57 protein-coding genes (2 of these 57 only partly in view) are annotated in these 54,257 nt (G+C 68.3%); 31 read left to right on the forward strand and 26 right to left on the reverse strand.

Annotated features, from left to right (window positions below; translation table 11 throughout):
* The 3 genes from AC3A6G_RS18010 to AC3A6G_RS18020 all read left to right on the forward strand — a co-directional run.
* Positions 1-948: the 3' portion of a branched-chain amino acid ABC transporter permease gene (locus tag AC3A6G_RS18010; protein ID WP_487864456.1), read on the forward strand. 42 nt of this gene lie to the left of the window's left edge; the window shows 948 of its 990 coding nt (coding positions 43-990); its start codon lies beyond the left edge, outside the window; its stop codon occupies positions 946-948.
* Positions 949-1,084: 136 nt separating this feature from the next.
* On the forward strand, positions 1,085-1,840 hold the full coding sequence (locus AC3A6G_RS18015; RefSeq protein WP_487860701.1) for an ABC transporter ATP-binding protein: 756 nt from the start codon (positions 1,085-1,087) through the stop codon (positions 1,838-1,840).
* Positions 1,841-1,927: 87 nt separating this feature from the next.
* Positions 1,928-2,629, forward strand: a complete 702-nt coding sequence (locus AC3A6G_RS18020; RefSeq protein ID WP_487860702.1) for an ABC transporter ATP-binding protein — start codon at positions 1,928-1,930, stop codon at positions 2,627-2,629.
* Positions 2,630-2,653: 24 nt separating this feature from the next.
* Here AC3A6G_RS18020 and AC3A6G_RS18025 read toward each other — a convergent pair whose 3' ends face one another.
* Positions 2,654-3,037: a DUF1090 domain-containing protein gene (locus tag AC3A6G_RS18025; protein WP_487874236.1), complete on the reverse strand. Its 384-nt coding sequence runs from the start codon at positions 3,035-3,037 to the stop codon at positions 2,654-2,656.
* A 132-nt stretch (positions 3,038-3,169) separates the two neighbouring features.
* Between AC3A6G_RS18025 and AC3A6G_RS18030 the strand changes: the two genes are divergently transcribed.
* Entirely contained in the window at positions 3,170-4,990 is a 1,821-nt protein-coding gene (locus AC3A6G_RS18030) for a feruloyl-CoA synthase (protein ID WP_487874237.1), read from the forward strand.
* Here AC3A6G_RS18030 and AC3A6G_RS18035 read toward each other — a convergent pair.
* A complete protein-coding gene (locus AC3A6G_RS18035) occupies positions 4,987-6,309 on the reverse strand; it encodes an AsmA family protein (protein ID WP_487874238.1) in 1,323 nt (440 codons plus the stop codon). The genes AC3A6G_RS18030 and AC3A6G_RS18035 overlap by 4 nt on opposite strands.
* 85 nt (positions 6,310-6,394) lie before the next feature.
* On the opposite strand from AC3A6G_RS18035, the gene AC3A6G_RS18040 reads away from it, so the two are divergent.
* The 5 genes from AC3A6G_RS18040 to minE all read left to right on the forward strand — a co-directional run bounded on the left by AC3A6G_RS18040 (position 6,395) and on the right by minE (position 10,386).
* Complete coding sequence (locus tag AC3A6G_RS18040) at positions 6,395-6,817, forward strand: hotdog fold thioesterase (RefSeq protein ID WP_487860706.1); 423 nt, start codon at positions 6,395-6,397, stop codon at positions 6,815-6,817.
* Positions 6,818-6,919: 102 nt separating this feature from the next.
* Positions 6,920-8,206 (forward strand): solute carrier family 23 protein, encoded by a 1,287-nt coding sequence (locus AC3A6G_RS18045; RefSeq protein WP_487860707.1) that lies wholly within the window; start codon positions 6,920-6,922, stop codon positions 8,204-8,206.
* A gap of 236 nt (positions 8,207-8,442) precedes the next feature.
* Positions 8,443-9,219, forward strand: coding sequence for a septum site-determining protein MinC (gene minC / locus AC3A6G_RS18050; protein ID WP_487860708.1), 777 nt, complete (start codon positions 8,443-8,445; stop codon positions 9,217-9,219).
* 69 nt (positions 9,220-9,288) lie between these two features.
* On the forward strand, positions 9,289-10,104 hold the full coding sequence (gene minD / locus AC3A6G_RS18055; protein WP_487874239.1) for a septum site-determining protein MinD: 816 nt from the start codon (positions 9,289-9,291) through the stop codon (positions 10,102-10,104).
* A gap of 3 nt (positions 10,105-10,107) precedes the next feature.
* Positions 10,108-10,386 carry a cell division topological specificity factor MinE gene (minE, locus tag AC3A6G_RS18060; protein WP_487860710.1) on the forward strand — a complete coding sequence of 93 codons (279 nt, stop codon included), beginning with the start codon at positions 10,108-10,110 and terminating at the stop codon, positions 10,384-10,386.
* A 6-nt stretch (positions 10,387-10,392) separates the two neighbouring features.
* On the opposite strand, the gene AC3A6G_RS18065 is transcribed toward minE, so the two are convergent.
* Together AC3A6G_RS18065 and AC3A6G_RS18070 are read right to left on the reverse strand one after the other, a co-directional pair.
* Positions 10,393-11,313 carry an alpha/beta fold hydrolase gene (locus AC3A6G_RS18065; protein WP_487874240.1) on the reverse strand — a complete coding sequence of 307 codons (921 nt, stop codon included), beginning with the start codon at positions 11,311-11,313 and terminating at the stop codon, positions 10,393-10,395.
* A gap of 207 nt (positions 11,314-11,520) precedes the next feature.
* Positions 11,521-12,123, reverse strand: a complete 603-nt coding sequence (locus tag AC3A6G_RS18070) for a TetR/AcrR family transcriptional regulator (protein ID WP_487860712.1) — start codon at positions 12,121-12,123, stop codon at positions 11,521-11,523.
* Between the two features lie 176 nt (positions 12,124-12,299).
* On the opposite strand from AC3A6G_RS18070, the gene AC3A6G_RS18075 reads away from it, so the two are divergent.
* The gene (locus AC3A6G_RS18075) at positions 12,300-12,563 is read left to right on the forward strand and encodes a hypothetical protein (RefSeq protein WP_487860713.1); all 264 of its coding nucleotides are present in this window, start codon (positions 12,300-12,302) and stop codon (positions 12,561-12,563) included.
* A 107-nt stretch (positions 12,564-12,670) separates the two neighbouring features.
* On the opposite strand, the gene AC3A6G_RS18080 is transcribed toward AC3A6G_RS18075, so the two are convergent.
* The gene (locus AC3A6G_RS18080; protein ID WP_487860714.1) at positions 12,671-13,111 is read right to left on the reverse strand and encodes an RcnB family protein; all 441 of its coding nucleotides are present in this window, start codon (positions 13,109-13,111) and stop codon (positions 12,671-12,673) included.
* Positions 13,112-13,283: 172 nt separating this feature from the next.
* Between AC3A6G_RS18080 and AC3A6G_RS18085 the strand changes: the two genes are divergently transcribed.
* Positions 13,284-13,922, forward strand: a complete 639-nt coding sequence (locus AC3A6G_RS18085) for a GDSL-type esterase/lipase family protein (RefSeq protein WP_487874241.1) — start codon at positions 13,284-13,286, stop codon at positions 13,920-13,922.
* 12 nt (positions 13,923-13,934) lie between these two features.
* On the opposite strand, the gene AC3A6G_RS18090 is transcribed toward AC3A6G_RS18085, so the two are convergent.
* The 4 genes from AC3A6G_RS18090 to AC3A6G_RS18105 are packed head-to-tail and all read right to left on the reverse strand — an operon-like array spanning position 13,935 to position 15,962.
* Positions 13,935-14,453, reverse strand: a complete 519-nt coding sequence (locus AC3A6G_RS18090; protein ID WP_487874395.1) for a class IV adenylate cyclase — start codon at positions 14,451-14,453, stop codon at positions 13,935-13,937.
* A complete protein-coding gene (locus tag AC3A6G_RS18095) occupies positions 14,453-14,836 on the reverse strand; it encodes a hypothetical protein (RefSeq protein WP_487874242.1) in 384 nt (127 codons plus the stop codon). The genes AC3A6G_RS18090 and AC3A6G_RS18095 overlap by 1 nt, the downstream gene beginning before the upstream one ends.
* Positions 14,833-15,429 carry a cob(I)yrinic acid a,c-diamide adenosyltransferase gene (locus AC3A6G_RS18100; protein WP_487874243.1) on the reverse strand — a complete coding sequence of 199 codons (597 nt, stop codon included), beginning with the start codon at positions 15,427-15,429 and terminating at the stop codon, positions 14,833-14,835. The genes AC3A6G_RS18095 and AC3A6G_RS18100 overlap by 4 nt, the downstream gene beginning before the upstream one ends.
* Positions 15,430-15,464: 35 nt before the next feature.
* Positions 15,465-15,962 (reverse strand): DinB family protein, encoded by a 498-nt coding sequence (locus AC3A6G_RS18105; protein WP_487874244.1) that lies wholly within the window; start codon positions 15,960-15,962, stop codon positions 15,465-15,467.
* A gap of 86 nt (positions 15,963-16,048) precedes the next feature.
* On the opposite strand from AC3A6G_RS18105, the gene AC3A6G_RS18110 reads away from it, so the two are divergent.
* A complete protein-coding gene (locus AC3A6G_RS18110; protein ID WP_487860720.1) occupies positions 16,049-17,473 on the forward strand; it encodes an FAD-binding oxidoreductase in 1,425 nt (474 codons plus the stop codon).
* A gap of 18 nt (positions 17,474-17,491) precedes the next feature.
* Here AC3A6G_RS18110 and AC3A6G_RS18115 read toward each other — a convergent pair whose 3' ends face one another.
* The 8 genes from AC3A6G_RS18115 to AC3A6G_RS18150 all read right to left on the reverse strand — a co-directional run bounded on the left by AC3A6G_RS18115 (position 17,492) and on the right by AC3A6G_RS18150 (position 24,763).
* Positions 17,492-18,382: a CsgG/HfaB family protein gene (locus AC3A6G_RS18115; protein ID WP_487864463.1), complete on the reverse strand. Its 891-nt coding sequence runs from the start codon at positions 18,380-18,382 to the stop codon at positions 17,492-17,494.
* Positions 18,383-18,493: 111 nt separating this feature from the next.
* Complete coding sequence (locus AC3A6G_RS18120) at positions 18,494-19,444, reverse strand: ParB/RepB/Spo0J family partition protein (protein ID WP_487860722.1); 951 nt, start codon at positions 19,442-19,444, stop codon at positions 18,494-18,496.
* Complete coding sequence (locus AC3A6G_RS18125) at positions 19,444-20,010, reverse strand: RBBP9/YdeN family alpha/beta hydrolase (RefSeq protein WP_487860723.1); 567 nt, start codon at positions 20,008-20,010, stop codon at positions 19,444-19,446. The genes AC3A6G_RS18120 and AC3A6G_RS18125 overlap by 1 nt, the downstream gene beginning before the upstream one ends.
* Positions 20,011-20,018: 8 nt before the next feature.
* A complete protein-coding gene (locus AC3A6G_RS18130; RefSeq protein ID WP_487860724.1) occupies positions 20,019-20,933 on the reverse strand; it encodes a ParA family protein in 915 nt (304 codons plus the stop codon).
* 4 nt (positions 20,934-20,937) lie between these two features.
* Entirely contained in the window at positions 20,938-21,552 is a 615-nt protein-coding gene (locus tag AC3A6G_RS18135) for a LysE family transporter (protein WP_487860725.1), read from the reverse strand.
* 113 nt (positions 21,553-21,665) lie between these two features.
* Entirely contained in the window at positions 21,666-22,307 is a 642-nt protein-coding gene (gene rsmG, locus AC3A6G_RS18140) for a 16S rRNA (guanine(527)-N(7))-methyltransferase RsmG (protein ID WP_487860726.1), read from the reverse strand.
* The gene (gene mnmG / locus AC3A6G_RS18145; RefSeq protein WP_487864465.1) at positions 22,304-24,259 is read right to left on the reverse strand and encodes a tRNA uridine-5-carboxymethylaminomethyl(34) synthesis enzyme MnmG; all 1,956 of its coding nucleotides are present in this window, start codon (positions 24,257-24,259) and stop codon (positions 22,304-22,306) included. The genes rsmG and mnmG overlap by 4 nt, the downstream gene beginning before the upstream one ends.
* 318 nt (positions 24,260-24,577) lie before the next feature.
* A complete protein-coding gene (locus AC3A6G_RS18150) occupies positions 24,578-24,763 on the reverse strand; it encodes a DUF1328 family protein (RefSeq protein ID WP_280814496.1) in 186 nt (61 codons plus the stop codon).
* Positions 24,764-24,969: 206 nt separating this feature from the next.
* Between AC3A6G_RS18150 and gstA the strand changes: the two genes are divergently transcribed.
* From gstA to AC3A6G_RS18165, 3 genes are all read left to right on the forward strand, one after another.
* Positions 24,970-25,578: a glutathione transferase GstA gene (gstA, locus tag AC3A6G_RS18155; protein ID WP_487860727.1), complete on the forward strand. Its 609-nt coding sequence runs from the start codon at positions 24,970-24,972 to the stop codon at positions 25,576-25,578.
* A gap of 168 nt (positions 25,579-25,746) precedes the next feature.
* Positions 25,747-26,850: an alkene reductase gene (locus tag AC3A6G_RS18160; protein WP_487874245.1), complete on the forward strand. Its 1,104-nt coding sequence runs from the start codon at positions 25,747-25,749 to the stop codon at positions 26,848-26,850.
* 25 nt (positions 26,851-26,875) lie between these two features.
* Complete coding sequence (locus tag AC3A6G_RS18165; RefSeq protein ID WP_487874246.1) at positions 26,876-27,358, forward strand: N-acetyltransferase family protein; 483 nt, start codon at positions 26,876-26,878, stop codon at positions 27,356-27,358.
* On the opposite strand, the gene AC3A6G_RS18170 is transcribed toward AC3A6G_RS18165, so the two are convergent.
* Complete coding sequence (locus AC3A6G_RS18170) at positions 27,331-29,616, reverse strand: heavy metal translocating P-type ATPase (protein WP_487874247.1); 2,286 nt, start codon at positions 29,614-29,616, stop codon at positions 27,331-27,333. The genes AC3A6G_RS18165 and AC3A6G_RS18170 overlap by 28 nt on opposite strands.
* Before the next feature lie 144 nt (positions 29,617-29,760).
* On the opposite strand from AC3A6G_RS18170, the gene AC3A6G_RS18175 reads away from it, so the two are divergent.
* Together AC3A6G_RS18175 and cueR are read left to right on the forward strand one after the other, a co-directional pair.
* Positions 29,761-29,955 (forward strand): heavy-metal-associated domain-containing protein, encoded by a 195-nt coding sequence (locus tag AC3A6G_RS18175; protein WP_487874248.1) that lies wholly within the window; start codon positions 29,761-29,763, stop codon positions 29,953-29,955.
* A gap of 2 nt (positions 29,956-29,957) precedes the next feature.
* A complete protein-coding gene (cueR, locus tag AC3A6G_RS18180) occupies positions 29,958-30,356 on the forward strand; it encodes a Cu(I)-responsive transcriptional regulator (RefSeq protein ID WP_487860732.1) in 399 nt (132 codons plus the stop codon).
* Positions 30,357-30,451: 95 nt separating this feature from the next.
* Here the strand turns inward: cueR and AC3A6G_RS18185 are convergent, their stop codons facing one another.
* Positions 30,452-31,381, reverse strand: a complete 930-nt coding sequence (locus tag AC3A6G_RS18185) for a YcjF family protein (protein ID WP_487860733.1) — start codon at positions 31,379-31,381, stop codon at positions 30,452-30,454.
* A 569-nt stretch (positions 31,382-31,950) separates the two neighbouring features.
* Here AC3A6G_RS18185 and creB point away from each other — a divergent pair.
* The gene (gene creB, locus AC3A6G_RS18190) at positions 31,951-32,733 is read left to right on the forward strand and encodes a two-component system response regulator CreB (RefSeq protein WP_487874249.1); all 783 of its coding nucleotides are present in this window, start codon (positions 31,951-31,953) and stop codon (positions 32,731-32,733) included.
* A 124-nt stretch (positions 32,734-32,857) separates the two neighbouring features.
* Positions 32,858-34,297, forward strand: a complete 1,440-nt coding sequence (gene creC / locus AC3A6G_RS18195) for a two-component system sensor histidine kinase CreC (protein WP_487864471.1) — start codon at positions 32,858-32,860, stop codon at positions 34,295-34,297.
* A gap of 12 nt (positions 34,298-34,309) precedes the next feature.
* Here creC and AC3A6G_RS18200 read toward each other — a convergent pair whose 3' ends face one another.
* The 3 genes from AC3A6G_RS18200 to creD all read right to left on the reverse strand — a co-directional run bounded on the left by AC3A6G_RS18200 (position 34,310) and on the right by creD (position 38,866).
* On the reverse strand, positions 34,310-34,915 hold the full coding sequence (locus tag AC3A6G_RS18200) for a hypothetical protein (protein ID WP_487874250.1): 606 nt from the start codon (positions 34,913-34,915) through the stop codon (positions 34,310-34,312).
* A gap of 104 nt (positions 34,916-35,019) precedes the next feature.
* Positions 35,020-37,395: a penicillin-binding protein 1A gene (locus AC3A6G_RS18205; RefSeq protein ID WP_487860737.1), complete on the reverse strand. Its 2,376-nt coding sequence runs from the start codon at positions 37,393-37,395 to the stop codon at positions 35,020-35,022.
* 40 nt (positions 37,396-37,435) lie between these two features.
* Positions 37,436-38,866: a cell envelope integrity protein CreD gene (gene creD, locus AC3A6G_RS18210; protein WP_487874251.1), complete on the reverse strand. Its 1,431-nt coding sequence runs from the start codon at positions 38,864-38,866 to the stop codon at positions 37,436-37,438.
* Positions 38,867-39,072: 206 nt separating this feature from the next.
* Between creD and AC3A6G_RS18215 the strand changes: the two genes are divergently transcribed.
* From AC3A6G_RS18215 to AC3A6G_RS18250, 8 genes are all read left to right on the forward strand, one after another.
* Positions 39,073-41,136: a VIT and vWA domain-containing protein gene (locus tag AC3A6G_RS18215; protein ID WP_487874252.1), complete on the forward strand. Its 2,064-nt coding sequence runs from the start codon at positions 39,073-39,075 to the stop codon at positions 41,134-41,136.
* 24 nt (positions 41,137-41,160) lie between these two features.
* On the forward strand, positions 41,161-42,090 hold the full coding sequence (xrtQ, locus tag AC3A6G_RS18220; protein ID WP_487874253.1) for an exosortase Q: 930 nt from the start codon (positions 41,161-41,163) through the stop codon (positions 42,088-42,090).
* Positions 42,071-42,640 carry a hypothetical protein gene (locus AC3A6G_RS18225; protein WP_487874254.1) on the forward strand — a complete coding sequence of 190 codons (570 nt, stop codon included), beginning with the start codon at positions 42,071-42,073 and terminating at the stop codon, positions 42,638-42,640. The genes xrtQ and AC3A6G_RS18225 overlap by 20 nt, the downstream gene beginning before the upstream one ends.
* A 7-nt stretch (positions 42,641-42,647) precedes the next feature.
* On the forward strand, positions 42,648-43,922 hold the full coding sequence (locus AC3A6G_RS18230; RefSeq protein ID WP_487874255.1) for a biosynthetic peptidoglycan transglycosylase: 1,275 nt from the start codon (positions 42,648-42,650) through the stop codon (positions 43,920-43,922).
* Positions 43,919-44,689 carry a GNAT family N-acetyltransferase gene (locus AC3A6G_RS18235; RefSeq protein ID WP_487874256.1) on the forward strand — a complete coding sequence of 257 codons (771 nt, stop codon included), beginning with the start codon at positions 43,919-43,921 and terminating at the stop codon, positions 44,687-44,689. The genes AC3A6G_RS18230 and AC3A6G_RS18235 overlap by 4 nt, the downstream gene beginning before the upstream one ends.
* A 31-nt stretch (positions 44,690-44,720) precedes the next feature.
* The gene (locus AC3A6G_RS18240; protein WP_487864479.1) at positions 44,721-45,611 is read left to right on the forward strand and encodes a pirin family protein; all 891 of its coding nucleotides are present in this window, start codon (positions 44,721-44,723) and stop codon (positions 45,609-45,611) included.
* Positions 45,612-45,688: 77 nt separating this feature from the next.
* Positions 45,689-46,789, forward strand: a complete 1,101-nt coding sequence (locus AC3A6G_RS18245; RefSeq protein ID WP_487874257.1) for a flavodoxin family protein — start codon at positions 45,689-45,691, stop codon at positions 46,787-46,789.
* Positions 46,790-46,935: 146 nt separating this feature from the next.
* Positions 46,936-47,493, forward strand: a complete 558-nt coding sequence (locus tag AC3A6G_RS18250; protein WP_487874258.1) for a Spy/CpxP family protein refolding chaperone — start codon at positions 46,936-46,938, stop codon at positions 47,491-47,493.
* A gap of 72 nt (positions 47,494-47,565) precedes the next feature.
* On the opposite strand, the gene AC3A6G_RS18255 is transcribed toward AC3A6G_RS18250, so the two are convergent.
* Positions 47,566-47,994, reverse strand: a complete 429-nt coding sequence (locus AC3A6G_RS18255; protein WP_487874259.1) for a serine/threonine protein kinase — start codon at positions 47,992-47,994, stop codon at positions 47,566-47,568.
* Positions 47,995-48,210: 216 nt separating this feature from the next.
* Here AC3A6G_RS18255 and AC3A6G_RS18260 point away from each other — a divergent pair, with 216 nt between their 5' ends.
* The 3 genes from AC3A6G_RS18260 to AC3A6G_RS18270 are packed head-to-tail and all read left to right on the forward strand — an operon-like array spanning position 48,211 to position 51,341.
* The gene (locus AC3A6G_RS18260) at positions 48,211-48,993 is read left to right on the forward strand and encodes an endonuclease/exonuclease/phosphatase family protein (RefSeq protein ID WP_487860748.1); all 783 of its coding nucleotides are present in this window, start codon (positions 48,211-48,213) and stop codon (positions 48,991-48,993) included.
* Between the two features lie 18 nt (positions 48,994-49,011).
* Entirely contained in the window at positions 49,012-50,286 is a 1,275-nt protein-coding gene (gene clsB, locus AC3A6G_RS18265; protein WP_487874260.1) for a cardiolipin synthase ClsB, read from the forward strand.
* A complete protein-coding gene (locus AC3A6G_RS18270; RefSeq protein ID WP_487864483.1) occupies positions 50,283-51,341 on the forward strand; it encodes a lysylphosphatidylglycerol synthase domain-containing protein in 1,059 nt (352 codons plus the stop codon). The genes clsB and AC3A6G_RS18270 overlap by 4 nt, the downstream gene beginning before the upstream one ends.
* On the opposite strand, the gene AC3A6G_RS18275 is transcribed toward AC3A6G_RS18270, so the two are convergent.
* Together AC3A6G_RS18275 and AC3A6G_RS18280 are read right to left on the reverse strand one after the other, a co-directional pair.
* A complete protein-coding gene (locus AC3A6G_RS18275; RefSeq protein ID WP_487864484.1) occupies positions 51,266-52,453 on the reverse strand; it encodes a metallophosphoesterase in 1,188 nt (395 codons plus the stop codon). The two genes, AC3A6G_RS18270 and AC3A6G_RS18275, sit on opposite strands and share 76 nt — an antisense overlap.
* A 189-nt stretch (positions 52,454-52,642) precedes the next feature.
* Entirely contained in the window at positions 52,643-53,176 is a 534-nt protein-coding gene (locus AC3A6G_RS18280; RefSeq protein WP_487874261.1) for a hypothetical protein, read from the reverse strand.
* Between the two features lie 300 nt (positions 53,177-53,476).
* Between AC3A6G_RS18280 and AC3A6G_RS18285 the strand changes: the two genes are divergently transcribed.
* On the forward strand, positions 53,477-53,743 hold the full coding sequence (locus tag AC3A6G_RS18285) for a hypothetical protein (RefSeq protein ID WP_487874262.1): 267 nt from the start codon (positions 53,477-53,479) through the stop codon (positions 53,741-53,743).
* A 34-nt stretch (positions 53,744-53,777) separates the two neighbouring features.
* On the opposite strand, the gene gyrB is transcribed toward AC3A6G_RS18285, so the two are convergent.
* A protein-coding gene (gene gyrB, locus AC3A6G_RS18290) for a DNA topoisomerase (ATP-hydrolyzing) subunit B (protein WP_487874263.1) crosses the window boundary here: on the reverse strand, positions 53,778-54,257 show its final stretch. 2,145 nt of this gene lie beyond the right edge of the window; 480 of the gene's 2,625 nt are visible here — the last part of the coding sequence; the start codon falls outside the window, past its right edge; the stop codon is at positions 53,778-53,780.

Raw genomic sequence — 54,257 nt, forward strand, 5'->3', positions numbered from 1 at the left:
TCCTCGCTGTCGTTCCTGGTGCCCGTGGCGGTGGCCATTGCGGTTGGCGTGGCCGGCCCGATGCTGGGCAACTACGCCTCGGACTTCGTCGTCAAGATCATGATCCTGTCGATCTTCGCGCTGAGCCTGGAACTGCTCGTGGGCACGACCGGCCTCGTGAGCCTGGGCCATGCCGCGTTCTACGGCCTTGGCGCCTACGTGACGGTGCTGGCCTCGGGCAACGACGGCGGCAACCTCGTGCTGCTGCTGCTGGCGTCCATGGGCGTCGCGGCGCTGTATGCGCTCTTCGTGGGCGCCTTGAGCCTGCGCACGCGCGGCGTGTACTTCATCATGGTGACGCTCGCCTTCGCGCAGATGGCTTTCTTCGTGTTCCACGACACCGCAGTCGGCGGCGGCAGCGACGGCATCTACCTGTACGTGCGGCCCGCCATCGGCCCGCTCGACATGGAGAACCGCACGGTGCTGTTCTATGTGGTGCTCGGCGCGCTGGTGTTCACCTACGGGCTGCTCGCGCTCTTGAAGCGCTCGCGCTTCGGCGCGGCGCTCGCGGGCATCCGCGTGAACGAGCAGCGCATGCGCGCGGCGGGCTTTCCGGTCTATGGCTACAAGCTCGCGGCTTTCGTGCTCGCGGGCGCGCTGGCCGGGCTCGCGGGCTTTTTGCTCGCGTCGCGCGACGGCGTGGTCAACCCCGAACTCATGGCGTGGCACAACTCCGGCGAGGTGCTGCTGATGGTGATCCTCGGCGGCCTGGGCCACCTGCGCGGCGCGGTGATCGGCGCGGTGGCCTTCACGCTGCTCAAGGAGGTCTTCTCCACCCATGCAGTGATGGGTCCGCTCGCGGACCACTGGCAGCTCACGCTGGGCATCGCCATCATCGTGTTCGTCGCGCTGCTGCCCAAGGGGCTGATCGGGCTGGCGAAGCGGCTGTCGCCGAAGGGGGGCGCATGACACGCGTTCTGACTTCGACTTTGACTTTCTCCCTCCCCTTCCGGGGGACGGCCGGGGTGGGGGCAAGCGGCGTGTCCGTCGAGCGCCCTGCCCGCCCCCATCCCAGCCTTCCCCCGAAAGGGGAAGGAGCCAGACCATGAGCAACACCCACGCACTGCTTTCGGTCGAAGGACTGACCCGCCGCTTTGGCGGCCTCACCGCCGTGAACGCCGTCACGCTCGACCTGCACGTCGGCGAGGTGCATGCCGTGATCGGCACCAACGGTGCCGGCAAGTCGACGCTGATCAACATGCTCTCGGGCGAGATCGAGGCCTCCGAAGGGCGCATCGCACTCGACGGCCACGACATCACACGGCGTGCGCAGTGGCGCCGCGCGCGCGCCGGCGTGGGCCGCAGCTACCAGCGCACGACCATCTTCCCGGAGTTCAGCGTGCACGAGAACTGCCGCCTCGCGGCGCAGGCCGCCACCGCGCGGCCGTGGACGCTGTGGGAATCCTTCGGGCGCTGCGCGGCCAGCAATGCCGCCGCCGACGCGGCGCTCGAGGCCGCGGGCCTCACGGCCGAGGCGTCGCGCATCGCGGGCACGCTGAGCCATGGCGCGCAGCGTCAACTCGAAGTGGCCATGTGCCTGGCCACCCGGCCGCGCGTGCTGCTGCTCGACGAGCCGCTCGCCGGCATGGGCGCCGAGGAAACCGACCGCATGCTCACGCTGCTCGCGCGGCTCAAGGCCACGCATGCGATCCTGCTCGTCGAGCACGACATGGATGCGGTGTTCCGCATTGCCGACCGCATCACCGTGATGGTGAACGGCACCGTCATCGCCACGGGCGAACCCGCGTCGATCCGCGAGAACCCTGAAGTGCGCACCGCGTACCTCGGCGAGGAACACTGATGCCCCCACGCTCATCACTTCGTGTATTCGCTGCCCCCCGAGGGGGCGCTGGCCTCCCTTGGGGCGGCCCGGCGGAAGGCCACTGAGATGCTCACCGTCCGCGACATCAACACCTACTACGGCAACAGTCACATCCTGCGTGGCGTGCATGCCGCCATTCCCAAGGCCGCCTCGGTCGGCCTGCTGGGGCGCAACGGCATGGGCAAGACCACGCTGATCCGCACCGTCATGGGTTACGTGCGCCCCGCCTCGGGCGAGGTGCAGATCGACGGCCGCACCGTCACCGGGCTGCCGCCCGAGAAGATCGCACGGCTCGGCATCGGCTACGTGCCCGAGGGCCGCGGCATCTTCCCGAACCTCTCAGTGCGCGAGAACCTCGTGATGAGCGAGCGTGCCGGCATCGACGGCAGCCGCGCCTGGACCTTCGAGCGCGTGATGGCGACCTTCCCCAGGCTCGCCGAACGGCTTTCGCACGGCGGCCAGCAGCTCTCGGGCGGCGAGCAGCAGATGCTCTCGATCGGCCGCGCGCTCATGACCAACCCGCGCCTGCTGATCCTCGACGAGGCCACCGAAGGGCTCGCCCCGCTGATCGTGGCCGAGATCTGGCGCGTGATCGCCGAGATCCGCACCACCGGCATCGCCACGCTGATCGTCGACCGCGACTACCGCAAGGTGCTCGCACATACCGATCTGGCCGTGGTGATGGAGAAGGGGCGCATCGTGCGGCACGGGGCCTCGGCGGATCTGCTGGCGGAGCCGGGGGTGCTCGAAGAGCTGCTGGGGGTGTGAGCGCGCTGCAGCGCGGCGCCACGGTCAGCGCTGCGCCCTGACCCGCTCAAGCTCGGCCTGCGCCTCGCGCAGCTTGTCTTCGCGGCGCGCGATCTTGTCGGCATCGCCTTTTCGCTGGGCCTCGCGCAGGTCGCGCTCGCGCTGCGCCACCTTCTGCTCGTGGCTGCGCACGCGCTGCCGGTGCTGGGTGGCCAGCTTCTCGTCGGTGCAGTTGCGGCGCACTTCGGCGAGCGCACGTTCCAACCCGCGCACGCGTCGGGGCTGGCCTTCGGCCTTGGCCGCTTCGATGTCGGCCGCGATGGCCTCGCGCTTGTCCGCGCAGGTCGCGCCGGCGCCCGGTTGTGCGACGGCCACGCTCGATGCCAGTGCGGCGATGACGGCGGCAAGGGCCAGTGGTGACAGCTTCATGGGGACTCCTGCGTGAGTGGTGATTCGATGATGATGCCGGTGAACGCAAGCTCCACTCTAGGCGCTTCGGCGCGCGATACCTGCTGTTGGCCCTGATTCGCGCAACCGCCAGCACCGGCACACTCGAGCGCCATGACCGACCACGACTTCCTCCTCGACCCGGACCAGATCGCCCCGCCCCGCACGGTGCGCATCGACTTCGACGACGGCTCGTTCGCGCTGCGTTCGCCGATGGCGCTGCAGCCGTATGCGCGCTGCATCGGCGAATGGCTCGAGCGCTGGGCGCGCGAGACGCCCGATGCGCTCGCGCTGGCCGAGCGCGACGAGGCGGGCGAAGGCGGCTGGCGCCGGCTCGACTATCGCGCGCTGCGGCAGGCCGTGGGCGCGGTGGCGCAGGGCCTGCTCGACCTCGCGCTGCCCGATGACCGGCCGATCGTGATTCTCTCGGACAACGCGATCGACCACGCGGTGCTGATGCTCGCGGCGATGCACATCGGGCGCACCGCCTGTTCGCTGTCGAGCGCCTACTCGCGCATGGCGAAAGATCCGTCTCGGCTGCACGGCGTGCTGCAGGCGCTCGGTCCGTCGCTGGTCTATGCGTCCGATGCCGAGGTCTATGGCGCGGCACTCGCGGGGTGCGGCGTCGAGGCGGTCGCGGTGTTCAGCCGCCATGCCGAGGCCCATCCGGGCGCCATCGCGTTCGACCGCCTGCTGGCCAGCGCTGAAACGCCTGCGGTGATGCAGGCCTTCGAGGCCATCCAGCCCGACACGCACGCCAAGTACCTGCTGACCTCGGGTTCCACGGGGCGGCCCAAGGTGGTGATCAACACGCACCGCATGCTCTGCGCCAACCAGCAGATGATGGCGCAGACCTGGCGCTTCCTCGCAAAGGAGCCGCCGGTGCTGGTCGACTGGCTGCCCTGGAGCCACACCTTCGGCGCCAACCACAACCTGAACATGGTGCTGTGCCACGGCGGCGCGCTCTACATCGACGAGGGTCGGCCCGCGCCGGGCCTTGTCGACAGGACCGTGCGCAACCTGCGCGAGGTGAAGCCCACGCTGCTGTTCAACGTGCCGCGCGGCTTCGACATGCTGCTGCCCTTTCTCGAGGCCGACGACGCGCTCGCGGCCGAGGTGTTCTCCCGGCTGCGGCTCGCGTTCTATGCCGCTGCAGCGCTGGCACCGTCGACCTGGCAGCGGCTCGAAGCGGTGGCACGGCGCGTGCGGCCCGAGCGCCCGCTCTGGCTCACCACTTCGTGGGGCGCCACCGAGACCTCGCCGGCCATTACCTCCGCGCACTGGAAGCTGGACGGTGCCGGCTGCATCGGCGCGCCGCTGCCGGGGCTCGAGCTGAAGTTCGTGCCCAACGGGCAGAAGCTCGAGATGCGCGTGAAGGGCGTGTCGGTGTTCCCGGGCTACCGCGGCGCGCCGCGCGAGACGGCCGAGGCCTTCGACGGCGAAGGCTACTACCGCATCGGCGACGCAGGCTTCCTGGCCGACCCGGCGGCGCCTTCGCGCGGCGTGGTCTTCAACGGCCGCGTGGCCGAGGACTTCAAGCTCTCGAGCGGCACCTGGGTTTCGGTGGGCACGCTGCGCGTGCGGCTGGTTTCGCTGCTCGCGCCGCATGTGCAGGACGTGGTGCTCACGGGCCACGACCGCGACGAGATCGGCATGCTGGTGTTCCCTGCGCCACAAGCCGCATCGCTCGAACATGGCGCGCTGCAGGCGCGCATTGCCGAGGTGCTGCGCGTGCTGCGCGACGAAGGCGCGGGCTCGTCCCAATGCCCGGCACGCGCGCTGGTGCTGGCCGAGCCGCCGAGCCTCGATGCGGGCGAGATCACCGACAAGGGCTACATCAACCAGCGCGCGGTGCTCGCACGCCGTGCGGCCGACGTGGCGCAGCTGCATGCGGCGGGCGACGGCGATGCCGAGGTGGTGCGACGCGACGCCTAGCGCCGCGGTGCGGCCGGCGCCTTCTTCTCCGCCTTCGGCGCCTCGGTGCCGAACAGCTTTTCGACCTGCTGCCCCAGGCGTGCACCGATCGCGGTGCCCACGCCCGGTAGCACCGCGGAGCCGACCGCCGCGCCGGCCAGCGCACCGCCGGTCAGCGAAACCTCGGGGTCGCTCGCGGTGCCGCCGATCTTGAGCGGCACGCCGACCACGCCATCGACGATGTCGACCGCGACCGCGCCGTCGAGCTTGCGGTTGAAGAAGCGCAGCTGGCCGCTGGCGGTGAGCACGCCGGACCGCGCCTTGAGGTTGGTGTAGCGCAGCACGGTGCCGTCCTCGCCGCCCTGGGTGTCGAGCGTGCCGGTCAGTTCGTCGAGCGGCGTGGTGCCGCCGCGGCTGACGCCGGCGGTGCTCACCGCCTTGGCGAGGTCGAGCCCGACGAGCGTCGCGGGCCGCACCGCGAAAGTGGTGCGTGTGTGCAGGCTGCGCAGCAGCGCACCGAGTTCGCCCGCCTCGGCCTCGAGCATGGAGCGGCCGTAGACCTTGCCGGCGACGGCCGCGCGGCGGTCGAAGGCCTTCAGCAGGCCCGCGAGGTCGATGTCGCTCGCCTCGAGATCGGCCGACACGCGCAGTGCGTCGTTCGGGCGCACCTCGAACACCGAGACGCCGTTCCAGCTTCCGCCGCCCGCGTCGATGCGGGTGCGCCAGCGGTCCTGCCCGGGCTCGCGCTCGAGCTGCAGGCGCGCGGGCGGCGACGCGCCGGCGCGTTCGACGCGCGCCTCGCGCGGGCGCCACTGGCCGTCGAACGCGATCTCGCCGTCGTAGGCCAATGCGATGCCGCGCCGGTCGATCCAGACCACGTCGCGCCAGCGGACTTTCTCGATCGGAAGCGGCGCGAGCGTCCAGGGCGCAGGCAGCGTGAAGGCGCCGCCGCCCTCGCTCGGCCTCGGCCCCTTGCCTCGGAACGCATAAAGCGATTCACGCGGCAGCACCAGGCTTTCGACCTCGAGCGCGTCGACGGCGACCACCCGCCGCAGCAGCTCGCGCAGCCTCAGTTGCAGCGTGACACGGCGCAGCGTGACCGGGCGCGGCTGCACCGTGGCCACATCCGAAAGCACCAGCACGGGGCTGGGCCAGAGCGACCAGTGCGCACCGCCCACCTGAAGGCCGACGCCGAACCGCTTTTCGAACGCCTCGGCGATACGCTCGGCGGCTTGTTCGTCGCTCGGCAGGCGCGAGGCGACGAGCCACACCAGCGCCCCGGCGCCGAGCAGCAGGGCCGCGGCGATGCCGAGCAGCCAGGGGCGAACTGAGCGTTTCATCGCGGCAACTTAGCACGCCAAGGCGACACGCCTTGTCAGCCGCCGTCGCTATAGTTTTCCGATTCCCCGTAGCCGAAAGAACCGAATGCGCATCTGGAAGAAAGACATCTCCGTCGAGGCACTGACCCGCAACCATGTCGGCACCGCCGTGTCCGCCCTCGGCATCGAGTTCCTGGAGGTGGGCGACGACTTCATCCGCGCCCGCGTGCCGGTGGACGAACGCACCCGCCAGCCCTACGGCATCCTGCACGGCGGGGTGTCGGTGGTGCTTGCCGAGACGCTGGGCTCGTGCGGCGCGCACTACAGCGCGCCCGAGGGCGACCGCGCCGTGGGCCTGGACATCAACGCCAACCACATCCGCTCGGCCACCAGCGGCTGGGTCACGGGCACGGCCCGGCCGGTGCACCGCGGGCGCTCCACCCAGGTGTGGCAGATCGAACTGACGAACGAGGCGGGCGAACTGACCTGCGTGTCGCGGATCACGATGGCGGTGCTGCAGCCGCGCTGAGCCCGCGGGCACGCGCCGGGTGGGCCGCGCGGCGTCCTTCTTGCTTCTGCTTCTCTGCCCCACAATCACGCCCCATCGACAAGAGGAGAAGAAGCAATGTCAATGTTCAACTGGACTGAAAAGCCGGTGTCCACACTGGCCGACGGCGCGGTCATCGCGCCCGACGAACGCCTGCCCTGGCTGCAGACCGGCGCCATGGGCGTGCAGCACGTCATCGCGATGTTCGGCGCCACGGTGCTGGCGCCGATCCTGATGGGCTTCAACCCCAACATCGCGATCCTGATGAGCGGCATCGGCACGCTGATCTTCTATTTCGTGACCGGCGGCAAAGTGCCCAGCTACCTGGGCTCGAGCTTCGCGTTCATCGGCGTGGTGATCGCGGCGAGCGGCTACGCGGGCAAGGGCCCGAACGCCAACATCGCGGTGGCGCTCGGCGGCATCGTGGCCTGCGGGGTGGTCTACATCGCGATCGGCGCGATCGTGCAGGCCATCGGCACGGGCTGGATCGAGCGCTTCATGCCGCCCGTGGTGACTGGCGCCGTCGTGGCCGTGATCGGGCTCAACCTGGCCAACGTGCCGATCAAGAACATGGCGGCCGGCAACTTCGACGCCTGGATGCAGGCCGTCACCTTCCTTTGCGTGGGCCTGGTGGCGGTGTTCGCGCGCGGCATGCTGCAGCGGCTCCTGATCCTGGTCGGGCTGATCCTCGCGACCGTGGTTTACGCGGTGCTGACCAACGGCATGGGCCTGGGCAAGCCGGTCGACCTCAGCGGCATCGCCAATGCGGCCTGGTTCGGCCTGCCGACCTTCACCGCGCCGGTGTTCACCGCCAACGCGATGCTGCTGATCGCGCCGGTGGCGATCATCCTGGTGGCCGAGAACCTCGGGCACCTGAAAGCGGTCACCGCCATGACCGGCCGCAACCTCGACCCCTACATGGGCCGCGCGTTCATCGGCGACGGCATCGCGACGGTGGTGAGCGGCGCCGCGGGCGGCACGGGCGTGACCACCTATGCCGAGAACATCGGCGTGATGGCGGCCACGCGCATCTACTCGACGGCGGTGTTCGTGGTGGCGGCGCTGATCGCGCTGGTGCTGGGCTTCAGCCCCAAGTTCGGCGCGCTGATCCAGGCGATACCGCTGCCGGTGATGGGCGGCGTGAGCATCGTGGTGTTCGGCCTGATCGCCATTGCGGGCGCCAAGATCTGGGTCGACAACAAGGTCGACTTCTCGCAGAACAAGAACCTTATCGTGGCCGCGATCACGCTGATCATCGGCACTGGCGACTTCACGCTGAAGTTCGGCGACTTCGCGCTCGGCGGCATCGGAACCGCTACCTTCGGCGCGATCATCCTCTACGCACTCCTCGGGCGATCGCGCAACGCCTGAATGTGGACGCCCCCCGAAGCGCCTGCGGCGCCTCCCCCCACTGGGGGGCGCACCCAGCGGCCGGGCAAAGCCCGATCCGCGGGTGCCCGCGCGGGGGCCGCTGCTCCCTTTGCGCCGCGAAAGAAAGTGCAACGCGGTGCAAGAGATGTTGTCCGGGCGGCCCCATGAAGGCCTGGGCGATGGGCCGGAAGCCTTCGCCCGTTAGACTTCAACGCTTTTCGCACCGACGTTTTCCAATGGCCGATGTCTCCGCCGCGCGCACCAAGGCGGTTTTCGAATTCAAGAGCGCCACGCTGCCGCTCATCGCAGTGATCCTCAAGACGTCCGACCTGGGCGTGCTGGCCGAGGCGCTCGATGCGCAGCTGGCGGATTCCCCCGACTTCTTCGACCAGGAGCCGGTGGTCATCGACCTTTCGCTGCTCCAGGAAGAGGAACAAGGCGGCGCCCCGGCGCACGTCATCGACTTTGCCGCGCTGCGCAACCTGCTGGCACGCCACCAGACGCAGCCGATCGCAGTGCGCGGCGGTAGCGACGCGCACAACGCGGCCGCACGTGCCGCCGGCCTCTCGCTGACCACCATGCCGGTGGCGCCGGCGCCGCGCAGCCCTGCACCGCCTGCCCCCGCCAATGCCCCCGCGAGCGCGGCGCCGCAGATCGTGCGCGAAGTGCCGGTGCCCGCCAACGGCACGCTGCTGATCGACAAGCCGCTGCGCTCGGGCCAGCAGGTGTACGCGCGCGGCGGCGACGTGGTGGTCACGGCAGTCGTGAGCTTCGGCGCGGAAGTCATTGCGGACGGCAACGTGCACGTCTATGCGCCCCTGCGCGGCAAGGCCATTGCGGGTGCGCGCGGCAACACCGAGGCGCGGATCTTCTCGACCTGCATGGAGGCGCAGCTCGTCGCCATTGCGGGCATTTACCGCACCAACGAAGTGCCGCTGCCCGAGTCGGTGCTCGGCAAGCCGGCGCAGGTGCGGCTGGACGGCAAGAAGCTGGCGATCGACGCGATTCCGTAAACCGGACACGCGCGCCGACAATCGACAAGCAAACGAACGAACAACCGAATCGAAATAGAAGGAATGGGAATGGCCAAAATTGTGGTGGTGACCTCGGGCAAGGGCGGCGTCGGCAAGACCACGACGAGCGCCAGCTTCGCGTCGGGCTTGGCGCTCGCAGGCAAGAAGACGGCCGTGATCGACTTCGACGTGGGCCTGCGCAACCTCGACCTGATCATGGGCTGCGAGCGGCGCGTGGTGTACGACCTCATCAACGTGATCCAGGGCGAGGCCAACCTGAGCCAGGCGCTGATCAAGGACAAGCAGTGCGACAACCTGTTCGTGCTCGCGGCCTCGCAGACGCGCGACAAGGAAGCCCTGACGCAGGAAGGCGTCGAGAAGGTGCTGACCGATCTGGCCACGATGGACTTCGACTACATCGTCTGCGATTCACCCGCGGGCATCGAGACCGGCGCCATGATGGCCATGCACTTCGCCGACGAGGCGCTCGTGGTGACCAACCCCGAGGTTTCCTCGGTGCGCGACTCCGACCGCATCCTGGGCATGCTCAGCAGCAAGACCAAGCGCGCGAAGGACGGCGGCGATCCCATCAAGGAGCACCTGCTGATCACCCGCTACAACCCCAACCGCGTGGCCGGCGGCCAGATGCTCTCGCTCGAGGACATCCAGGACATCCTGCGCATCAAGCTGATCGGCGTCATTCCCGAGTCGGAAAGCGTGCTGCAGGCCTCGAACCAGGGCGTGCCCGCGATCCACGACAAGGACACCGACGTGGCCCAGGCCTACAGCGACGTGGTGGCGCGCTTCCTCGGCGAGGACCGCCCGATGCGCTTCATCGATGCGGAAAAGCCGGGCTTCTTCAAGCGAATTTTCGGAGGCAAGTAGGCCATGTCCTTTTTCTCGTTCCTGCTCGGCGAAAAGAAGAAGACGGCCAGCGTCGCCAAGGAGCGGCTGCAGATCATCCTCGCGCACGAGCGGTCCAGCCTCAGCGGCAAGCGGCGCCCCGACTACCTGCCCGACCTCCAGCGCGAGCTGATGGCGGTGATCTCGAAGTACGTGTCGATCAATGCCGAAGACATCAAGGTCCACCTGGAGAAGCAGGACGACCTCGAAGTGCTCGACATCAAGATCGAACTGCCCGATCCCTCGCCCACCACGGCGCGCTGAGATCGGTCAGGCGCGCGACACGAAACGCGCCACCTGGTGCACCACCGCCTCGTCCTTGAGGATGCGGCGGTGCCCCAGCCCCTCCGTCGCGACGAGTTGCGCCCCCGCGATCGCATCGCGGTAGGCCTCGGCGTCGGCAAAGCGGTTCACGCGGTCGTCGCGGTCATGCACGATCAGCGTCGGCTGCGCGATGCGCGGGCCGACCGCCGCGGGCTCGAGCTGCTGCATCAACACGCCTTCGCGTGCTTCGAACAGCCGCTGCATGGCCGATCGCGTGGCCTCGCTGAGACCGAAGGTGTGCGCGAAGTAGCGCGTGTACGCGCGCGGCGACGCGGGCGGCGCCAGCAGCACCAATCGCTCGACCGCCACGCCTTGTGCCGCCGCGAGGCCGAGCGCATTGGCACCCAGCGAATGCGCCACCGCGGCGCGCAGCCCATGGCCATCGGCCGCAAGCCGGGCCACCGCATAGGCGATGGCGCGCGCGAACTGCGGCGAGTTGCTCATCGTGCCCGCGCTCCTGCCGTGCGCGGGCAACTCGACCAGCACGGGGCGCAGGCCCGCAGCGGCCACCGCATCGGCGAGTGCCAGCAGTTGCCCCGCATGGCCGCCCCAGCCATGCACCAGCAGCACCAACGGTGCCGATTCGGCCGCCGAATCCTGTGCGGCCAGATGATAGATACCAAGGCTGGCGTTTTCGAAGCGCCAGGCCTCGCGCCGCCAGCCGGCACCGGGCGCCTGGCCGCGGTAGAGCCACTTGGGTGGCAGCGGCGTGCCGAAGAGGCGGTAGGCGGCGCGCACGCCGAGCGCAGGCCAGAGCCGCTGCGACGCGGTCAGGCCGAAGCGCAAAGCGCGCATGGTGCGGCTCGGTCGGTAGTAGTTCGACTGCGCGGCGTGCGCGGCCGCCGAAGGGGTGCTGGTGCTCGTCATGCAAGGGGCTCCGCTTCAGTACCAGACCCAGTCGTCGTTGCTGCGCGGCAGGCTCCGCAGCGCATCGCGGACGGCTTCGGTGCCGATGGCACCGGCATAGACGGCAAGGCAAAGGGCAATGATCAGCATGGTGCTTCTCCTTTTTATCGCACAATCGTGCGAAATTTGATCAGACAAAGACGGAACGAAAGCACCCTGCCCTGCGGCTCAGGCGCGGTAGCTGGAAAGAAGCCGCTGCCAGGTTCGCCTGGCGCGGTCTGCGGCCTGTGCATCGCGCAGGAAGCGCGCATCGTGCAGCAGGCCGATGACGATGGCGTTGAGTTCGCTGACCACCTGCGCGGCATCGGTGTCGGCGCGCAGCTCGCCGGTGTCCACGGCCTGCAGCACCGTGCGCCGCAGCGCTGCGCGCCAGCGCGTGATCTCGTCGAACAGCAGGTCGCGTAGTTCGCCTTCGCGGTCGTCGAACTCGAACGCGCCGGCGGTGTAGATGCACCCGGTCTCGGCCTCGATGTCGCGGGTGCGCGCGATCCAGCGCTCGACGATGTCCTCGAGCCGCGCGAGGCCCTTGCGCTTCTGCATGGCCGGCACGAACACGTCGGCCAGGAAGCGGCGGCCGTATTCCTCGATCACGGCCTTCTGCAGCGCCTCGCGCGATCCCACGCGCGAGAACACGCCGCTCTTGGACAGGGCCAGCCGGTTCGCAACCGCCTGCAGCGTGATCGCCTCGAGTCCCTCGGCCAGCGCGAGGTCCATCGCTGCGCCGACAATGGCGGTGCGGGTCAGTTCGGCCTTCTGGGTTTTTGCGTCCATGGCCGCACTTTAGCACAGTCGTGCGAAACTTCAATATCTGCGTCGAAGCCGCTCCAGAAGGCCTTCAAGGACGAATTCGGGGGTACGCTGGCATTACTCGGGAAAAGAAGCATGCAGCTTCACACAGTGAGCGTACATTCGGACTAATTCCTTTGGCTTTCCGGAACGGATCAGCAATGGCATCTATCCAGCAGCAGCAGCAGATACAGCAGGCAAGGGCCAAGAGGGCCGCCAATGCCGCCGAACAGCGCGAACGACTCCGGCGGGCGCTGCCCGCCACGGTGGAACTGCTGCAGAGCCGCCAGGCCGACCGCATCGACGACAGCGACATCGACGCCTACGTGAACCTGAACTGGCTCGAATGGCATGGCGGCGGACTGCGGCTCACGATCACGGGGCGCAACGTCTGCGCCCAGTCGCTGCCCGTCGTGGCGGCCTGAGCGCCCACCGCGGGCACCACTCTCAATAAAAAACCGCCGCAGGATGCCTGCGGCGGTTTGGGTGCGTGGGGTGCGCGAAGGGCGCCGCCGCGGGACCTGTCTTTTCGTTATCGGTTGCCCACGATGATCTGGGCGATCAAGCCGGTCGCGATGGCCGCGAGCACGTAGTCGCCGCCCACCCCCACCCACTGGTAGCCGCGCGGCGGCTGCTGCAGGCGGTAGGCGCGCCAGTCGTCCACCACGTAGTTGCGGCCGCGGTACTGGGACGGCACGCGCCCGCCGCGGCGCCACTCGGCGTGCGGATGCGGATGGCCGGGGCGGTCGAAGTGACGGCCCGGCCGGTTGTCGTCGCGGTCCCAGCCACGGCTACCGCGACGGTTGTCGTGCCGGTCATTGCCATGGCCGCGGTCGCGCTGCTCATAGCGGTTGTGGCCGTCGCGGCGATCGCGGTCATGCCCACGGTCCTGCGCGAAGGCACTTCCCGCTGCCATGCACATCGCGAGTGCCGCCGCTGCAACGGTGGCCATGCGCTTTGAATTGATGATCATCTGGAACTCCTTCATGCGTTGTTGACTGACGAGTCCATTCTCGGCGGCGCTTGTGTCTGGCCGGAGCGCATCCGGTCGCGGCGAGGTGAAATACGGTAAGCGCAGGTATCCGGGCGGCGTGTTGTCCTTCACCGAAGCCGTTTAAGCTCGCGCGCGCACCCATCTCACACACATGCAGCGACGACACCTTCTCCACTTGATGGCCGGCGTGCCGGCCGCCGCCCTGCTCTCCGCCTGCGGCAAGCGCAAGGTTTCCTCTGCCGCGCTCAAGTCCGATGCGCGGGTGCTGGCGATCGGCGACAGTCTGACCTTCGGCCACGGCGCTCCGCCGGACGCCGGCTGGCCGGCCAAACTGGCCGAGCTCACGGGCTGGCAGGTCGAGAACGCGGGGGTCAACGGCGACACCTCCGCCGGTGCGCTCGAGCGCCTGCCGGCGCTGCTGGCCGGCGAGGCCTACGACGCGATCCTCATCGGCATCGGTGGCAACGACATGCTGCGCGGCGTGCCGCCCGCGGCGACGCACGACAACCTCGCGGCGCTCGTCGAGCAGGCGCGCGCGCACACGCCCCATGTGGCGCTGCTCGCCACGCCCGCGCCCGACGCGATGCGCGCGGCGATCGGCTCGCTGAGCGACGCGCCGTTCTACGCGGAGGTCGCGCAGGCGCAGCAGGCGCTGCTCATTGCCGACGTGTATTCGGAGGTGCTGTCCGATCCGTCGCTGCGCTCCGACCGCATCCATGCCAACGCAGAAGGCTATGCGCGCATTGCGCAGCAGCTCGCAGAGCGGCTCGCGGCGGCGGGCTGGCGCTGAGCCGCCGCGGCTTCAGCCCGCCTGCAGCAGGTCGACGTAGGCCCCTTCGACGAGCTGGCCGGCATCGATGCCCAGCTGCGCCATGAGCGCGTGCGCCTCCGTGATGCCGGCTTCGTCGGGCTCGCCGTCCTCGAGCACCACTTCCAGTTCGAGGAACTCGCCGAGGCCTTCGACACGGTCGAGGTGCACGCGTGTGCGGCCCACGATGAACAGCCGGCGCTGCTTGCGTACGCGGCCGGCTTGGCCCCAAGCGAGCGTGAGCGATTCGCGCAGCGCATCGGGCGTGCTGGTGGGCGAGATCAGGTAGAACGACGCCTTCGGGCCGCTGCCGTTCGCGCGGCGGTAGAAGATCAGCTCCGCGCGATCGGACGCGAAGGTGCGCAGCTTGAGCCGGTCGCCGCTGTCGTGGCAAAAGAAGAAGGTGTCGTCCTGCGCGATCTCGACCGGGCCCTCGTTGGCCAGCCGCGCGGCCAGCAGCGTCACGCGCTCGATGCTGTCGATGCGTGCCTTGACCTCGATGTTCCTCGCCATCAAGGGGCCGTGCCCTGCGGGCCGACCGGCGGCGGTGCGGCATGGCCGCTCGAACCCGGCGCGAGCTTGCGGCCGAAGGCCTCGCCCACGCGGCGCACCGGCCGGCTGGCTTTTTCCGAGACGTTGTTGACGCCGCGCCGCGTGGCGTTCTCGGCGCGGTCGATGCCGCGGCCGGCGGCGTTGGTGCCGCGCTGCACGCCTTTGACCACCTTGCTGCCCTGCGGCGGCGGCTTGAGCGTCTGTGCGCGCTGCGCACGGGGCGGGTTGTCGGCGCTCTGTGCCTGCGCAACCATTGCGGGCAGCAGAAGCAACAACGCGGCGCCCGCGGTCGCCAGCGCGCAGGCCTGGCTGCGGATCGTCGATGGGGTCTTGGTCGTCGTCATGAGGAACCTCCTTGTTCGTCGGCCGGCTCGGCGGCGCCGGCGCGCGCCATGCGCTCGCTCTTCCAGTACACGTCGTCGCCGCCGTTCATGCGGTTGAGCACGCGCGCCAGCACGAAGAGCAGGTCGCTGAGCCGGTTGAGGTACTGGCGCGGCGCGTCGTTGAGCTGTTCCACGGCGCCGAGCGCCACCACGGCGCGCTCCGCCCTGCGCGCCACCGTGCGGCACACATGCGCGAGCGACGCCGCACGCGTGCCCGCGGGCAAGATGAATTCGGCCAGCCGCGGCAGCACGGCGTTGTGCTCGGCGAGCGCGTTGTCGAGCTGCAGCAATGCATCGGGCTTGAGCAGCGTGAAGCCCGGCATCGAGAGCTCGCCGCCGAGATTGAAGAGCTGGTGCTGCACGTCGACGAGCAGCTCGCGCACAGGCTCTGGCATGAGCTCGCAGAGCAGCACGCCGATCTGCGAGTTGAGCTCGTCCACGTCGCCCATCGCATGCACGCGCAGATGGTCCTTGGGCACGCGCGTGTTGTCGCCGAGGCCGGTGGTGCCGTCGTCACCGGTTCGGGTGGCGATCTGCGAGAGTCGGTTGCCCATGGGTGTTCCTGTCGTTCGTTGGATGGATGTGGGGTCTACGCGAGGGTCGCGGCATCGATCTTGCCGGCCAGCCACTGCAGTCCCGCAAGATGCTGCTGGTCGTGGCTGCACAGGTAGTGCACGAGGCTGCGCAGCGTGAGCGGCCCGTAGCCTTCAAACACCGCGGTGCGCGCGAGCTGTGCGTCGCTCAGGCCCGAGACGATCGCCATCGTGCGCGCTCGGGCAACGCGGAACTCGGCCAGCACGGCCTGCGCATCGGCGCTTGCGTAGGCGCGCGCGATCGCGAGCGGCTCGCTGTCGATCGATGCCAGCAGCGGATGTGCTTCGTCGAGCGTGCGGCGAAAGCGCACGTGGTAGCCCTCGAGCTCGATGTCGCGCACGTGGCAGAGCTGCTCGATCGCCGTGAAGGCTTCGCTCGGAACGCCGTCCCACGACGCCGGCGCCCAGTGCCGGAAGCCCTCCGGGATGACCGCAAAGTGGGCTTCGAGCTGCGAAGGGAAAGCAGCGAGCGCTGCGAGTGTCGTGGGGTTCATGGCGCGTTCCGAAGCGCATTATGGTGCGTGCTCCGTAAAATGGCCGGTCCTGCCCCCAGGCCCCTTTCCAGATCCAGGAGACCGCGATGAACGCCCCGACCACCCCCTCGCACCTGCTGCCGGCGCTTCATCTGCGCGACGTGCCCGAGCGCATGATCGAGGCGCTGAAGACGCGCTTCGGCGCCAACTGCTCCACCGCCATGGCGGTGCGCACGCAGCACGGGCGCGACGAGTCCTCGTTCGATGCACCGCCACCTTCGGCCGTGGTGTTCGCGGAGAGCACGCGGGACGTGGCCGACGCGGTCAAGCTCGCGGGAGAGCACAGCGTGCCGGTCATTCCGTTCGGCGTGGGCTCTTCGCTCGAAGGGCACCTGCTCGCTGTCCAGGGCGGCATCAGCATCGACGTCTCGCGCATGAACCGCGTGCTGTCGATCAATGCCGACGACCTCACGGTGACCGTGCAGCCAGGCGTCACGCGCAAGCAGCTCAACGAAGAGATCAAGAGCACGGGCCTGTTCTTTCCCATCGACCCGGGCGCCGACGCCTCGATCGGCGGCATGACGGCCACGCGCGCGAGCGGCACGAACGCGGTGCGCTACGGCACCATGCGCGAGAACGTGCTCGCGCTCGAAGTGGTCACGGCCAGCGGCGAGGTGATCCGCACCGGCACGCGCGCCAAGAAATCGTCGGCCGGCTACGACCTGACGCGCCTGATGGTGGGCAGCGAAGGCACGTTGGGCGTGGTGACCGAGGTCACGCTGCGCATCTATCCGCTGCCCGAGGCGGTGTCGGCCGCGATCTGCTCGTTCCCGAGCATCGAGGCCGCGGTGCGCACCACCATCGAGACCATCCAGCTCGGCGTGCCGATCGCGCGCGTGGAGCTGATCGACGTGAACACGGTGCGCATGGTCAATGCCTACGCCAAGCTGGGCCTGCGCGAGGAACCGATGCTGCTGATGGAGTTCCACGGCTCGCCCGCGGGCGTGAAGGAACAGGCCGAGACGGTGCAAGAACTCGCGAGCGGCCACGGCGGCAATGCCTTCGAATGGGCCAGCACCCCCGAGGAGCGCACCCGCCTCTGGACAGCGCGGCACAACAGCTATTTCGCGGCCGTGCAGTCGCGCCCCGGCTGCCGCGTGATCTCCACCGACACCTGCGTGCCGATCTCGCGCCTGGCCGACTGCCTGCTCGACTCGGTGGCCGAAGCCGATGCGAGCGGCATCCCCTACTTCCTCGTCGGCCATGTGGGCGACGGCAACTTCCACTTCGGCTACCTGCTCGACCCGAACATTCCCGAGGAACGCGTGAAGGCCGAGGCGCTGAACCATTCGCTGGTCAGCCGCGCGCTCGCGCTCGAAGGCACCTGCACCGGCGAGCACGGCGTGGGGCTGCACAAGATGGACTTCCTCGTGACCGAAGCCGGCGTGGGCGCGATCGACATGATGCGCACGATCAAGCGTGCCCTCGATCCGAAGAACATCATGAACCCCGGGAAGATCTTCAGCCTCTGATCCCCGGGGCCTGCGCGCTTACCTGCGGCGTCGCGCCGGCGCCGGCTGCTCGGCCGGCACATAGGTCTGCGACGGCGCAGCGCCACCGTCCACGCCGAGCCGGCCACCGCCACCAAGTCCCTGGCCGCGCACGGTTTGCGCCTTGTAGTTGCGCAGCGACCGGACCATCTGGTTGAAGGCGTCCATGAAGGCCGCCGCGATCACCTTGCCCTGCGCGGTGTTGGTGTAGCCGCCGAGGCCGCCCGCGCCGCGGTAGCCCGCAAGGCCACCGAAGCCGCCGAAGTCGGTCTTGGACGCGCTGCCTTCCGAGGCGGCCACCTGCACGCCCGAGCGGTTGTCGATCAGCGTCAAGAGCGCCGAGGCTTCCTTGGTCTGCAGGCTGCCGCCGACGGTGGCCAGCGCGCGGCCGCGGCCACCGCCGACCAAGCCTCCGAGCGCTCCGCCAATGCCGCCGGCATCGCTGTTGTTGAACACGATTTCAGGCGAGAGCCCGTAATCGGAAGCGACCATCTGCCCGCGGCCGAAGTTGCTGCCGCCGCGCATCTCGCCCGACTGCATGAGCGCGCGCTCACGCGTCATGGCGCCCATGCCCGCAGCGCCGCGCTCCACCACCACGAAGCAGTTCGACTGCTGCACCAGCAGGCGCAGCAGGTTGGCCGTGGGCGGCAGCTTGTACTGCCCCGTCACCACCGTGTACCAGCCCGCATTGACGTTCTCGATCAGCGAGACGGTGCCGAGCGGCGATTCGCAGCGCTCGAGCTGTCCGCTCTCGCCCGAAGTGGCCGTGCCCGCCGCGCTGCCGGTGGCCATGGTCTTGGCCGACTGGCTGCCCATCTGCATGTCGGTGGTCACGCAACCGCTCAGAACCAGCGCGGCCACGGCCATGCCGGTGAACCTGGTGAACTTCATGATGGGTTCCTCTCTCTCCGTGAGCCGGATACAGCTGTAAGCGGTCAAGAATACGGGCGAGAAAGGTCCCCGGGCAATCCGGCGAAAGGCCGGCGGCCTGGCGCCAAACGCCTATGTCGTTCGGCGGATGCGCTCGATGAGTCCGTTCAGCGCGTCGAGGGAGCCGAAATGGATCGCCAGCTCGCCGCTCTCCTCGATCTTGCCGCCGCGCTTGCTGCGCTTCTTGATGCGCACTTCGACCTCGGCGGTCAGCAGGTCGGCCAGTTCTTCTTCGACCCGCTGCAGGTCGCGCGACTTCTCGGCGTCGTTGCTGCGGCGCGATGGCGTGAGCGTGAATTCGGCGGCCAGCTTCTTCACCAGTGCCTCGGCCTCGCGGACCGACATCTTCTTGGCCGCAATCTGGTTGGCGGCGGTGATCTGCGTGCCGCGGTCGAGCGAGAGCAGCGCGCGCGCATGCCCCATGTCGATGTCGCCGGCCATGAGCATCTGCTGTGCGGGCTCGGCGAGGTTCAGCAGACGCAGCAGGTTGCTGGCCGCGCTGCGCGAGCGCCCCACGGCTTGCGCCGCCTGCTCGTGAGTGAGTCCAAACTCTGCAACTAAGCGTTGCAGGCCTTGCGCTTCCTCCAGCGGGTTGAGGTCTTCGCGCTGGATGTTCTCGATCAGCGACATGGCCGCCGCGGCCTCGTTGGGCACGTCGCGCACCAGCACCGGCACGCGGTCGAGGCCCGCGAGCTTGGCCGCGCGGAAGCGGCGCTCGCCCGCGATGATCTCGTATTCGGCGTTCTTGGCCGCGGCCGAATCCGCATCGAGGCGGCGCACCAGGATGGGCTGCATGATGCCCTGGGCCTTGATGCTTTCCGCCAGTTCGTAGAGCGCGCCTTCGTCCATGCGGGTGCGCGGCTGGTAGACGCCGGCGACCATCTGGTCGAGCATCAGCGTGTGCGGGGCCTGTGCGGCGCCGCCCTCGCCCGCGCCGTTGGTGTCGGCGGACGAAGGCGCAGCCGTCGGGCCGAGCAGTGCTTCGAGGCCGCGTCCGAGTCCCTTGGGTTTCTTGGTCGCCATCAGTGCGTGTCTTTCGAGAGGTCGTTCAGGAGTTGCCGGCCCTCGGGCCAGTCGCCCAGGCCGGATTCAGCATTCAGGTGACCGCCGTGGCCGGCATCGACGAAGCGTGCGCCCCAGTCGGCCGCCATCTGGCGCGAGCGCGAGACATCGCTATACGGATCGTCATCGGCTGCGATCAGCACGGCCTTGAACGGCAGCGGCTGGCGCATGATCGGCGCCCAGCCCGGAATCAGCTGGCGCAGGTCGTCGCGCTCGACGTCGCCCGGTGCCACCAGCAGCGCACCGCGCACCTTGTGCGTGTTGCGCGAATGAGCGGCCCAGGCGGCCACGAGGATGCAGCCCAGGCTGTGCGCGGCAAAGACCACCGCGCCAGGGGCGGCCAGCACTTCTTCCTCGAGCCGCGCCGACCAGTCGCCGCGCAGCGGCCGCATCCACTCGTGCTGCTCGACGCGGCGGTCGCCATGAAGCGATTCCCAGCGCGTCTGCCAATGGCCCGGCCCGCTGTTCTGCCAGCCGGGCAGCAGCAGGACGCGGGGCCCCGCGGCAGCTTCGTCGTTCAAGTCCATGCCGGAGCTCACGCGCTCTTCTCGCTGGCGGCATCGGACGCAGCCGCGGGTGCGAGCACATCCTCGGGCAAGGAGAGCGGCGCCGATGCCGGGGATGTGGCGGCAGCCGGCGGTGCGGGAGCGATCGAGGCAAAGGCGCTCGCGGGCGGCATCTTCTGCACCAGCTCGCTGGCGAAGGCGACAAAAGCCTGGCTCCCGCGCGCCGCGGGGTCGAACACCACGCCCGGCAGGCCGTAGCTCGGCGCCTCGGCCAGGCGCACGTTGCGCGGGATCACGGTGTCGAACACCTTGTCGCCGAAATGCGCCTTGAGCTGCTCGCTCACCTGCTGCTGCAGCGTGATGCGCGGATCGAACATCACGCGCAGGAGCCCGATGATCTGCAGGTTCTTGTTGAGGTTGGCGTGCACCTGCTTGATGGTGTTGACGAGATCGGTCAGCCCTTCGAGCGCGAAGTACTCGCACTGCATCGGCACGATCACGCCGTGCGCCGCGCACAGGCCGTTGAGCGTGAGCAGGCTGAGGCTAGGCGGACAGTCGATCAGCACGAAGTCGTATTCAGCGCCCACGGCTGCCAGCGCCGTGCGCAGCCGCTTCTCACGCCGGTCGAGCGCCACCATCTCGACCTCGGCACCGGCCAGTTCGCGGTTGGCGCCCAGCACGTCGTAGCCGCAGCCGCCTTCCACCAGCTTGTCGGCCTTGACGCGCGCCTCGGCGACCGACGCCGACTCGAGCAGCACGTCGTACACCGTGAGCTCGAGCTGGCGCTTGTCGATGCCCGAGCCCATGGTGGCGTTGCCCTGGGGATCGAGGTCGATCATCAGCACCCGTTGCCCTACCTTGGCGAGCCCGGCCGCGAGGTTGACCGTGGTGGTGGTCTTGCCGACGCCGCCCTTCTGGTTGGCAATGCAAAAAATCTTGGCCATCGGATCAGCGGGAAATGGCGAGCTTGATGCCGAAGGCGATCAGGAAGATCCCCGCGAGCTTCTCGAGCGCGCCGGAGATGCGCGGATTGGCACGGATGCGCTCGGCCAGGAAGTGGGTGAGCAGCGTCGAGGTCAGGCCGTACAGGAAGGTCAGCACGGCGATCGTGAGCGCCATGGCGCCGAAAGTGACCACGCCCTGGTGGCGCGCAGGGTCCACGAACAGCGGGAAGAAGGCCATGTAGAACACGATGGCCTTGGGATTCAGCAGCGTGATCGCGAACGCCTGGCGCAGGAAATGGCTCGGGCGGATGTGGAGGATCGGCGCGGAGCCGGGCTTGGCCAACAGCATCCGGGCACCCAGCCATGCAAGGTAGGCCGCGCCAAGCCATTGCACCGCTGTGAACGCCGCCGGGTAGGTGGCCAGTACGGCCGACACGCCAGCCACCGCAGCCCACATCAGGCACTGGTCGCCGAGGATCACGCCCATGGTGGCGGCCAGCCCGCCCTTGATTCCGCCCTTGCTGGTCGAGGTGATCAGCGCGAGGTTGCCCGGGCCGGGAATCAACAGAAAGAGGACGATGGCGGCGACGAATGCGCCGTAGTCAGCGATGCCGAACATGGGAATTGCCTCGAAGAAAGAGAACCAGGGGAGGCGTCGAGTCTAAGGCAGTGCGCCGCGGCGAAACCCGTCTGTGCCCGGCTTTTGCGACAGCCGGTCCGCCTTTTCGCAGTTCAATCCGCCTGCTTGCGCGCCCAGACGATGCAGCGCTCGCCCTCGAGACCCGGCACCGTCAGTTGTTCCACGTGAAACACAGCGACCTTCGGCGGCAAGGTGGCCAGCTCTTCGGCGGGCACCTTGCCCTTCATCGCGAGCCAGAGGCCTTCCGGTGTGAGCAGGTGCATCGAGCCACTGAAGAAATCCGGCAGCGAGGCAAACGCGCGGCTGCTGATGAGTTCATAACTGCCCGACAACGATTCGACGCGCGCATGCAGCCCGCGCAGATTCCGGATCTCGAGCTCGGCCGCAACCTGTTGTACGAAGGCCGCCTTCTTGGCCACCGCATCGAGGCAGGTGACTTCAAGGTCGGGCCGCAGGATTGCGATCACCACGCCCGGGAGCCCACCGCCCGAACCCACGTCGAGTAGCCTGCCCTGCCCTGCCCACTCGCGTTGCAGCGGCGCCACCGCCGCGATGCTGTCGAGCAGATGATGGGTCAGCACGCTTGACGGGTCGCGCAGCGCCGTCAGGTTGTAGACCTTGTTCCACTTGAGCATGAGGCTGCCGTATGCCAGCAGTTGCTCGGCCTGGGCTTGCGACAGGCTCGTGCCCAGGGCGGCTGCGCCATCACGCAGCGTGTCGATCGGCGCGCTCATCCGGCGGGTGTTTCCACTGCAGCATCGGCGGCGGCATCGCGGCTGAACGCCTTGTGCCCTCCTTTTCGCAGATGAATCATCAGCAGGGAAATTGCCGCGGGCGTCACGCCCGAGATGCGGGACGCCTGGCCCAGGGTCTCGGGCCGGTGCTTGGCGAGCTTGTCGCGCACTTCAAAACTCAATGCCTGGACCTGACCGTAATCGAAGTCGGCCGGCAGGCGCAGGTTCTCGAAGTGCGCCGCACGTTCGACCTCGTCGTGCTGCCGCTCGATGTAGCCTGAATACTTGGCCGAGATCTCGATCTGCTCGATTTCGCTGTCGCCTAGCGCCATTTCCGCGCCGTACTTGCCGCCGTCGAGCGACATCAAGGTCTCGTAGCTCACATCGGGCCGGCGCAGCAGGTCGGCCAGGTTGTATTCGCGCTCAATCGCCTTGCCGAGCACACGCTCCGACTCGGCCGCGGGCAGGTTGCGCGGATTCACCCAAATCGACTTGAGCCGCTGTGTTTCACGTGAAACAGCATCCCGTTTGCGGCTGAAAGCGTCCCACCGCGCGTCATCGACAAGGCCCAGCTTGCGGCCGGTCTCAGTGAGCCGCATGTCGGCGTTGTCCTCGCGCAGCTGCAGTCGGAACTCGGCGCGGCTCGTGAACATGCGGTACGGCTCGGTCACACCCTTGGTGATCAGGTCGTCAACCAGCACGCCGAGGTAGGCCTCGTCGCGGCGCGGCAGCCAGGGCAATTCGCCTCGGCACTGCAATGCGGCATTGACGCCGGCAAACAGACCCTGTGCAGCGGCTTCCTCGTAACCGGTAGTGCCGTTGATCTGGCCCGCAAAGAACAAGCCCTGGATCGACCGCGTCTCAAAGCTGCTCTTGAGTTCACGCGGATCGAAGTAGTCGTATTCGATGGCATAGCCGGGACGCAGGATGTGGGCGTTCTCCAGCCCGGGCATCGAACGCACGAGCTGGTATTGGATGTCGAACGGCAGGCTCGTCGAGATGCCGTTGGGGTAGTACTCGTTCGTGGTCAGCCCTTCGGGCTCGAGAAAGATCTGGTGGCTTTCCTTGTCCGCAAATCGGTTGATCTTGTCTTCCACGCTCGGGCAGTAGCGCGGGCCGACACCGTCGATCTTGCCGGTGAACATCGGGCTGCGGTCGAACCCCGAGCGAATGATCTCGTGCGTGCGCGCGTTGGTGTGGGTGATCCAGCACGCCATCTGCTGCGGATGCATGTCGGTTCGGCCCATGAAGCTGAACACGGGCATCGGCCCTGCCCCGCCCGGCATGCCGTCGCCGGGTTGTTCGGTGCACTTCGAGAAATCGATGGTCCGGCCGTCGAGGCGCGGTGGCGTGCCGGTCTTGAGCCGGCCCTGCGGCAGCTTGAGTTCCTTGAGCCGCGCCGACAGACTGACCGCCGGCGGATCGCCTGCGCGCCCGGCCTGGTAGTTGTCGAGCCCCACATGGATGCGGCCATCGAGAAAGGTGCCCGCGGTCAGCACCACAGCGCGTGCGCGAAAGGCGATGCCAACCTGGGTGACGGCACCGACAACGCGATCGCCCTCGACCATGAGGTCGTCGACGGCCTGCTGGAACAGGCTCAGGTTGGGCTGGTTCTCGAGCCGGTGGCGGATCGCCGCCTTGTAGAGAACGCGGTCAGCCTGCGCCCGCGTGGCGCGTACGGCGGGACCTTTGCTCGAATTGAGGATCCGGAACTGGATGCCGGCCTCGTCGGTGGCGATGGCCATGGCCCCGCCGAGTGCGTCGACCTCCTTGACCAGATGGCCCTTGCCGATTCCGCCGATCGAGGGGTTGCAGCTCATCTGCCCCAAGGTCTCTATGTTGTGGGAAAGCAGCAGGGTCTTGGCGCCCATGCGGGCGGACGCAAGCGCGGCCTCGGTGCCGGCGTGGCCACCGCCAACGACGATCACATCGAATTCTTCGGGGTACAGCATGAAAGGGGGGCGCACCACTGACGCGTGCGCTGCGCAAAGGGGGCATCGATTTTAATCGGGGGTGCCGGTCTGCGCGCGGTGTACGGGCAATTGGGGGGCGGCCGAAGTGCTTGGACCGAAAAGGCGCCGACGCCTTTGCTATCAATGCGGTGATGCTATCAAATTTATAGCATTGACCTGGTCAGGCGGCGCGACGGTGCAGTGGCAATTCCCAATCCGCCTGGGTCACGAGCAGAACCCGCACCACACGGTGGGCGGGGCTCTGCAATAACTGGCCGAGCGACAGCATGCGTGGCCAATGCGGTACCAGCCGGTGCGTCAATCGATGGCCTTCTTGACCGCACCGACCCCCAGCACCGCGAGCACCACGAACAGCAGGGCCAGTGCGAGGAACAGGCCAAACAGCAGCTTCGCGATACCGGCCGCACCCGCCGCGATGCCGCCGAAGCCCAACAGGGCCGCGACGAGCGAGATGACGGCAAAAATGATGGCGTACTTCAACATCTGTTTCTCCTTGGGCAGGCGCTGTGCCCGCCATGCGGCGAAGCTTAAAGAACGCATGTGCGCACGACCGATAGTCGGCCTGCGCGTGAGCCCGTAGGACAAAAACGCGCCACAGGCGCGCCCGGGACGCGCATGACGCAAACCCGCTAGCATCGCGCGGTCATCGGTTCTTTCACATTCATCATTCCAAGCTGGAGATTCCTCGCATGAAGCTGTACTACTCGCCCGGCGCCTGTTCGCTCTCACCCCACATCGCGCTGAAGGAGGCGGGCATTGCCTTCGAACCGGTGCTCGCGAGCACCAAGAGCCACAAGCTGCAGGATGGCACCGACTACTACGGGATCAATCCGCTGGGCTATGTGCCGATGCTCGAACTCGACGACGGCACGCGCCTGCGCGAAGGTCCGGCGATCGTCCAGTACATCGCCGACCTCGCGCCAACCAAGAACCTCGCGCCGGCCGCCGGCACCCTGCAGCGCTACCGACTGCAGGAATGGCTGACCTTCATCGGCACCGAGATGCACAAGGGCTTCAGCCCGCTGTTCAACGCCGCGATGCCCGAGGAAGCCAAGACGATCTTCAAGGACAAGCTCAAGTCGCGCTACCAATGGCTCGACGGACAACTCGCAGACCGCCAATACCTCATGGGCGAGCACTTCAGCGTGGCCGATGCCTACCTGTTCACCGTCACCAACTGGACCAAACCGACCAGCGTCGACATCTCGGACTTCGCGAACCTCCAGGCCTGGCACGCACGCGTCGGTGCGCGCCCGGCGGTGCAGGAAGCGATGAAGGCAGAAGGCCTGCTGAAGTAAGCCGAAGCGCCCGGAAGCATGCGCGCGCTCTCGATCCCGGGTCAGGGGCGCCAGGCGGCACCGGCGCGCACCGCCCCACCTAGCAGCATTCGGACAACCGTGCGAAAGCACGGATTCGGGTTGCAGGTTTAGCCTCGCGCCTGTTCCCACTCTTCCGGTTGATATCCCATGCCCACCCTCTTCGACCCCGTGCAAGCCGGCGACCTGCAGCTCGCCAACCGCATCGTGATGGCGCCGCTCACGCGCAACCGGTCGCCCAATGCGATCCCGACAGAGATGGCCGCGACCTACTACGCGCAGCGCGCCTCGGCCGGCCTGCTCATCACCGAGGCCACGGCGATCAGCCACCAGGGCCAGGGCTACGCGGACGTGCCCGGTCTCTACGGCACCGAGCAGCTCGACGGATGGAAGCGCGTGACCGAGGCCGTGCACGCCAAGGGCGGCAAGATCGTGGTGCAGCTCTGGCATGTTGGCCGCGTCTCGCACACCGAACTGCAGCCCGATGGCGGCAAGCCGGTCGCGCCGTCGGCCATCACCGCCAAGACGAAGACGGTGCTGATCAAGGACGGCGTGCCGACATTCGTCGAAACCTCCGAGCCGCGTGCGCTTGATGCCGAAGAAATTCCCGGCATCGTTCACGCCTATGCCGCGGCCGCGCGCAACGCTGTCGAAACCGCTGGCTTCGACGGCGTGGAACTGCACGGCGCCAACGGCTACCTGCTCGACCAGTTCCTGAAGGACGGCAGCAACAAGCGCACCGACGACTACGGCGGCAGCATCGAGAACCGTGCCCGCCTGCTGCTCGAAGCCACGCGCGCGGTGGTCGACGCGGTCGGTGGCGGCCGCACCGGCATCCGGCTGTCGCCCGTGACGCCGGCCAACGACGCGCACGATGCCGATCCGCAGCCGCTCTTCACCTACGTGGTGCAGCAGCTCGCGCCACTCGGCCTGGCCTACATCCACGTCATCGAAGGTGCCACCGGCGGCCCGCGCGAGATCGAGGACCGCCCGTTCGACTACGAGGCGCTCAAGGCCGCCTACCGCGCGGCCGGCGGCAAGGCCGCCTGGATGGTCAACAACGGCTACGACAAGCCGCTCGCGGAACAGGCCGTGAAGGAAGGCGACGACCTCGTCGCCTTCGGCAAGCCCTTCATCGCCAACCCCGACCTCGTGCGCCGCCTGCGCGAGAACGCAGCGCTCAATGCCGTCGACAAGGCCACGATGTACGGTGGCGGCGCCAAGGGCTACATCGACTATCCGACGCTCGACTGACGCGGCGGCTCCGCACGCACACCCCATGCGCAGGCTTGCCGTACCCCAGGACCTCGAAGCGGTCTTCGACATCTACATGCACGAGCGCGTCGTGCCCTTCCTGGGCTACGACCCGATGCCGCTCGACCCGTTCCGCCCGATCTTCGACGAGTTGGTCGGCTGCGGCTGCTTCTACGTGTACGAAGCGGACGGTCGCATCGCGGGCTTCTACCGCGCCACGCGCTACCCGGGACGCGCCAGCCACGTGGCCTGCTTCGGCACGCTCGCGGTCGACCCGGCGCTACACGGCCGAGGCATTGCACAGGCCATGGTGCGCGATGCTATCAAGCAACTCGAGGCAGAGGGAGTGAAGCGCATCGAGCTCTATGCCGAGGCCGACAACACGGGGGCCTTGCGTTTCTACGAGAAGCTCGGCTTCGAGCGCGAAGGCGTGCTGCGCAAGTTCTACAAGCGCGCGGGCGAAACCGACTACGTCGACGATCACCTGCTCGCACTGCTGATCGATTGACGCGGCTTCCAGCGCCGCAGCAGCAGCGCGTTGGCCATCACGCTCACGCTCGAGAGCGCCATCGCAGCGCCGGCCACCACCGGGCTGAGCCAGCCGATTGCGGCCAACGGAATGCCGGCCACGTTGTAGGCAAAGGCCCAGAACAGGTTCTGCCGGATCTTCGCGACGGTGCGCGCCGAGAGTTCGAGCGCTTCGCCCACGAGCACCAGGTCGCCGCGCATCAGCGTGATGCCCGCGGCTTCCATCGCCACGTCGGTGCCGCCGCCCGAGGGTGCCATCGCCATGCCCACGTCGGCCGCAGCCAGTGCGGGGGCATCGTTGGCGCCGTCGCCGACCATCGCGACCACATGGCCGTCGCGCTTCAGCGCAGCGACCTGCGCGGCCTTGTCGCCGGGCAGCACTTCGGCCCGCACATCGGCCGCCTCGATACCGAGCCGCGCGGCCATGGCTTCGGCCGCGCGCCGGTTGTCGCCCGAGATCATCACCACGCGCAGGCCGCGCGCGCGCAGCGTGCGAACGGCTTCGGCGGCCTCCGGCTTGGGCTCGTCGGCAAAGGCGAGCAGCGCCTCTACCTGGGCCGCGCCGGCCGCGTCGAAGCGCAGCAATGCCGACACGGTCGCACCTTGCGCATGCAGGCCTTCGATCTGCGCGGCATCGGGCTCCGCCCCGAGTTCCGCGCACCAGCGCAGGCTCGCGATGGCCCATTGCTCATCGCTGCCCGCGCCACCGACCTCACCGCGCACGCCGCGTCCCGGCATCGCCTGCATCGCGCCGAGCGGCGGCGCCTGCACACCGCGCTCGGCCGCGGCAGCGAGCACCGCACGCGCCAGTGGATGCTCGCTGCCGCCCTGCAGACTGGCGGCCGTGGCCAGCAATGCGGCCTCGGTGCGCTGGCTGCCCGCTCCCGCCGGCAGCAGCGCCGTGAGCACAGGCCGCCCAACGGTCAGCGTGCCGGTCTTGTCGAAGGCGATGGTGTCGACACGGTGGGCGACTTCGAGCGCGCGCGCATCCTTCACGAGGATGCCGCGCCGCGCCGCCACGCCGGTGCCGGCCATCACCGCCACCGGCGTGGCAAGGCCGAGGGCACACGGGCAGGCGATCACCAGCACTGCCACCGCATGGACCAGCGCCGCCTCGATGCCAGCGCCCATCCACAGCCAGCTCCCCAGGGTGGCGAGCGCAATCACGAGCACCACCGGCACGAACACGGCCGCGACCTTGTCCACCAGGCGCTGGATCGGCGCCTTCGCGGCCTGCGCATCCTCGACCAGCCGGATGATGCGCGCGAGCACGCTTTCGGCGCCCACCGCGCTGACCTCCACCACCAGGCGCCCATCGCCGTTGACCGAACCGCCCGTGAGCGCCTGGCCCGGCCCCTTCGGCACCGGCAGCGGCTCGCCGGTGAGCATCGACTCGTCGACCTCGGAATGGCCTTCGACCACGCGCGCATCCGCCGGCACACGCTCGCCGGGCCGCACGGCGAGCCGGTCGCCCGCCATGAGTTCGGCCACGGGCACGTCGCTCTCGCCGCGCGGGCCGACGAGATGCGCCACCTCCGGGCGCAATTGCTGCAAGGCACGGATCGCCGAGGTCGCCTGGCGCTTGGCGCGCGCCTCGAGCCATTTGCCGAGCAGGACCAGCGTGATCACCATGGCCGAAGCCTCGAAATACAGGTGCGGCATCGCGCCGTGCCCTGCGTGCGCCCCCGTGGCGGCGCGCCACCAGAGCCAGAGCGACAAGCCGAAGGCCGCGCTGGTGCCGAGCGCCACCAGCAGATCCATGTTGCCGGTGCCTGCGCGCGCGGCATGCCAGCCCGCGCGGTAGAAGCGCGCACCGAGCCAGAACTGCACCGGCGCGGCCAGCAGCAATTGCAGCCACGGCGGCAGCATCCAGTCGTGGCCCCAGGGCTGGCCGAGCATCGGTGCCATCAGCGGGATCGAGAGCAGCAGGCCGATCGCGACCGGCCCGAAGCCCTGCCAGCGCGACGGCTCGGCCGCCGCGGCATCGACCTCGTCGGCGCTGCGCGGCTCGTAGCCGGCAGTGCGGATCGCGCGGCGCAGGCGTGCCTCGAGGTCTTCGGTGCCCGCCGCCACGATGCGGGCCGATTCGGTCGCGAGGTTCACGCTGACTTCCTGTACGCCCGGCACGCTCTTGAGCGCGCGCTCGACGCGCATGACGCAGGAGGCGCAGGTCATGCCGCCGACGGAAAGCTGGCTGGTCCGCATGGCCAAGCGGGAATCGTTTTGCAGAGTTTCCATGCGCCAAGGCTAAAGCCTCACATCATGGCAAGGTCAAGCAGTCGGCGTGCAGTGCCCCTTCGCTGGACATTGACATCGTGAGAGGGTTCAAACTGAGGCTTCTTCGATTCGGTCCATCTTCAATCATTCAGAGGAGCCAAAACGATGAGTCAGAAATTCCAGGTCTCGGGCATGAGCTGCGGTCATTGCGTGAGCGCGGTGCAGAACGCGGTGCAGACGGTCGACCCCGAGGCACAAGTCACGGTCGATCTCGAAACCGGCCATGTCGACGTGCTCAGCCAACAACCGCGCTCGGACCTCGTGGCGGCCATCGAAAACGCCGGCTACGCGGTGAAATGAACATGGGGGCGAGCGTCTCCATTGGCGAAGCCGCACAGCGCTCGGGCGTTTCTGCGCGCATGGTGCGGCACTACGAAGGCCTCGGCCTCCTGCCCGCCGTGGCGCGCACCGAAAGCGGCTACCGCCAGTACGGCGACACCGACATCCACACGCTGCGCTTCATCAAGCGTTCGCGCGACCTCGGTTTCTCGATGGAGGAAATCGCGGAACTGGTGGGGCTGTGGCACAACCGGCGCCGCGCCAGCGCGAGCGTCAAGCGCATCGCGCAGAAGCACCTCGGCGAACTCGAACAGCGCATTGCCGACATGCAGGCGATGCGCAACACGCTCGCCCATCTGGTGCACTGCTGCCACGGCGATGCGCGGCCCGAGTGCCCGATCCTCGACGACCTCGCACACTGAGGAGCGCAGCGCCGGGCCGCCCCAAGCAAGCTCGCTCCCGCCTGGCGGGAAGGCGCGCAGCGCCAAGGGTGCACCAGTGAGCGGTGTAGTGACGTTCAGGCCCCCCTGACCAGCGCCATCACCTTCGCGGTGTCGAGGGTGCGCGCCTTTTCCTGGATCGCGGGCAGGTACTGGGTCTGCAGGCTCTTGCCTTCCTGCACCACGCCCGCAAACGTGTCCTTGAGCATCTGCGTCGACAGCGTGCGGCCGCCCGCGTAATAGCGCTTGGCCACATGGCCCAGCGCATAGGTGGACGCGAAGCTCATCCCCGAACTCACGGCCTGGTTGCCGATGCCACGCAGCAGTCCACCGCCCATCTTGCCGAGCAGGCCGCCGAGCAGCTTGCGCCCGGCCTGTTCGAGGTACTGCGAGGTCAGGCCCACGCCCACCGTCGCGATGAAATCCTTGATGTGGCCGCTGTCGAGGTCATAGCCGTGTGCCTTGCCGATGCGGTAGACCAGCTTCATCTGCAGCGGAATGATCGCCATGGTCGACAGCGTCTCGGGCAGCAGTTCGAGTGCGCCGTTGAGGATGGCTGCATTGAGGATGGATTTGTCGAGCTCGGCGCCATCCACCGTGCTGGTTGCGGCCGCCGCGGCGCCGGTGGCTACCGGCACGGCCGCGATCTCTTCGGCCTGCCTCGAGAACTGGACGGCAGAGGCATCGAGCCCGAGCGAGGTGCGCAGGTCGGCGAGGAACATGCGCTCCGCCTCCGACTGCGTGCCGTCCGCGTCGCACACGCAGACGGCCATCTCGTAGGCCAGCTGCTTCGACTCGCTGCTCTGGAGATCGCCGGCCGCCCCGGCCAGCGACACGCGCTTCATCAGCACGTCCTGGTAGAGCGTCGGCAGGTTCACGCCGTCGGCCTGCGACAGGCCTTCGGCGATGCGCTTGATCTCGGCGCGTTCGCGCTCGTGTTTCTCGCCGTCGACGAAAGCGGCCAGCAGGCTGAGGGTCACGATGGCCCTGGTTTCGGAGGTGGTCACGTTCGGTATTTCCGCAGGTTGAAGGACAAGGTTCGTTCGGCAAAGTCCCCTAAGGTTCCACCGCCGGTTCTCCCGACAAAGCTTGGGCAACTCTGTGGATAAACAACGCACTACTTTGTAAGACGAAGGTAAGTGTTTGATTTTCAAGGCGAATCAACAGTCTGCTCAATTAAACAGCAACCGGTTTCTTTGCACCAAAGTTGTCTTTGGCAGATTTGCGCCGCGCTGTCAAAGGACAACCCTGGGGAGATTTTCGGCACAAGCAGGTGGTTATCCACAGGGGCGGGCCGCGCCGCAATGTTGTTCCTTTTGGCGCGACACCACGGAAGCGCAGCTGCGCACAGTGACGCGGGTGTGACAAGTGCCTGTCACACAACGGGAAAAGAGGCCTGTCCACAGGAGAGGGCCTCCCTTACCTACTACTACTAATTTGAATAAGAGAATTAAGAAAGAGATACAGCGCCAGCGCCTCGCGCAAGAAAAAAGCCGCGAAGGGCCCCGCCGTGTTCGCGGCGCCACGCGCACAACGCGGCCGCTCCCGCGCTGCGTTGCCTCGCTAACATCCGGGGATGAGTTTCAAACCGCGGATCCTGATCGCCGAGGACGAATCGGGCATTGCCGACACGCTGCAGTACGTGCTCCAGAGCGACGGCTTCACGCCCGTGTGGTGCGCTACGGCTGAAGAGACCATCGCGCAGTTCGCCAAAGAGCCGCCAGCGCTCGCGATCCTCGACGTCGGCCTGCCCGATCTCAACGGTTTCGAACTCTTCAAGCGGCTGCGTGCGCTGAACCAGTCGCAGGGCGGTGCCGAAGTGCCTATGCTGTTCCTGACCGCGAGAAGCGACGAGATCGACCGCGTGGTGGGGCTCGAACTCGGCGCCGACGACTACATTGCCAAGCCCTTCTCGCCGCGTGAACTGGTGGCCCGGGTGCGCACCATTCTTCGGCGCAGCGCAAGAACGAGCGCTGGAGGGGTAGCAGCACCGGCCGGCGGGCTCCCCCATCAAAACGCGCCCGCGGCGCCTTCAGCGCCTTCGCAGACCCCTGCAATGCCGTTCTTGCTCGACATCGAACGCATGCAGATACGCTATTACGGGCGCCTGCTCGAACTCTCGCGCTACGAATACGGTCTGCTGCGCTTGCTCGTGCAGCGTCCGGGCCGGGTCTTCACGCGCGACGAACTGCTGCAGCTGGTCTGGGACGATGCGAGCGAGAGCTTCGACCGCACCGTCGATGCGCACGTGAAGACGCTGCGCGCCAAGCTCAAGGCGATCGCGCCCGAGGTGGAGCCGATCCGCACGCTGCGCGGCACCGGTTATGCGCTGAACGAGGAACTCCCATCAGCCGTATGACATCGGCTTCGGCATGTTTTTTCGCGGAACACCGCGGAACCGGCTTTGCCGGGCCGCTGGTGTTGCCCCCGGTGAGGGGGTGGGCGAAGCGACACGCAGTGCGCGAAGACTGGGGGAGAGCCTGATGTCTCGTCGAACGCGGATCTTCATCGGGATCTTGCTGATCTACACGGCGGGCATCGCGTTCCTGCTGTACCGCGTGGTCGCCGACATCGATCCGCGCTACCGCGAATCGGCCGAGGAATCGCTGGTCGAGATCTCACAGCTGCTCGCGAGCCTGGTCGAGCAAGACGTGATCGCCGGCGCCATCAACACCGCGCGCCTCGAGCCGCTGTTTCGCAGCGTCTATGCGCGCGAGTTCTCGGCGCAGATCTACAACCTGCACAAGAACCGCGTCGAGCTGCGTGTCTACGTCACCGACCGCAGCGGGCGCGTGATGTTCGATTCGCTCGGCCGACACCTGGGCGAGGACTATTCCAACTGGAGCGACGTGCGGCGCACGCTCGGCGGCATCTACGGCGCGCGCACGACGCGCGACGTCGAGGCCGATCCGCGCACCTCGGTGATGTACGTGGGCGCGCCGATCCGCTGGAACAACGAGATCGTCGGCATGGTCAGCGTCGGCAAGCCGGTGCAGAGCTTCGGCCAGTTCGTCGACGACGCACGCGCCCGCACGCTGTGGGTCGGCGTGGGCTCGGGCCTGGCGCTGCTGGTGCTGGCGGTGATCGTCTCGGTCTGGCTGGTGCGGCCTTTCGGGCTGATCTCCGACTATTGGGCCTGGGTGCGCGCGCAGCGCAGTCTGAGCATCGGGCGCATGGCGCGCCGCGCGGTGGATGCGGTGCGCACCGGCTTCAGCGAGATGCGCGACACCCTGACGGGCCGCAACTACGTGGCGGACTATGTGCAGAACTTCACGCACGAAGTGAAGAGCCCGCTGTCGGCGATCCGCGGCGCGGCCGAGCTGCTGCAGGAGCCTTCGATGCCGCACGCGGAGCGCGAGCGGTTCCTGCGGAACATCGCGCGCGAGACGCAGCGCATCCAGGAGATCGTCGACCGCATGATGGAACTCACCGCGCTTGAAGCGCGGCGCGGGCTCGACCGTACCGAGCCGGTGGCGCTGGCCTTGCTGATCGATGACATCGCCAGCAGCGCCCAGCCTGCGGCGGCCAGGCGCAACATTCGCGTGCGCGTCGACATCCGCGCCGAGGCCACCGCCGAAGGCGATCCGTTCCTGCTGCGCCGCGCGATCAGCAACCTGCTGGACAACGCGATCGACTTTTCGCCCACCGACAGCGAGGTGCTGCTCACGCTCGAGACCACCTCGAAACTCGCGCGCGTGACCGTGCGCGACCGCGGGCCGGGCATTCCCGACTACGCGAAAGAGAAGGTCTTCCAGAAGTTCTATTCGCTCGCGCGGCCGCACAGCCGCAAAAAGAGCACCGGCCTCGGGCTGGCCTTCGTGAAGGAGATCGCCGCGCTGCACGGTGGTCGCATCGAGCTCGGCAATGCCGCGCGCGGCGGCGCGGTGGCTACGCTCACGCTGCCGCTCATGTCAGCGCACTGAGGCGAGCTTTTCTTACTGGCCGGTCAGTGCACCGTAGGCCGCCCGCGTTGAGGGGCTCACGGCACCGAGCAATTGTTCGTAAGAGGTCTTGTGCCGCGCCAGCATGCGCGCCGAGGCCACCGCCTTCGACTTGCAGAACCAGTGGCAGGTGTGTTGCATCAGGAACAGTTCGGCCGACATGGTGAAGGCCTTGGCCTTGGGCGTGCGGCCCGCCTCGTTGCGCATCGTCTCGGCGATGCCGCGGGCGTGGATGACGAGTGCTTCGCGCATGTCGAAGGTCGCGGCCGGGAACAGCGTGTGGGCGAACGGAATGGCGAGCGGCAGCTTGCTCACGCGTGCATCGGCCGGCTCGATCCGCGCGAAGGCAGCGGCGAAGCGGTCGAATTCGCCCGAGAGCTTCTGCTCGGTCGCGTCGAGCATGCGCCAGATCTGCTCGCGCCGCGCGGGATCGTCTTCGCCGAGGCAGCGCAGGTAGCCGTCGGTGAGCGTTTCCATGAGTCGCTCGATCTGGAAATTGCCGAGATGGCTGGCGAGCAGCACGATGCGCTGGCGCTGTTCACGGGACTTGAGCAAGTGGCCGCCGATGGCGATCAATGCCACCAGGATGAGTATTTCCATGGATGCAGGCAGAAGGAGAAAAAAGAGGCAGCAGCGGGAGAAGCGGACGGCGCCAAGTGTAGAGACCCGGCAACGTGCTTTCTCCCGCCACCCTCCCCTGCCGGTTACCGGAAGAACTCGAGGATGCGGTTGCGCTCCTCCGGTGGTGGCGGCGGACCGAGCGGCATGAGCTCTTGCGGCGGCATGGGCGCCTCAACGGGTTCGATGCCCAGGCTCGCGATGTTGTGACCCGGCGTGAACTCGTCGAAATACCATTCGCCGTCGATGTTGGCCACGCCTGCGGGTTCGGGAATGCGGCTCACGGGCACGCCCTTGAGCGCCGACTGCATGTAGCCGATCCAGATCGGCAGGCTCAGGCTGCCGCCGGTCTCGCCGCGCACGCCGAGTTGGCGCGGCGTGTCGTAGCCGATCCAGGCGATGCCCACGTTGGTCGGCTGGAAGCCCGCGAACCAGGTGTCGAACGAATCGTTGGTCGTGCCGGTCTTGCCGAACAGGTCGTCGCGCTTGAGAGCCTGGTGCGCGCGTGCCGCGGTGCCGCCGCGCACCACGCTCTGCAGCAGCGAATCCATGATGAAGGCGTTGCGCTCGGGGATTGCGCGGCGGCTTTCGTCGAGCACGGGCGGTTCGGTCTCGACCAGCACCTTGTCGCGCAGGTCGGTGATGCGCGTCACGAGGTACGGGTTGACCTTGTAGCCGCCATTGGCGAACACCGAGTAGGCCGTGGCCATCTGCATCGGCGTGACCGAGCCGGCGCCGAGCGCCATCGGCAGGTAGGCGGGGTGCTTGTCGCGGTCGAAGCCGAAGCGCGTGATCCACTCCTGCGCGTAAGGTGCGCCGATCGACTGCAGGATGCGGACGGTGACGAGGTTCTTCGACTTCATGAGCGCGGTGCGCAGCGGCATCGGGCCTTCGAAACCGCCATCGTAGTTCTTCGGCTCCCAAGCCTGCTGGCCGTTGGGACCGGCCTCGAAGTACAGCGGCGCGTCGTTCACGATGGTGGCGGGCGTGAAACCCTTCTCGAGCGCGGCCGAATAGATGAAGGGCTTGAAGCTCGATCCCGGCTGGCGCCAGGCCTGCGTGACGTGGTTGAACTTGTTCTTGCCGAAGTCGAAGCCACCGACCAGCGACTTGATCGCGCCGGTGCGCGGATCCATCGAGATGAAGGCGCCTTCCACTTCGGGCAGCTGGGTGATTTCCCAGGTGTTCTTCGGCGTCTTCGCGACGCGGATCACCGCGCCGCGGCGGATCTTGATGTGCGGCGGCGCCTTGGCCGCGAGCCCCGACTGCGCGGGCCGCAATCCTTCGCCGGTGATCTGCACCGCCTCGCCGTTGGCGCGCACCGCCTCGATCTCCCTGCTGCCGGCCTTCAGCACCACGGCAGCCATCACGTCGCCGTTGTCGGGGTGCTCGGCCAGCGCGTCGTCGACGGCTTCGTCAAGCTGCTGCGGATCGTCGGGCAGGTCGACGAAGCGTTCGGGTCCGCGGTAGGGCTGGCGCCGCTCGTAGTCCATGATGCCCTTGCGCAGCGCCTTGTAGGCCGCAGCCTGGTCGGCCGCCACGAGCGAGGTGTAGACCTTCATGCCACTGGTATAGATGCTGTCGCCGTACTGCGCGTACATCGTCTGGCGCACCGTCTCGGCCACGTGTTCGGCATGCAGCCGGTTCGGGTCGGCCGCGTCGCGCAGTTGCAGCTCTTCGCTCTTGGCAGCGGCCGCCTGCTCGGCGGTGATGAAGCCGGTCTCCTGCATGCGGTCGATCACGTAGAGCTGGCGCGCACGCGCGCGGCGCGGATTGACCACCGGGTTGTTGGCGCCCGGTGCCTTCGGCAGGCCAGCGAGCATCGCCGCCTCGGCGGTGGTGACGTTCTGCAGCGGCTTGCCGAAATAGGCCTCGGCGGCGGCCGCGAAGCCATAGGCCCGATTGCCGAGGTAGATCTGGTTCAGGTAGATCTCGAGGATCTGGTCCTTGGTGAGTTGCTGTTCGAGCCGCAGTGCAAGCAGGATTTCGTAGGTTTTGCGCGTCAGCGTGCGTTCCGAACTCAGGTAGACGTTGCGCGCCACCTGCATCGTGATGGTCGAGGCGCCCTGCTGGCGTCCGCCCTTGAGGCTCGCGACCGCGGCGCGCATGAAGCCGATGTAGTCGACGCCGCCATGCTCGTAGAAGCGCGCGTCCTCCACGGCGAGCACGGCGTCCTTCATGACCTTGGGAATGCTTGCGAACGGCGTGAGCGTGCGGCGCTCTTCGCCGAATTCGCCGATCAGCGTGCCTTCGGCGGTGTACACGCGCAGCGGCAGCTTGGGCCGGTAGTCGGCGAGTTCGGAAATGTCGGGCAGCCGCGGGTAGATGACCGCAACGGTCACGACGGCGGCCACGAGCAGCACCATTGCTGCACCGCCGGCCGTGATGGCGCTCCACCGCGCGATGCGCCGCAGCCGCTGCGAGCGGGCCGCGTCGGCGGTGGAAGAAGAGGAATCGTCCATGGGGAAATCAGAAGTGAGAAAAAACAGTCAGTTGCATTGGTTACACCGAAGGCGCCGCCTCTGGTGAGACTGGCGCCGGTGCACGGTGGTTCCCGGCCGACAGTGCGTACCAGTCGACCTTGCGTGTGGCGAGCATCAGGATGGCGAGCATGCCGAACGTCAGCAGGGCGCCGAGCAGCAGCGCATTGCTTTCCGACGCCAGCAGCCCGTAGAGCGCGCCATAGAGTACCGCGACATAGGCCCCGAAACCCACGCCGCGCTGCCAGCTTTGCAGCACGGCGCTGAAATAGACAGCAAGCAGCAGCACGCTCGCACCGGCCGCGCCGGCATAGGCCATCCAGAACGCGAACTTCTCCGACAGCGCGAGCAGCAGCAGGAAGAACAGCGCGATCGACAGGCCAACCAGCCCGTACTGCACCGGATGCATGCGCTGGCGGCGGAACAGTTCGAACATGAAGGCCGCCATGATCACCAGTCCGATGAAGAGCGCACCGTACTTGCCGGCGCGCGTGCTCATCGAATACACGTTGACCGGCTGCGCGAGCGAAACGTCGAAGCTCTGGATCGACAGCGCCTGCTTCCAGCTGCCGGCGCCGAGTGCCGCGCGCACCTCTTCGCGCGCCGAAGTCACGAGCGACGATACACGCCAGCGCGCATCGAAGCCTTGCGGCGTCACTTGCCGCTCGGTGGCCAGGAACCGGCCGCCGAAGCTCGGATGCGCCCAGGGCGAGCGCAGGTGCGCGGTGGTCTCGTCAGCGATCGGCACCAACGCGAGCGTGTCCTGGCCCACCAGGCCAAGCTTCATCTCGAAGGGCATGGGCGCCTTGGCTTCCCAGGCGGCGAGCGCCGCGCCGGACAGCGGTGCATGGATGCCGCGGGCCAGTGCGGCATCGCCCGCGATGCCAGGCACGCGCTGCCGAAAGCGCAGTGCTTCGCCGGTCATCGCGATCGTCGGCGAGCCGTCGAGGCCGCGCAGGTCGCTGGTGCCGAAGACGACGACCGGTGCCTTGAATTCGATCTTCGATGCGGTCTCGCTGTGCGCCACGGAGGCCGGATCGAAAGCCGCGAAGGCACCCGTCAACGTGGCGTCGAGCGTATAGAAAGGAATCTTGAAGATGCCGCGGTAGCGTTCCTGCGGCGCCATCGATCCTTCGATGTGCAGCTTGTCGGGAAACACCACGTGCGCCCTCTCCTTGCTGCGCGCTTCCTGGCCGATCACCGTGCCCTTCGGATCGCGCAGCGGCTCCAGCCAGCGCTCGACGTACGGCACCAGCAGCAACGGGCCGACGACGGTCTGCGGGCCCGCATAGGTGGCGGCAAGCTCGTTGGCTGCTTCGCGCTGGCTTTGGCCGCGCTCGCGGTTGAGCGAATCGATCCGCGCCAGCGGAATGCACAGCAGCAGCGTGAGCAACAGCAACCCCGCCACCTTCACGAGCATCGAGCCCTGCAGGCTCTTCAGCAATTGGGACATGGAACTTCTCCTCTTGGTCAATGGAGCCGCGATGCTCGCGGTGCCATCCGAAGGCGGTGTGAAGCAAAGCCGCAGGTGGACTTCACATGGACTTCACACAAGGCTGCATCGCGCATTCCGGACTTCAAGAAGCCTTCCCATTGCCTTCTCGGGCGAAGCCGACAGTGGCGGCTGTGCAAGTTCGCACGGACACCGACACCCTCGCCATGGACGCCCAAACCACCCCCCGACCCGGCCGCTGGCTCTGGCTCGCGACCCTCAGCCTGGCGACCGCCGGCTTCGTCGCGCTGACCCTGCATCCGGTGCATGCGCAGGAAGCACCCGGGCCGCGCTCGAAGACCGAGAGCCCGTATTTCTTCGTGAAAAGCGACGATCCCGCGCTCGACCGCCTGCCGCTCAAGGCGACCGAGGTGGCGGTGAAGATCTCGGGCGTCATCGCCGATGTCACGGTGACCCAGACCTACCGCAACGAAGGCCAGCGCGCGATCGAGGCGAAGTACGTCTTTCCGGGATCGAGCAAGGCTGCGGTCAGCGGCCTCAACGTGCGCCTGGCCGACCGGCTGATCACCGCGCAGATCCGCGAGAAGCAGCAGGCGCAGATCGAATACGACAGCGCAAAGAAGGAGGGCAAGACCGCCGCGCTGCTCGAGCAGCACCTGCCCAACGTGTTCCAGATGAACGTCGCCAACATCCTGCCGGGCGACGACGTGAAGGTGGAACTGCGCTACACCGAATTGCTGGTACCGCAGTCGGGCAACTATGCGTTCGTTTTCCCCACGGTCGTGGGCCCGCGCTACAACAGCCCGCAGTCGGAGAACGCGCAGGCCGGCTGGGCTGCGCAGCCCACGTTGCGCGCAGGCGTGGCGCCCGCCACCCGCTTCAGCCTCAAGGCCAGCATCGAGACGCCAATGGGCCTGAAGGAAGTGCGTTCGCCGACCCACGCCATCGCGGTGACGAAGAGCGATGCGGACCGGCACGCCGACGTTGTGCTCGCGGCCGACGGCCGCCCTGCGGACAACCGCGACTTCGTGCTCGACTACCGCCTCGCCGGCGACAGGATCGAGTCGGGCCTGATGCTCTACAAGGGACAGGGCACGGACGACGGCAGCGAGAACTTCTTCCTTGCGATGATCGAGCCGCCGAAGGCGGTGGCCGCGAGCGCGATCTCGCCGCGCGACTACATCTTCGTGGTCGACATCTCGGGTTCGATGCACGGCTTTCCGCTCGACACCGCCAAGACGGTGCTCGAACGGCTGATCGGCGGCCTGCGGCCGAGCGACACCTTCAACGTGCTGCTGTTCTCGGGCAGCAACAAGATGCTCTCGCCCCAGTCGGTGCCGGCCACGCGCGCCAACATCGCGCAGGCGCTCGAAACCATTCAGAACTACCGCGGCAGCGGCAGCACCGAACTGATTCCCGCGCTGAAGCGTGTCTACGCCGAGCCCAAGGAAGAGAACGTGTCGCGCACCGTGGTGCTCGTGACCGACGGCTACGTCACGGTGGAGCGCGAGGCCTTCGAACTCGTGCGCAGGAATCTCTCTAAGGCCAATGTCTTCGCGTTCGGCATCGGCTCGTCGGTGAACCGCAGCCTCATGGAAGGCATCGCGCGCGCCGGCATGGGCGAGCCCTTCATCATCACCGACCCGGTGCAGGCGCCCGAGCAGGCCGCACGCTTCAAGCGCATGGTCGAGTCGCCGGTGCTCACCAACGTGAAGCTCAGCTTCGGCGGGCTCGACGTGTACGACGTCGAACCGCAGGCGCTGCCCGATGTGCTCGGCGAGCGCCCGGTGATCGTGTTCGGCAAATGGCGCGGCGAACCGCGCGGCCGCGTCATCGTCGAGGGCCAGGGCGCCGACGGCCCCCACCGCAGTGAACTCGCCATCGATCCGGACATGCGGCAGGACAGCGCGGCCCTGCGCACGCTGTGGGCGCGCCACCGCATCCAGAGCCTGAGCGACCAGGAAGCGCTCGAGGGCGGCAGCGCCTTCAAGCAACGTATCACCGATCTCGGCCTCCGGTACAGCCTGCTCACGCAGTACACGAGCTTCATTGCCGTCGACAAGGTGGTGCGGAACCTTGCGCCGCAGAACGGCGTCGAGGTGAAGCAGCCGTTGCCGCTGCCGCAAGGTGTGAGCGAGCTCGCACTCGGCGCCGAGGTGCCGAGCACGCCCGAGCCCGAGACGCTGGGCGCGGTCGCGCTCGTGCTGTCGATGCTCGCCATGCTGCGCCGCCGGGCCCGCCGCAGCGACCCGCGTCGCTTCACCCACTGAACGCGGAAAGAGAGAAGAGTCGAAATGACACTTGCTGTACTCGCCCAACGCCATCCCCGCCTCGTGGACTGGGGCATCCACATCGACCGCGTGCCGGCCGTGGGCTGGCTCGCGCTGCAGTTCGCCGCGCTCACGCCCACCTGGGCCTGGATGGTCCGGCGCATGCGCGACGGCTCCGACGATCCACTCGGCCTGCTGTCGCTGGCCGCACTGGCCGCGCTGGCCTGGCAATGCCGGCGCGAACTGCGTGCGGCACCGCGACTGGGATGGCTCGCACTCGCGGGCGCGGGAACCGTGCTTGCGACGCTGTTGCACACCGGCCTGGGCGCGCTGCCCGCGCTGCCGCCGCTCGCGGCGGGCCTGGTGGCGGTGCTCGCGTTGGCCTGCGGGCTGCTGGCGTTCCTGCCGCGGCGCGTGGCCGCGCTGCCTGTCGCCGGGCTGGCGGTGCTGGCGCTGCCGCTCTTGTCCTCGCTGCAGTTCTACGCGGGCTATCCGCTGCGCGTGGTCACCGCCGAGGCGAGCCGCTGGCTCTTGGCGCCGGGCTTCGAGGTGGCGCGCGAAGGCAGCAGCCTGTTGGTCGACGGTCGGCTGGTGATCGTCGATGCGCCCTGCTCGGGCGTGCAGATGGTGTGGCTCGGCTATTTCACCGCCTGCGCCGTCGCGCTGTGGGCACGCCGTAGCGACCGCGCCTTCCTGCGCCGGCTGCCGGCGGTCGGCCTGCTGGTGCTGGCCGGCAACATCGCGCGCAACAGCGTGCTGGTCGCGTTCGAGGGCGCCCAGCAGCCGCTCGCGCCCTGGTCCCACGAGGCGCTCGGGCTGGCCGTGCTGGCCGCGGTGTGTGCGGGCATCGTGCGCCTGATGGCGCTCGAACGCACCACAGCCGGCGCGTTCGAAGTGTCGACTCCGGGATTGATCACCACCCAGGGAGGACGTCATGTCGACACGGTTCTTTGAGGCGCTGTTCGCGAACCGCTTCGTCAACCGCATCGGCCACAAGGCCGCCTTCGCGGCCGCGATGCTGGCCTGCCTCGCCTGGTCGACGGCTGACGCGCTGCGCGCGCCCTCGCCGCCGGTGGCAGCCGCGGCACCGGTCGAATGGCCGCGCGAGTGGGACGGCGCACCGCTCAGGCCGATGGCGCTCGGCGAGGTCGAGCAGCGCTTTGCCGAGCGCTTTCCGGGCGCGATCGGCCGCATGACTGACGGCCGGCAGGTGATCGTCATGCGCGCGGTGAACACGCCCACGCGCATGCTCCATCCCGCGGCCGACTGCTACCGCGCGCTGGGCTACCGCATCGACCAGGCGCGCCTCGAGCGCGATGCCGAGGCGCGTTTGTGGCGCTGTTTTGTTGCGCAACGGCACGGCACACAAAAGATCCGCGTCTGCGAGCGCATAGTCGATGCCGAAGGCACGGCTTTCACGGACACTTCAGCCTGGTACTGGGCGGCGGCCAGCGGACGGTCGGCCGGTCCATGGCAAGCGGTGACGGTAGCGAGACCCCTGTGAGAGTTGTGTGAACAAGACCCTGCGTTCTCTGATTTACGGGCTGCTGGCCCTGGTGTTGACGGCTCTGGTGGCGATCTTCCTGATCGTCCGGTTCGCGCTGGCACCCGCGGCGGGCGAGTGGCAGGAAACGCTCGAGCTCGGCCCGCTGCGCTTCGATGTCGGCGTGCCCACGGCGGTGCGCCTGGCCACCTCCCCCTGGCTCGCGCCGCGGCTCGACGGGCGCTCGCTCGACACCCGCTTCGGCCGCATCGACCTGGCCTGGAAGGGCGCCGCGGGCGCGCTCGAACTGCGCTGCGCCCCTTGCCGCGCGCAGGTTCCCGCGCTCGGCGCGCAGCCGATCCAGGTCGAATCGCTGGTCGCCACGGTGCGCCGTGACGGGAACACGCTGGCGGGCACGATCGAAGCCCTGCCGCGCGGCGCCGCCGCGGGCACGGACGCCACGCTGCGCGGTAGCTGGGACGGCCGGCTGGCGCTCAAGAACCTGCAGTTCGGCGCCGACATCCAGGCCGCGCCGATCGCGCGCTGGTACGCGGTGCTGGCGCCCGACCTCGCCGAGCTGCAGCGCGCGCGCATCGGCGGCACGCTGGCGGTGCGCGGCCAGCTGATGCTGCCCGAGGCGAGCTTCACCGTCCAGCCGACCGTGAGCCAGTTCAGCGTCGACGGGCTGGGCACCGAGGCCATGCTGGACGCGCGCACCAGCTGCGGCCCGCCGTCCAGGCTGACCAAGGACAGCTGGCTCGCGCGCGCCGTCATCGCGGCCGAGGACCAGCGCTTCTTCACCCATCCGGGCTACGACCTGACCGAGATCGTCGCCTCGGTCCACGACAACCAGAAGGAAGGGCAGCGTCCGCGCGGCGGCAGCACCCTCACACAGCAACTCGCCAAGATGCTGGTGACCGGCGGCGAGCGCACTGCCGAGCGCAAACTGCGCGAGCTGCTCTATGCGGTCGAGATGGAGCAAACGCTGGGCAAGGCGCGCATCCTCCAGCTGTACCTCGACAACGCGCCCTGGGGCGGCAACCTGTGCGGCGCCGAGGCGGCCTCGCGGCGGTATTTCAAGCGCCCGGCGCGCCAGCTCGATCCCGCGCAGGCGGTGTGGCTCGCGGCCATGCTGCACAAGCCGCAGGCCGTGCTCGAGCAATGGCGGCGCGACGGGCAGATCGATCCCGAGCGCGTCAAATGGGTCGCGGAGGGCGTGCGCGGCATCAGCCGCAACCAGCGCGAGGCCCTGCTGAAGAGGGTGGCGAGCGCGAAGTTCGCGGCGCCGGAGGCCACGCCATGAACAACGACGACGTCGAGGCCATCGAGCGCGCCACGGTGGCCGCCGTGTCGCCCCAGGCCGTCGAGGAGCTCGATGGCTGGCTGCTGGCCTTCGACGAAGGCAGCGTCAAGCGTGCCAAGTCGGCTGTGCCGCTGCGCCAAGACGCTGCTCTTGCGCCCCTGCTCGACCGCATCGAGGAGCGCTACAACCGGCGCCAGCATGTGCCCGTGCTGCGGCTCGCGGACGCTGCCTGCTTCGACAACTTGCGCGCCGAACTCGAGCGCCGCCACTACGTAGGCGATTCGCCGACCTGCGTGCAGATCGGTATGGCCAGGCGCATGCGCGAAGTCGCCGCGGCGGACGCGCGGCTGGCCGACGTCGACGCGACGCCCGACGCGGCCTGGGCGGCGCTGTTCCTTGGCGAAGGCTTCGATCCGGTGGACGGTGCCCATCGCGTGCGGGCGCTCGCGCGTGCGAGCGGCTCGCTCTACGCCAGCGTGCGCGAAGGCGGCCGCACCGTCGCGGCCGGTGCGATGGCATTCGGCCATGGCTGGGCCAGCGTGCACGGCATGCGAACCGAGCCTTCGCAGCGCGGTCGCGGCCTGGCCGGGCGCGTGCTCGCGGGGCTCGCGCAGGCGGCGCTCGCGCGTGGCCACGAGCGCGTGTTCCTGCAGGTCGATGCGCAGAACCCAGCGGCCCATGCGCTCTATCGGCGTGCCGGGTTCTCGACGCTCTTGCAGTACCGCTATTGGCAGCGGCGGCAGTGGCCGCGACATCCCCACGCGTGACGCGGTCGGGGCATTGGTGCCACGATGCGGCATGACGAGCGCCAACCACCCCCATCACCCGACAGAGCCCGTGGCCACGCCGCGCGGCATCGACCACATCGTGGCCGGTGTGTCCGCCAGCGATGGCGATGGCGTCAAGCTCACGCGCGTGCTGCAGCAGCCGATGCAGCAGCGGCTCGATCCGTACCTGATGCTCGACGCCTTCGGCAGCGACAACCCGGGCGACTACATCGGCGGTTTTCCGAGTCACCCGCACCGCGGCTTCGAAACCGTCACCTACATGATCGCGGGCCGCATGCGGCACCGCGACAGCGCCGGCCACGAGGGTCTGCTGCAGAACGGCGGCGTGCAGTGGATGACCGCGGGACGCGGCCTGGTCCACAGCGAACTGCCCGAGCAGCAGGAAGGGCTCATGGAAGGCTTCCAGCTCTGGCTCAACCTGCCGGCCAAGGACAAGATGCGCGAGCCTTGGTATCGCGACATCCAGAGCGAGGAGATCCCCGAATACACCACCACCGACGGGGTGTGCGTGCGCGTGATCGCGGGCGAGAGCCACGGCATTGAGGGCGCCGTGCGGCGCGAGCACACGGAGCCGCTCTACCTCGACATCACGCTGCCGCCGGGCGCAGAGTTCGCGCAGCCGCTGCCCGACGACCGCAATGCGCTGGTGTATGTCTACCGCGAATCGCTCTGGATCGCGGGCAGCGAGGTGCCCACGCGGCGCATGGCGATTCTCGCCAACGACCCCGGCAGCGACGGCGTGGTGCTGCGCGCGGGCAGCACCAACCACAGCCCGGCGCGCGCGCTGCTGATAGCGGGAAAGCCGCTCGGCGAACCGATCGCGCAGTACGGACCGTTCGTGATGAACACGCCCGAGCAGGTGAAGCAGGCCGTGGAAGATTTCCAACACGGCAGGTTCTGACGCTGTAGTCGCCGGCCTACCCAGGATTGGCAGCCCAGCGGCGTGACAGCGGCCATTTGGCGCCTAGATTCGGCGCCATGCCCTCCAGCAAGACCCCGTCGCGCGGGAGCCCCGATGTCCGCAAGGGCCAGGCTCCCGCCAAACTGCAGCGCGAACAGTTCCACGCGCGCTTCATGCAGCCGTTCCAGGACCCGGCGTTCCAGGCCGAGGGCGACGCGCTGCAGCGCATCGAGCACATCGCCTGGCAGGCCTACGACGAGGGGCGCAAGGCTCCCGTCACGCGCAAGGCCGGCCCCGACTACGCGGACCCAGACTACGAGCTCTCGGTCGACTGGCTGGAGGCCAAGGCGCGCATCGATGCCGCACAGGCGGCCTGGGGCCAGCCGCAGACGCGCTCGCGCGTGCTGCTGGTGAACGGTTCGCCGCGCAACGACGGCACCTGCCCCGGCGAGATCTCCAAGACCTGGCGTCTCGTGCAGCTGGCGCGCGAAGTGCTCGAAGGCTGCGGCATCGAGGCCGACGTGCTCGACCTGAGCCTCCTTACCTCCGAGTTCGGGCGCCATATCCATCCGTGCAAGGGCTGCGCCTCGACGGCGATGCCGCTGTGCCATTGGCCCTGCAGCTGCTATCCGAACCATTCCATGCGCCAGACCGGCGACTGGATGAACGAGATCTACGAGCGCTGGGTGGCTGCTCATGGCGTGATCCTGTTCACGCCCACGCACTGGTACCAGTCGGCCAGCCCGCTCAAGCTCATGACCGACCGGCTGGTCTGCGCCGACGGCGGCAATCCCGATCCCACGAGCACCCACGGCAAAAAACCCGAGGAGGCCAAGGCGCTCGAACTCGAAGGCTGGGGCTATCCCAAGCACCTGAGCGGACGCGTCTACGGCCTGGTGGTGCACGGCGACGTCGCCGGCATCGAGAGCGTGCGCCGCAACCTGTCGGACTGGCTCGACTGGATGGGCCTCGTCGATGCCGGCGCGCTCGCCCGGCTCGACCGCTACATCGGCTACTACGCGCCCTATGCCACCAGCCACGATGCCCTAGATGCCGACGCCGATGTGCAGGAAGAGGTGCGCAACGTGGCCCGCGCCGTGGCGCTTGCGGTCGGGGAGCTTCGCTCGGGCAAGCTGCAGCCGCCCGACAGGGGACTCAAGTCACCGCGGCCCAAGTGAGCGGCGCCGCACCGGGCCGTGCCACGGACGTTCATGCTTCTTTACGCAGGCTCACGGTCGGCTCACGCGGGCGATACAGAGCGCTTCCACACTAGCTTCCATCTGCTGCCCTGTGGCGGCAGACTTCTTCGAAAGGAAGCACTCTCATGATCTCTCTTCGCCAACGCATCGTCTGGGCCAGCCTGCTCGGTTCGGCCGCCTTCGCCTCTTCGGGCGCCTTTGCGCAGAACCCGGCGGCACCCGCCACCGTGTCGAGCCCGCCCGCCGCCACGGCCCAGGCCGACGGCGGTGCCCCCAAGGCACAACACAAGCGCATGAACCGCGCCGAGCGCATCGAACGCATGCAGGCCCGTCGCGCGCAGCATCTCGCGGCGCTGAAGGAGAAGCTCAAGCTCAGCGGCGCCCAGGAAAGCGCGTGGGCCAGCTTCACGTCGGCGACGCAGCCGCCGGCCGGCGCCCGCCCGCAACGCATGGACCGCGCCGAACTCGCGAAGCTCACCACGCCCGAGCGGCTGGAGCGCATGCAGGCGCGCCATGCCGAGCGCAGCGCCAGGTTCGCGAAGCGCGCCGAAGCTACCAAGTCGTTCTATGCCGCGCTGACGCCCGACCAGCAGAAGACCTTCGACGCCGAGACGGTCCGCATGCATGCGCACAAGGGCCATCGCGGTCACCATGGCCACGCCGCGGCGCCCGCCAAGAGCTGACCGCGCCAACGAGAAAAGCCCGCGGCACTTCGTGTGCCGCGGGCTTTTTTTCTGCCGTCGGCGATGCCCCGCTTATTTGGGCGTGCCGGTCCTGTTCGTCGGATTCGTCGGCACGTCCGGGCGCTCGCCGGTCTGGCCGAACTGGGGTTTGCTGTGACGCCCCGTCATGCTCGCCTGTGCACGCGACACGTCGCCGCTGGGTTGAGGCATGGCATTCGGCCGGCCGTTCACCACGGTGGTGGCTTCGCCCTTCGGCACCGAATTGTTGAAGTTGTTGCGGTTGTGCGCACGGGCTTCGGCCTTCACCGCTTCGCGCGACGCGGGCATGCTGCCGTCGGGGCGCTGCGGCGGATTGGCCACGCCGGCGGGCGTCTGCGTGCTGGCCTGGCCGCCGAGCGCCGGGTCCGGATGGGCGGGAATCGACGTCGTCTGCGCCATCGCGCCACCGGCCACGGCCATCAGGCCGGCCAGTGCCGTCGCTCGGAGGATTCGTTCGTTCATGGTGTGTTCCTTGGAGATGAAAGGTTGGCGATAAGCGGGCCTTTTGTACGACCCTGAATTCACCGTAGGAGGCTCTTCGCAGGCGCTGTGTCGGGGCGCGGCAGCCCGCGATGTAGGAGCGGGCCGTGGCGGCGCGAAAGGCAGCAGACCGGCCGTGAAGAAGGTGGCGCGTTCCTACAGTCAGGCGCTGTGCGGCCACGTACAACCGTAGGACCGATGTCATCCGCACCCATTCCCCTCGCCACCGCGGCGCCGACCACGCTCAAGGTCATGACGGTGAACACCCACAAGGGGTTCACCGCGCTGAACCGCAAGTTCATCCTGCCTGAGTTGCGCGATGCGGTACGCACCGTGGGTGCCGACGTGGTGTTCCTCCAGGAAGTGCTCGGCACGCATTCGCGCCACTCGCGCAAGGTGAGCAACTGGCCCGAAGCGCCCCACTACGAGTTTCTTGCCGACACGATGTGGCCGCAGTTCGCCTACGGACGCAATGCGGTGTACCCGCGCGGGCACCACGGCAATGCGGTGCTCTCGAAATTCCCGATCGTGCACTACCGCAACCACGACGTCTCCGTGGCGGGGCCCGAGAAGCGCGGCCTGCTGCACTGCGTGCTGCGCCTGCCAGGGCGCACCGTCGACGTGCACGCGATTTGCGCGCACCTCGGTCTCGCCGAGTCGCACCGGCAGCAGCAGCTCGAACTGCTCTGCCACATCGTGCGCGACGAGGTGCCGGCCGATGCGCCGCTGATCGTGGCGGGCGACTTCAACGACTGGCGCGGCCGCGCGCACCGGGTACTCGAAGCGGGTGCGTCGCTGCGCGAGGTGTTCGTGGCGGCGAACGGCGCGGCGGCGAAGACCTTTCCGTCGCGCTTTCCGCTGCTGCCGCTCGACCGCATCTACGTGCGCAACGCCGGCGTGCATGCCCCCGTGGTGCTGCCGCGCAAACCCTGGTCGCACCTGTCGGACCATGCCCCGCTCGTGGCGACGATCGACCTATGACCCGCCGAGTGACTTGCCATGAGCGATAGAGCGCGCTGGATCGGCGGCAACCGCATCGCGCTGCTCGAGAACGGCGAGGAGTTCTATCCGCGCGTGTTCGAGGCCATCCGACAGGCGAAGCGCGAGGTCATCGTCGAGACCTTCATCCTGTTCGAGGACAAGGTCGGACTCGCGCTGCATGCGGCCATGCGCACGGCGGCGCAGCGCGGCGTCAAGGTCGACCTGATGGTCGACGGTTTCGGCTCGCCCGACCTCTCGCGCGAGTTCATCGAGGAATTGAGCTCGGTCGGCGTCAAGGTGCGGATGTTTGATCCGGGCCACCGCGTCATGGGGCAACGGCTCAATGTGTTCCGCCGCATGCACCGCAAGATCGTGGTGATCGACGGCGAGACCGCCTTCGTCGGCGGCATCAACTATTCGGCCGACCATCTGCTCGACTTCGGCCCCAAGGCCAAGCAGGACTACGCGGTGGAACTCGGCGGGCCGATCGTCGCGCAGATCCACCATTTCGTGCTGCGCGCGATCGCGCTCGGCGACAAGGGGCCGCGGTGGTTCCGCCGGCGCCTCCAGCAGGCGCCGCCGGTTGGCCAAAAGCCGGTCGGCGAGGTCGAGGCCATGTTCGTCACGCGCGACAACCGCCGCCACACCAACGACATCGAGCGGCAGTACCTGGCCGCGATCCGCGCGGCGCGCCAGCGCATCGTGATCGCCAATGCGTATTTCTTTCCAGGCTACCGGGTCATCAAGGAACTGCGGCGCGCGGCGCGGCGCGGCGTGGACGTGCGGCTCATCCTGCAGGGCGAGCCCGACATGCCGATCGTCAAGACCGCCGCGAGCATGCTCTACCACCACCTGCTGCATGCGGGCGTGCAGATCCACGAGTACTGCGACCGGCCGCTGCATGCGAAGGTCGCGCTGATGGACGACCGTTGGGCCACCGTGGGGTCGAGCAACCTCGATCCGCTGAGCCTTTCGCTCAATCTCGAGGCGAACGTGATCGTGCGCGACAAGGCCTTCAACCAGCTGCTCTGGGAACGCATGGACCGGCTCATGCGCGAGAGCTGCAAGCGCATCGGCGAAGCCGACCTCGAGGACGTATGGAGCGGCTGGCGGCTGGTGCGCAGCTTCTTCATCTTCCACTTCCTGCGCTGGTATCCGTCGTGGCTCGGCTGGCTGCCGCGGCAGGTGCCGCGGCTCACGCTGGCGGAGGCCACCGACTTGGCCGAGAAGCGCGAGGCGCAGCGTGCCGAGGCCGGCGAGGCCGGCGCCAAGCAGACGACGGAGGCGGCGTGACCCCCGCCCCCGGCGGGCACGCTCTAGGCCGCGACCGGGTCGGCGCGCAGCGCGCTTGGTGGCCGTGGCTGCGCCGCATCGGGGTTTGGGCCTTCTTCGGGCTGATCGCCTGGCTGCTCGTGAGCCAGGCGCGCTCCATCGACTGGCAGGAAGTGTTCGATGCCATGCGCGCGCTGCCCGCGACGGCGCTGCTGCTGGCCGGAGGGCTCGCGGCGAGCAGCTTCGCGGTCTACAGCACGTACGACCTGCTGGGCCGGCATCTCACGCGCCACCCGCTCGGCACCGGGACGGTGATGGGCGTGACCTTCATCAGCTACGCGTTCAACCTCAATCTCGGATCGCTCGTGGGCGGCGTGGCCTTCCGCTACCGGCTTTACTCGCGGCTCGGGCTGTCGAACGGCATCATCACGCGCGTGCTCGGCTTCAGCATGCTGACCAACTGGTTCGGCTACCTTGTGGTCGCGGGTGCCGCCTTCTGCTTCTGGCCGCTGGTGCTGCCGCCCGAATGGCGCATCGACAACATGGGCCTGCGCGTGCTCGGCGCGGTGCTGCTGGTGGTGGCGGCCGCGTACCTGCTGCTTTGCGCCTTCGCGAGCGGCCATGAACTTCGGCTGCGGCGCCATTCGTTCAAGGTGCCGACCTTCCGCATGGCGCTGCTGCAGCTTGCGCTGTCGTCACTCAATTGGTCGCTGATCGCCAGCGTGATCTGGGTCCTGCTGCAGGGCCAAGTGGCCTACCACGCGGTGCTCGCGGTGCTGCTAGTGGCGGCAGTGGCGGGCGTGGTCACGCACGTGCCTGCGGGGCTGGGCGTTCTCGAGGCCGTGTTTCTCGCGCTGCTGTCGAGCGAGGTGCCCGAGAGCCGGCTGCTCGGCGTGCTGCTGGTCTATCGCGGGCTCTACTACCTGCTGCCGCTGGCCGTGGCCACGGTCGCATACTTCGCCACCGAGCTGCGCGCCCGGCACTGGCGCAAGCGCGGCCGTCAGTCGCGTGACGGCACCAACGTGACCAGCGTGATCTCGGACGGCGCTCCGAAGCGCTTCGGCGGCCCCCAGTAGCCTGTGCCGCGGCTCACGTAGATCCACATGTCGTGCAGCCGGTGCAGCCCCGCGGTGAAGGGCTGCTGCATCGGAACGAACAGATTCCATGGAAAGAACTGGCCGCCGTGCGTGTGGCCCGAGAGCTGCAGCTGGAAGCCGGCCGTCGCTGCCGATGGCGCGCTGCGCGGCTGGTGCGCGAGCAGCACGCGCGTGTGCACCAGCGGCGGCGCGTCGAAGAGCGCAAGGTGCGGGTCGCTGGCATGCGCCGCATCGAAGTGCCCGGCGGTGAAGTCGGTCACGCCTGCGAGCACCAGCTGGCTCTCGAACAGTTCTTCGTCGGTCTGTGCGCCGCGCACGTTGCGCGTCTGCAGCACCACATGTTCATTGAGCAGCACCTTCAGCCCGAGCCGCCGCAGCTCGTCGATCCACGCGTGCGCGCCGGCGTAGTACTCGTGGTTGCCCGTGACCACGAAGGTACCGTGCCTGGCCCGCAGCCCCGCGAGCGGCGCGATGTGCTCGCGCAGTTCGGCCACGCTGCCGTCCACCAGGTCGCCGGTGATCGCCACCGCATCGGCGCCGAGCCGGTTCACCGCATCGACGATGCGCTGGATGTAGCCGTTGCGGATCGTCGGGCCCACGTGGATGTCGCTGATCTGCGCGATCGTGAAGCCTTCGAGCGCGGCCGGCAGCCCGCGGATCGGCACCTCGACCTGCTTCACCTTCGCGGTGCGGCGGGCATTGAGAAAGCCGATCGCCGACGCCAGCGTGCCGAGCGCCAGCACCGCCAGCGCGCTCCACGGCAGCACCGCGTGCCAGGGCAGCGCGAGTCCGCCGAGCGCGCTTGCGACCCAGGCGAGCAGCAGCAGCACATCGCGTAGCAGCGTCAGCACGAAGGTCGACGAGAACCAGCCCATGCTGATGAGCCCGGTCCAACGAAGCGCCTGGCCGACGCTCGCGCTGCGCTCGGCGCGCCGCGAAACGAAAGGCAACGGGATGGTCAGCGCCGAAACGGCTAGCGCCGCCAGTGCCAAGGGCCAGGCGGGCGTGAGCATGGCCAGCGCCGGCAGCAGGCGCAGCGCCATGTAGACATGCAGGAGCGCGGTCAGGACGCTCAAGGGACGTATCGGCATCGGGGCAATGAAGACGGGGCACTGCCCGGGATGCGGTATCTGCAAGTCGCATGCCGTGGATTCAAGGCGCCTGCGGGCGCGCCTGCAGCTATTTTTTCTATAGCGCTGGGCGCCCGGATAGCGGGCACTGACGCCCCCCGGTGCCCGATATCTTAGACGGGGGCGTGGTGCCGCGAATGCAGGAAGCGCCTACCGCGCGGCGGCCGTGGTCTGCGCGAGTGCCTGGTTTTGGGGCTCCGGCGGCAGCACCGAGGCCATGTCGAAGTTCGACGGCCACAGGAAGACCGCGCGGGCCGGCACGCCGGCGATCACGGTCAGCGTCTGCGTCAGCGTCAGGCCCCCGAGTGTGACGTTCACGTCATAGGCACCGGGATTGAGCCGCGCGAGCATGTAGGGTCCCTGCGACTGCGCCTGCATCACTGCGCGCCCGGAGTATTTCTCGCGCACTTCGACCTTCGCGCGTGCCGGGAACTGGCCTTTCTGGCTGCTCTGGTTGATGCCGAACTCGAGGGTGGCCGCCCAGCGTGGCGCCACCATCTGCATGAACGCGGCCTCGGCCTTGCTCGTGCCGCCGCACATGTATTCGACGCCGCCCTGCGCCATCCGGATAGGCGGGTTCGAGAACGCGTGGGCCGACGACGCCATCGCGCCCAGGAAGAATGCTGCTGCTGTGCCGCCCATAACCAAGGCAGCCGCAGGCCGCCGGAGACGCATAAGGTTCATTGCTTCGATGTCCTCGATCAAGGGTGACGTGAATCCGTCGAGGATTTTGCTTAGCAAGAGTCGGGCTAGACATAGCGTTTACGAGGAACGACCCTCGCCGACCGATTGAGAGCTATTGTTTTAATAGCTGGTGACGCCCGTGTGACGGGCGTTAGAACCTTTTTTGACAGCCGTCTATGTGAAAACCCTGAGACGCACGCGTCGGCCCATTTCGGGGCGCTTCAGGTGACCCGCGCCTACACCGGTGCACCGGCGTGGCGGGCGATAAGAGGAAGTCCAGACACGAAAAAGGAGCTTCCAATGAACATCGGATCGAAGATCGACGCCATCAAGACGAAGGATGCGCAGCGTCCCGGCCTCCCCGGCGAGCACCTCGCCGCGCTCGGCGCGGGCCTGTTGCTGCTGATGACCGTGGGCCGCAGCCGTTCGCTGCCGAAACGCTTGCTGGCCGGTGCCGCCGGCGGCGCGCTGGTCGGCCGTGCGGCGAGCGGCACCGGCGGGCTGGCACGCGTGGCGCGGCTGCTGCAGGGCGGGACGGGCGTGCGCGGGGCGATGCGCATGCGCTGAGGGGTGTCGGCGCGCGGTGCGCCGACCTGACCACTCACACGTCGATATTCGCCGCCCGCAGCGCGTTCTGCTCGATGAACTCGCGCCTTGGCTCGACCTCGTCGCCCATCAGCATGGTGAACACGCGGTCGGCTTCGATCGCGTCGTCGATCTGCACGCGCAGCAGGCGCCGCACGGTCGGGTCCATGGTGGTTTCCCACAGCTGCTCGGGGTTCATCTCGCCCAGGCCCTTGTAGCGCTGGCGCGCGGTGGCGTGCTCGGCCTGGCCGATCAGCCATTTCATCGCCACGCGGAAATCGGCCACCTTCTCTTCTTTGGCACGCTCGCCCTCGCCGCGGCGCACGATGGCACCCTCGGGGCTCAGCAGGTTGCGGAAGGTGTTGGCGGCCTCGGCGAGCGCGGCGTAGTCGGCACCGTGCACGAAGTCCTGCGTGAGCACGCTGCTCTTGATGTTGCCGTGGTGGCGGCGGCTGATGCGCAGCAGCGGCTTGTCGGTGCGGGTGTCGAACTCGCT

Source organism: Variovorax sp. Soil_C_26 (assembly GCF_057657075.1).

Bases quoted from the DNA above. Each gene is read 5' to 3' on its own strand.
- AC3A6G_RS18015 (WP_487860701.1), top strand. From the start codon at position 1,085: ATGAGCAACACCCACGCACTGCTTTCGGTCGAAGGACTGACCCGCCGC.
- AC3A6G_RS18020 (WP_487860702.1), top strand. From the start codon at position 1,928: ATGCTCACCGTCCGCGACATCAACACCTACTACGGCAACAGTCACATC.
- AC3A6G_RS18025 (WP_487874236.1), bottom strand. From the start codon at position 3,037: ATGAAGCTGTCACCACTGGCCCTTGCCGCCGTCATCGCCGCACTGGCA.
- AC3A6G_RS18030 (WP_487874237.1), top strand. From the start codon at position 3,170: ATGACCGACCACGACTTCCTCCTCGACCCGGACCAGATCGCCCCGCCC.
- AC3A6G_RS18035 (WP_487874238.1), bottom strand. From the start codon at position 6,309: ATGAAACGCTCAGTTCGCCCCTGGCTGCTCGGCATCGCCGCGGCCCTG.
- AC3A6G_RS18040 (WP_487860706.1), top strand. From the start codon at position 6,395: ATGCGCATCTGGAAGAAAGACATCTCCGTCGAGGCACTGACCCGCAAC.
- AC3A6G_RS18045 (WP_487860707.1), top strand. From the start codon at position 6,920: ATGTTCAACTGGACTGAAAAGCCGGTGTCCACACTGGCCGACGGCGCG.
- minC (WP_487860708.1), top strand. From the start codon at position 8,443: ATGGCCGATGTCTCCGCCGCGCGCACCAAGGCGGTTTTCGAATTCAAG.
- minD (WP_487874239.1), top strand. From the start codon at position 9,289: ATGGCCAAAATTGTGGTGGTGACCTCGGGCAAGGGCGGCGTCGGCAAG.
- minE (WP_487860710.1), top strand. From the start codon at position 10,108: ATGTCCTTTTTCTCGTTCCTGCTCGGCGAAAAGAAGAAGACGGCCAGC.
- AC3A6G_RS18065 (WP_487874240.1), bottom strand. From the start codon at position 11,313: ATGACGAGCACCAGCACCCCTTCGGCGGCCGCGCACGCCGCGCAGTCG.
- AC3A6G_RS18070 (WP_487860712.1), bottom strand. From the start codon at position 12,123: ATGGACGCAAAAACCCAGAAGGCCGAACTGACCCGCACCGCCATTGTC.
- AC3A6G_RS18075 (WP_487860713.1), top strand. From the start codon at position 12,300: ATGGCATCTATCCAGCAGCAGCAGCAGATACAGCAGGCAAGGGCCAAG.
- AC3A6G_RS18080 (WP_487860714.1), bottom strand. From the start codon at position 13,111: ATGATCATCAATTCAAAGCGCATGGCCACCGTTGCAGCGGCGGCACTC.
- AC3A6G_RS18085 (WP_487874241.1), top strand. From the start codon at position 13,284: ATGCAGCGACGACACCTTCTCCACTTGATGGCCGGCGTGCCGGCCGCC.
- AC3A6G_RS18090 (WP_487874395.1), bottom strand. From the start codon at position 14,453: ATGGCGAGGAACATCGAGGTCAAGGCACGCATCGACAGCATCGAGCGC.
- AC3A6G_RS18095 (WP_487874242.1), bottom strand. From the start codon at position 14,836: ATGACGACGACCAAGACCCCATCGACGATCCGCAGCCAGGCCTGCGCG.
- AC3A6G_RS18100 (WP_487874243.1), bottom strand. From the start codon at position 15,429: ATGGGCAACCGACTCTCGCAGATCGCCACCCGAACCGGTGACGACGGC.
- AC3A6G_RS18105 (WP_487874244.1), bottom strand. From the start codon at position 15,962: ATGAACCCCACGACACTCGCAGCGCTCGCTGCTTTCCCTTCGCAGCTC.
- AC3A6G_RS18110 (WP_487860720.1), top strand. From the start codon at position 16,049: ATGAACGCCCCGACCACCCCCTCGCACCTGCTGCCGGCGCTTCATCTG.
- AC3A6G_RS18115 (WP_487864463.1), bottom strand. From the start codon at position 18,382: ATGAAGTTCACCAGGTTCACCGGCATGGCCGTGGCCGCGCTGGTTCTG.
- AC3A6G_RS18120 (WP_487860722.1), bottom strand. From the start codon at position 19,444: ATGGCGACCAAGAAACCCAAGGGACTCGGACGCGGCCTCGAAGCACTG.
- AC3A6G_RS18125 (WP_487860723.1), bottom strand. From the start codon at position 20,010: ATGGACTTGAACGACGAAGCTGCCGCGGGGCCCCGCGTCCTGCTGCTG.
- AC3A6G_RS18130 (WP_487860724.1), bottom strand. From the start codon at position 20,933: ATGGCCAAGATTTTTTGCATTGCCAACCAGAAGGGCGGCGTCGGCAAG.
- AC3A6G_RS18135 (WP_487860725.1), bottom strand. From the start codon at position 21,552: ATGTTCGGCATCGCTGACTACGGCGCATTCGTCGCCGCCATCGTCCTC.
- rsmG (WP_487860726.1), bottom strand. From the start codon at position 22,307: ATGAGCGCGCCGATCGACACGCTGCGTGATGGCGCAGCCGCCCTGGGC.
- mnmG (WP_487864465.1), bottom strand. From the start codon at position 24,259: ATGCTGTACCCCGAAGAATTCGATGTGATCGTCGTTGGCGGTGGCCAC.
- AC3A6G_RS18150 (WP_280814496.1), bottom strand. From the start codon at position 24,763: ATGTTGAAGTACGCCATCATTTTTGCCGTCATCTCGCTCGTCGCGGCC.
- gstA (WP_487860727.1), top strand. From the start codon at position 24,970: ATGAAGCTGTACTACTCGCCCGGCGCCTGTTCGCTCTCACCCCACATC.
- AC3A6G_RS18160 (WP_487874245.1), top strand. From the start codon at position 25,747: ATGCCCACCCTCTTCGACCCCGTGCAAGCCGGCGACCTGCAGCTCGCC.
- AC3A6G_RS18165 (WP_487874246.1), top strand. From the start codon at position 26,876: ATGCGCAGGCTTGCCGTACCCCAGGACCTCGAAGCGGTCTTCGACATC.
- AC3A6G_RS18170 (WP_487874247.1), bottom strand. From the start codon at position 29,616: ATGGAAACTCTGCAAAACGATTCCCGCTTGGCCATGCGGACCAGCCAG.
- AC3A6G_RS18175 (WP_487874248.1), top strand. From the start codon at position 29,761: ATGAGTCAGAAATTCCAGGTCTCGGGCATGAGCTGCGGTCATTGCGTG.
- cueR (WP_487860732.1), top strand. From the start codon at position 29,958: ATGGGGGCGAGCGTCTCCATTGGCGAAGCCGCACAGCGCTCGGGCGTT.
- creB (WP_487874249.1), top strand. From the start codon at position 31,951: ATGAGTTTCAAACCGCGGATCCTGATCGCCGAGGACGAATCGGGCATT.
- creC (WP_487864471.1), top strand. From the start codon at position 32,858: ATGTCTCGTCGAACGCGGATCTTCATCGGGATCTTGCTGATCTACACG.
- AC3A6G_RS18200 (WP_487874250.1), bottom strand. From the start codon at position 34,915: ATGGAAATACTCATCCTGGTGGCATTGATCGCCATCGGCGGCCACTTG.
- AC3A6G_RS18205 (WP_487860737.1), bottom strand. From the start codon at position 37,395: ATGGACGATTCCTCTTCTTCCACCGCCGACGCGGCCCGCTCGCAGCGG.
- creD (WP_487874251.1), bottom strand. From the start codon at position 38,866: ATGTCCCAATTGCTGAAGAGCCTGCAGGGCTCGATGCTCGTGAAGGTG.
- AC3A6G_RS18215 (WP_487874252.1), top strand. From the start codon at position 39,073: ATGGACGCCCAAACCACCCCCCGACCCGGCCGCTGGCTCTGGCTCGCG.
- xrtQ (WP_487874253.1), top strand. From the start codon at position 41,161: ATGACACTTGCTGTACTCGCCCAACGCCATCCCCGCCTCGTGGACTGG.
- AC3A6G_RS18225 (WP_487874254.1), top strand. From the start codon at position 42,071: ATGTCGACACGGTTCTTTGAGGCGCTGTTCGCGAACCGCTTCGTCAAC.
- AC3A6G_RS18235 (WP_487874256.1), top strand. From the start codon at position 43,919: ATGAACAACGACGACGTCGAGGCCATCGAGCGCGCCACGGTGGCCGCC.
- AC3A6G_RS18240 (WP_487864479.1), top strand. From the start codon at position 44,721: ATGACGAGCGCCAACCACCCCCATCACCCGACAGAGCCCGTGGCCACG.
- AC3A6G_RS18245 (WP_487874257.1), top strand. From the start codon at position 45,689: ATGCCCTCCAGCAAGACCCCGTCGCGCGGGAGCCCCGATGTCCGCAAG.
- AC3A6G_RS18250 (WP_487874258.1), top strand. From the start codon at position 46,936: ATGATCTCTCTTCGCCAACGCATCGTCTGGGCCAGCCTGCTCGGTTCG.
- AC3A6G_RS18255 (WP_487874259.1), bottom strand. From the start codon at position 47,994: ATGAACGAACGAATCCTCCGAGCGACGGCACTGGCCGGCCTGATGGCC.
- AC3A6G_RS18260 (WP_487860748.1), top strand. From the start codon at position 48,211: ATGTCATCCGCACCCATTCCCCTCGCCACCGCGGCGCCGACCACGCTC.
- clsB (WP_487874260.1), top strand. From the start codon at position 49,012: ATGAGCGATAGAGCGCGCTGGATCGGCGGCAACCGCATCGCGCTGCTC.
- AC3A6G_RS18275 (WP_487864484.1), bottom strand. From the start codon at position 52,453: ATGCCGATACGTCCCTTGAGCGTCCTGACCGCGCTCCTGCATGTCTAC.
- AC3A6G_RS18280 (WP_487874261.1), bottom strand. From the start codon at position 53,176: ATGAACCTTATGCGTCTCCGGCGGCCTGCGGCTGCCTTGGTTATGGGC.
- AC3A6G_RS18285 (WP_487874262.1), top strand. From the start codon at position 53,477: ATGAACATCGGATCGAAGATCGACGCCATCAAGACGAAGGATGCGCAG.